Source organism: Streptococcus sanguinis, from assembly GCF_019928825.1.
Taxonomy (GTDB): Bacteria; Bacillota; Bacilli; order Lactobacillales; family Streptococcaceae; genus Streptococcus; species Streptococcus sanguinis_L.
The window spans coordinates 345,412-403,082 of the sequence record NZ_JAHZOP010000003.1; the positions used below are offsets into that span (position 1 = coordinate 345,412).

Annotated in this window: 54 protein-coding genes and 1 pseudogene (2 of these 55 only partly in view); 4 read left to right on the forward strand and 51 right to left on the reverse strand. The window is 44.4% G+C overall.

Features of this window, described 5'->3' with window-relative positions; translation table 11 throughout:
* From K1J09_RS07800 to K1J09_RS07940, 30 genes and pseudogenes are all read right to left on the reverse strand, one after another.
* Window positions 1-467: the 5' portion of a V-type ATP synthase subunit K gene (locus tag K1J09_RS07800; protein WP_002898768.1), read on the reverse strand. Its footprint begins 13 nt before the window's first position; 467 of the gene's 480 nt are visible here — the first part of the coding sequence; the start codon lies at window positions 465-467; the stop codon falls past the left edge of the window.
* Between the two features lie 132 nt (window positions 468-599).
* On the reverse strand, window positions 600-2,555 hold the full coding sequence (locus K1J09_RS07805) for a V-type ATP synthase subunit I (RefSeq protein ID WP_223323751.1): 1,956 nt from the start codon (window positions 2,553-2,555) through the stop codon (window positions 600-602).
* On the reverse strand, window positions 2,545-2,868 hold the full coding sequence (locus tag K1J09_RS07810) for a hypothetical protein (RefSeq protein ID WP_223323752.1): 324 nt from the start codon (window positions 2,866-2,868) through the stop codon (window positions 2,545-2,547). The genes K1J09_RS07805 and K1J09_RS07810 overlap by 11 nt, the downstream gene beginning before the upstream one ends.
* A gap of 151 nt (window positions 2,869-3,019) precedes the next feature.
* The gene (locus K1J09_RS07815) at window positions 3,020-3,916 is read right to left on the reverse strand and encodes an ROK family protein (protein ID WP_223323753.1); all 897 of its coding nucleotides are present in this window, start codon (window positions 3,914-3,916) and stop codon (window positions 3,020-3,022) included.
* On the reverse strand, window positions 3,913-4,755 hold the full coding sequence (locus tag K1J09_RS07820) for a MurR/RpiR family transcriptional regulator (RefSeq protein ID WP_002907701.1): 843 nt from the start codon (window positions 4,753-4,755) through the stop codon (window positions 3,913-3,915). The genes K1J09_RS07815 and K1J09_RS07820 overlap by 4 nt, the downstream gene beginning before the upstream one ends.
* Before the next feature lie 169 nt (window positions 4,756-4,924).
* The gene (locus K1J09_RS07825) at window positions 4,925-5,377 is read right to left on the reverse strand and encodes a YhcH/YjgK/YiaL family protein (RefSeq protein WP_223323754.1); all 453 of its coding nucleotides are present in this window, start codon (window positions 5,375-5,377) and stop codon (window positions 4,925-4,927) included.
* On the reverse strand, window positions 5,377-6,915 hold the full coding sequence (locus K1J09_RS07830) for a sodium:solute symporter (protein WP_009660195.1): 1,539 nt from the start codon (window positions 6,913-6,915) through the stop codon (window positions 5,377-5,379). Before K1J09_RS07830 ends, K1J09_RS07825 begins: the two co-directional genes overlap by 1 nt.
* 83 nt (window positions 6,916-6,998) lie before the next feature.
* Window positions 6,999-7,916, reverse strand: a complete 918-nt coding sequence (locus tag K1J09_RS07835; RefSeq protein ID WP_009660133.1) for a dihydrodipicolinate synthase family protein — start codon at window positions 7,914-7,916, stop codon at window positions 6,999-7,001.
* Between the two features lie 14 nt (window positions 7,917-7,930).
* Window positions 7,931-8,608: an N-acetylmannosamine-6-phosphate 2-epimerase gene (locus K1J09_RS07840; protein WP_223323755.1), complete on the reverse strand. Its 678-nt coding sequence runs from the start codon at window positions 8,606-8,608 to the stop codon at window positions 7,931-7,933.
* Window positions 8,609-8,776: 168 nt separating this feature from the next.
* Window positions 8,777-9,064, reverse strand: coding sequence for an acetylxylan esterase (locus tag K1J09_RS07845; protein WP_223323756.1), 288 nt, complete (start codon window positions 9,062-9,064; stop codon window positions 8,777-8,779).
* Between the two features lie 107 nt (window positions 9,065-9,171).
* Window positions 9,172-9,852 carry a DUF6796 family protein gene (locus K1J09_RS07850; RefSeq protein ID WP_223323757.1) on the reverse strand — a complete coding sequence of 227 codons (681 nt, stop codon included), beginning with the start codon at window positions 9,850-9,852 and terminating at the stop codon, window positions 9,172-9,174.
* A gap of 81 nt (window positions 9,853-9,933) precedes the next feature.
* A pseudogene (locus K1J09_RS11855) lies at window positions 9,934-10,038 on the reverse strand (shikimate dehydrogenase); the annotation flags it as partial.
* Window positions 10,039-10,119: 81 nt separating this feature from the next.
* Window positions 10,120-12,774: a bifunctional acetaldehyde-CoA/alcohol dehydrogenase gene (gene adhE / locus K1J09_RS07855; RefSeq protein ID WP_223323758.1), complete on the reverse strand. Its 2,655-nt coding sequence runs from the start codon at window positions 12,772-12,774 to the stop codon at window positions 10,120-10,122.
* Between the two features lie 353 nt (window positions 12,775-13,127).
* Entirely contained in the window at window positions 13,128-13,745 is a 618-nt protein-coding gene (locus K1J09_RS07860) for a hypothetical protein (RefSeq protein WP_002894422.1), read from the reverse strand.
* Window positions 13,746-13,754: 9 nt separating this feature from the next.
* Entirely contained in the window at window positions 13,755-15,386 is a 1,632-nt protein-coding gene (locus K1J09_RS07865) for an LXG domain-containing protein (protein ID WP_223323759.1), read from the reverse strand.
* A complete protein-coding gene (locus K1J09_RS07870; protein ID WP_223323760.1) occupies window positions 15,377-15,736 on the reverse strand; it encodes a cingulin in 360 nt (119 codons plus the stop codon). Before K1J09_RS07870 ends, K1J09_RS07865 begins: the two co-directional genes overlap by 10 nt.
* A 1-nt stretch (window position 15,737) precedes the next feature.
* Window positions 15,738-16,010 carry a TIGR04197 family type VII secretion effector gene (locus tag K1J09_RS07875; protein ID WP_223323761.1) on the reverse strand — a complete coding sequence of 91 codons (273 nt, stop codon included), beginning with the start codon at window positions 16,008-16,010 and terminating at the stop codon, window positions 15,738-15,740.
* A gap of 21 nt (window positions 16,011-16,031) precedes the next feature.
* Entirely contained in the window at window positions 16,032-17,837 is a 1,806-nt protein-coding gene (locus K1J09_RS07880; protein ID WP_317627845.1) for an acyltransferase family protein, read from the reverse strand.
* On the reverse strand, window positions 17,827-18,252 hold the full coding sequence (locus K1J09_RS07885; protein WP_223323763.1) for an MORN repeat-containing protein: 426 nt from the start codon (window positions 18,250-18,252) through the stop codon (window positions 17,827-17,829). Before K1J09_RS07885 ends, K1J09_RS07880 begins: the two co-directional genes overlap by 11 nt.
* Window positions 18,245-18,667, reverse strand: coding sequence for a low molecular weight protein-tyrosine-phosphatase (locus K1J09_RS07890; RefSeq protein WP_223323764.1), 423 nt, complete (start codon window positions 18,665-18,667; stop codon window positions 18,245-18,247). Before K1J09_RS07890 ends, K1J09_RS07885 begins: the two co-directional genes overlap by 8 nt.
* 271 nt (window positions 18,668-18,938) lie before the next feature.
* Complete coding sequence (locus K1J09_RS07895; protein ID WP_223323765.1) at window positions 18,939-19,514, reverse strand: nucleotidyltransferase family protein; 576 nt, start codon at window positions 19,512-19,514, stop codon at window positions 18,939-18,941.
* Window positions 19,511-20,509: a Holliday junction branch migration DNA helicase RuvB gene (ruvB, locus tag K1J09_RS07900; RefSeq protein ID WP_223323766.1), complete on the reverse strand. Its 999-nt coding sequence runs from the start codon at window positions 20,507-20,509 to the stop codon at window positions 19,511-19,513. Before ruvB ends, K1J09_RS07895 begins: the two co-directional genes overlap by 4 nt.
* Before the next feature lie 557 nt (window positions 20,510-21,066).
* Entirely contained in the window at window positions 21,067-22,113 is a 1,047-nt protein-coding gene (locus K1J09_RS07905) for an aldose epimerase family protein (protein ID WP_223323767.1), read from the reverse strand.
* Between the two features lie 24 nt (window positions 22,114-22,137).
* Entirely contained in the window at window positions 22,138-23,175 is a 1,038-nt protein-coding gene (lacD, locus tag K1J09_RS07910) for a tagatose-bisphosphate aldolase (RefSeq protein WP_223323768.1), read from the reverse strand.
* Between the two features lie 14 nt (window positions 23,176-23,189).
* Window positions 23,190-24,368 carry an SIS domain-containing protein gene (locus tag K1J09_RS07915; RefSeq protein ID WP_223323769.1) on the reverse strand — a complete coding sequence of 393 codons (1,179 nt, stop codon included), beginning with the start codon at window positions 24,366-24,368 and terminating at the stop codon, window positions 23,190-23,192.
* Window positions 24,369-24,678: 310 nt separating this feature from the next.
* On the reverse strand, window positions 24,679-25,083 hold the full coding sequence (locus tag K1J09_RS07920; RefSeq protein ID WP_002894390.1) for a PTS sugar transporter subunit IIA: 405 nt from the start codon (window positions 25,081-25,083) through the stop codon (window positions 24,679-24,681).
* 11 nt (window positions 25,084-25,094) lie between these two features.
* Window positions 25,095-25,919, reverse strand: coding sequence for a PTS system mannose/fructose/sorbose family transporter subunit IID (locus K1J09_RS07925; RefSeq protein WP_223323770.1), 825 nt, complete (start codon window positions 25,917-25,919; stop codon window positions 25,095-25,097).
* Window positions 25,906-26,811 carry a PTS mannose/fructose/sorbose/N-acetylgalactosamine transporter subunit IIC gene (locus K1J09_RS07930; RefSeq protein WP_223323771.1) on the reverse strand — a complete coding sequence of 302 codons (906 nt, stop codon included), beginning with the start codon at window positions 26,809-26,811 and terminating at the stop codon, window positions 25,906-25,908. The genes K1J09_RS07925 and K1J09_RS07930 overlap by 14 nt, the downstream gene beginning before the upstream one ends.
* Before the next feature lie 25 nt (window positions 26,812-26,836).
* Window positions 26,837-27,313 (reverse strand): PTS system mannose/fructose/N-acetylgalactosamine-transporter subunit IIB, encoded by a 477-nt coding sequence (locus tag K1J09_RS07935; RefSeq protein ID WP_002898809.1) that lies wholly within the window; start codon window positions 27,311-27,313, stop codon window positions 26,837-26,839.
* Window positions 27,310-29,097 (reverse strand): glycoside hydrolase family 35 protein, encoded by a 1,788-nt coding sequence (locus K1J09_RS07940; protein ID WP_223323772.1) that lies wholly within the window; start codon window positions 29,095-29,097, stop codon window positions 27,310-27,312. Before K1J09_RS07940 ends, K1J09_RS07935 begins: the two co-directional genes overlap by 4 nt.
* Window positions 29,098-29,236: 139 nt before the next feature.
* Here K1J09_RS07940 and K1J09_RS07945 point away from each other — a divergent pair, with 139 nt between their 5' ends.
* On the forward strand, window positions 29,237-29,953 hold the full coding sequence (locus K1J09_RS07945; protein WP_002907683.1) for a GntR family transcriptional regulator: 717 nt from the start codon (window positions 29,237-29,239) through the stop codon (window positions 29,951-29,953).
* A 323-nt stretch (window positions 29,954-30,276) separates the two neighbouring features.
* On the opposite strand, the gene dhaM is transcribed toward K1J09_RS07945, so the two are convergent.
* The 3 genes from dhaM to dhaK are packed head-to-tail and all read right to left on the reverse strand — an operon-like array spanning window position 30,277 to window position 32,229.
* On the reverse strand, window positions 30,277-30,651 hold the full coding sequence (gene dhaM / locus K1J09_RS07950) for a dihydroxyacetone kinase phosphoryl donor subunit DhaM (RefSeq protein ID WP_002898815.1): 375 nt from the start codon (window positions 30,649-30,651) through the stop codon (window positions 30,277-30,279).
* Window positions 30,651-31,229, reverse strand: coding sequence for a dihydroxyacetone kinase subunit DhaL (gene dhaL / locus K1J09_RS07955; protein WP_223323773.1), 579 nt, complete (start codon window positions 31,227-31,229; stop codon window positions 30,651-30,653). Before dhaL ends, dhaM begins: the two co-directional genes overlap by 1 nt.
* A gap of 10 nt (window positions 31,230-31,239) precedes the next feature.
* Window positions 31,240-32,229, reverse strand: coding sequence for a dihydroxyacetone kinase subunit DhaK (dhaK, locus tag K1J09_RS07960; RefSeq protein ID WP_223323774.1), 990 nt, complete (start codon window positions 32,227-32,229; stop codon window positions 31,240-31,242).
* A 217-nt stretch (window positions 32,230-32,446) separates the two neighbouring features.
* Between dhaK and K1J09_RS07965 the strand changes: the two genes are divergently transcribed.
* Complete coding sequence (locus tag K1J09_RS07965) at window positions 32,447-33,043, forward strand: TetR/AcrR family transcriptional regulator (protein WP_223323775.1); 597 nt, start codon at window positions 32,447-32,449, stop codon at window positions 33,041-33,043.
* A complete protein-coding gene (locus tag K1J09_RS07970) occupies window positions 33,040-33,606 on the forward strand; it encodes an NAD(P)H-dependent oxidoreductase (protein WP_061585371.1) in 567 nt (188 codons plus the stop codon). Before K1J09_RS07965 ends, K1J09_RS07970 begins: the two co-directional genes overlap by 4 nt.
* A 266-nt stretch (window positions 33,607-33,872) precedes the next feature.
* On the opposite strand, the gene K1J09_RS07975 is transcribed toward K1J09_RS07970, so the two are convergent.
* The 6 genes from K1J09_RS07975 to purD form a co-directional block, all read right to left on the reverse strand.
* Window positions 33,873-34,733, reverse strand: a complete 861-nt coding sequence (locus K1J09_RS07975; RefSeq protein ID WP_223323776.1) for a hypothetical protein — start codon at window positions 34,731-34,733, stop codon at window positions 33,873-33,875.
* 9 nt (window positions 34,734-34,742) lie between these two features.
* Window positions 34,743-36,035 (reverse strand): adenylosuccinate lyase, encoded by a 1,293-nt coding sequence (purB, locus tag K1J09_RS07980; RefSeq protein WP_223323777.1) that lies wholly within the window; start codon window positions 36,033-36,035, stop codon window positions 34,743-34,745.
* Window positions 36,032-38,596 carry an SIR2 family protein gene (locus tag K1J09_RS07985; RefSeq protein WP_223323778.1) on the reverse strand — a complete coding sequence of 855 codons (2,565 nt, stop codon included), beginning with the start codon at window positions 38,594-38,596 and terminating at the stop codon, window positions 36,032-36,034. The genes purB and K1J09_RS07985 overlap by 4 nt, the downstream gene beginning before the upstream one ends.
* Entirely contained in the window at window positions 38,589-39,680 is a 1,092-nt protein-coding gene (purK, locus tag K1J09_RS07990; RefSeq protein ID WP_125348028.1) for a 5-(carboxyamino)imidazole ribonucleotide synthase, read from the reverse strand. The genes K1J09_RS07985 and purK overlap by 8 nt, the downstream gene beginning before the upstream one ends.
* The gene (gene purE, locus K1J09_RS07995; protein WP_101772133.1) at window positions 39,667-40,155 is read right to left on the reverse strand and encodes a 5-(carboxyamino)imidazole ribonucleotide mutase; all 489 of its coding nucleotides are present in this window, start codon (window positions 40,153-40,155) and stop codon (window positions 39,667-39,669) included. Before purE ends, purK begins: the two co-directional genes overlap by 14 nt.
* 286 nt (window positions 40,156-40,441) lie before the next feature.
* On the reverse strand, window positions 40,442-41,704 hold the full coding sequence (gene purD / locus K1J09_RS08000; protein ID WP_223323779.1) for a phosphoribosylamine--glycine ligase: 1,263 nt from the start codon (window positions 41,702-41,704) through the stop codon (window positions 40,442-40,444).
* A gap of 320 nt (window positions 41,705-42,024) precedes the next feature.
* On the opposite strand from purD, the gene K1J09_RS08005 reads away from it, so the two are divergent.
* Window positions 42,025-43,980, forward strand: a complete 1,956-nt coding sequence (locus K1J09_RS08005; RefSeq protein WP_223323780.1) for a GBS Bsp-like repeat-containing protein — start codon at window positions 42,025-42,027, stop codon at window positions 43,978-43,980.
* Window positions 43,981-44,116: 136 nt separating this feature from the next.
* On the opposite strand, the gene purH is transcribed toward K1J09_RS08005, so the two are convergent.
* The 12 genes from purH to srtB form a co-directional block, all read right to left on the reverse strand.
* Window positions 44,117-45,664 (reverse strand): bifunctional phosphoribosylaminoimidazolecarboxamide formyltransferase/IMP cyclohydrolase, encoded by a 1,548-nt coding sequence (gene purH / locus K1J09_RS08010; RefSeq protein ID WP_223323781.1) that lies wholly within the window; start codon window positions 45,662-45,664, stop codon window positions 44,117-44,119.
* A 1-nt stretch (window position 45,665) separates the two neighbouring features.
* A complete protein-coding gene (locus tag K1J09_RS08015; RefSeq protein ID WP_060976550.1) occupies window positions 45,666-46,130 on the reverse strand; it encodes a GNAT family N-acetyltransferase in 465 nt (154 codons plus the stop codon).
* Between the two features lie 44 nt (window positions 46,131-46,174).
* Window positions 46,175-46,726, reverse strand: coding sequence for a phosphoribosylglycinamide formyltransferase (gene purN, locus K1J09_RS08020; RefSeq protein WP_223323782.1), 552 nt, complete (start codon window positions 46,724-46,726; stop codon window positions 46,175-46,177).
* Window positions 46,723-47,745 carry a phosphoribosylformylglycinamidine cyclo-ligase gene (purM, locus tag K1J09_RS08025; protein ID WP_223323783.1) on the reverse strand — a complete coding sequence of 341 codons (1,023 nt, stop codon included), beginning with the start codon at window positions 47,743-47,745 and terminating at the stop codon, window positions 46,723-46,725. The genes purN and purM overlap by 4 nt, the downstream gene beginning before the upstream one ends.
* Window positions 47,746-47,804: 59 nt before the next feature.
* A complete protein-coding gene (gene purF / locus K1J09_RS08030; RefSeq protein ID WP_032915588.1) occupies window positions 47,805-49,244 on the reverse strand; it encodes an amidophosphoribosyltransferase in 1,440 nt (479 codons plus the stop codon).
* 94 nt (window positions 49,245-49,338) lie between these two features.
* Window positions 49,339-53,073 carry a phosphoribosylformylglycinamidine synthase gene (locus K1J09_RS08035; protein ID WP_223323784.1) on the reverse strand — a complete coding sequence of 1,245 codons (3,735 nt, stop codon included), beginning with the start codon at window positions 53,071-53,073 and terminating at the stop codon, window positions 49,339-49,341.
* A 19-nt stretch (window positions 53,074-53,092) separates the two neighbouring features.
* Entirely contained in the window at window positions 53,093-53,800 is a 708-nt protein-coding gene (gene purC, locus K1J09_RS08040; RefSeq protein WP_223311988.1) for a phosphoribosylaminoimidazolesuccinocarboxamide synthase, read from the reverse strand.
* 152 nt (window positions 53,801-53,952) lie between these two features.
* Complete coding sequence (locus K1J09_RS08045; protein WP_002898839.1) at window positions 53,953-54,201, reverse strand: acyl carrier protein; 249 nt, start codon at window positions 54,199-54,201, stop codon at window positions 53,953-53,955.
* A gap of 2 nt (window positions 54,202-54,203) precedes the next feature.
* Window positions 54,204-55,202, reverse strand: a complete 999-nt coding sequence (plsX, locus tag K1J09_RS08050; RefSeq protein WP_223323785.1) for a phosphate acyltransferase PlsX — start codon at window positions 55,200-55,202, stop codon at window positions 54,204-54,206.
* A 5-nt stretch (window positions 55,203-55,207) separates the two neighbouring features.
* Window positions 55,208-55,981, reverse strand: coding sequence for a DNA repair protein RecO (gene recO, locus K1J09_RS08055; protein WP_223323786.1), 774 nt, complete (start codon window positions 55,979-55,981; stop codon window positions 55,208-55,210).
* Window positions 55,974-57,146 (reverse strand): pyridoxal phosphate-dependent aminotransferase, encoded by a 1,173-nt coding sequence (locus K1J09_RS08060; protein WP_223323787.1) that lies wholly within the window; start codon window positions 57,144-57,146, stop codon window positions 55,974-55,976. Before K1J09_RS08060 ends, recO begins: the two co-directional genes overlap by 8 nt.
* Before the next feature lie 179 nt (window positions 57,147-57,325).
* On the reverse strand, window positions 57,326-57,671 hold the final stretch of the coding sequence (gene srtB / locus K1J09_RS08065) for a class B sortase, LPKTxAVK-specific (protein WP_223323788.1). 497 nt of this gene lie beyond the right edge of the window; only the last 346 of its 843 coding nucleotides appear in the window; its start codon lies off the right edge, out of view — the gene reads right to left on this strand; it ends in the stop codon at window positions 57,326-57,328.

Consider the following 57,671-nt stretch of genomic DNA (forward strand, 5'->3'; position numbering starts at 1 on the left):
AGAACCATGATGAAGGAAACAACGAAGGCCAAGATAGCGTAGGTTTCAACCATGGCCGCTAGGATTACCCCTTTCATGACCTCTTCTGGTCGCTTGGCCAAAATCTGAATACCAGCGGTTGCTACTCGACCTTGATGCTTGGCTGAAAAGTAACCAACAATCGCAACTGGCAAAGCGGCTAGAAAATAAGCCACGCCTGATTGCAGAGCCAATTCTGGCTTGATATTAAAGAAGACGGTAATCCCGATAACAAAGCCATAGAGACCTTGGGTACCTGGCAAAAGTTGCAAAATCAAAGCTTGAGCAAATTTTTCCGGCTGCTCTTTCAAGAGGGCTGCCGCTGCCTGACCAGTGCTTCCAACACCCAGAGCTGAGCCCATTCCGCTGAGAAAGACCGCCAAAGCTACTCCCAGACCTGCAAAAAAGGCGCCGCCGTAAGTTCCAAAATATGATGCTAAATGTTCCATGATTTACTCCTATGAAAATGCTGTAATTGTCGTAAAACCAACAGCTAGTTGAATGAATGTTGCTTGTTTTGATGTTTTAGAAAGTGTTTTTATAAAGACGAGTTTCTCATCTCTTACCCTAGTTCCTAATCTTTATTTCTTGCTTTGCTGGACGTATTTCTCACTAGGCTTGAGCGGAGTGAAAGGCTTGCCGCCACCGTCGTAGAATTTTCCGAAGAATTCCACGAAAATCAAACGCGCTCCGTGCACATAACCGGACAGAAAAGATAGAAACATATTAACCAAATGAAGGGCAATAAAGAGCAGAATGCCGATGCTAAAGCGAGCGACAGGTGGAAAAAGGCTGACAATCAAGTTAAAAGCCGAGCCAATGCTGGCTCCCGAAAGCCCCAGAGCCATCAGCCGCGTAAAGCTGACAAGATCCCCTACATAACCACTGACATTGTAGAGATTAAAGAGACCTGAGCCCAATCCTGCCAAGCTCTTAGCACTGACAATAGATACTGCCAGTATGCCCAGAGCATTGATGATGGCCAGCCACTGACCAATCGTTGCTGCAAAGGCCAAGGATGGGAAGAAATTTCCCAAGGCCAAGAGTAGCAGCCCCAGCAAAATCAACACCCAAGCAAAGCCTGCATTATAAGCTTCTGCATAATCTTTGAGACGGATATTTTTCAGACCGCTGAGGAAGAGGCCCGCTAGCACTGTAACAAAGCCAAAGACAACCGAAATAACCAGAATCGTCATGGCGTCTGAGCTGGTACTAATCAGAGCAAAGGGCAGTTCAAATCCAAAGAAAGAGCCATAAACCAGTCCCCAGATGATGACTGCCACACCAAGTAGGCGGAAGAATCGCAGATTCTTAGCCAATCCCGGCTTGACATGCAAGAAGTGCAGCGCCAGACTGGTGCCCAAAAAGAGCAAGAGACCGTAGCCGATGTCAGCGACCATCATCCCAAAGAATACAAAATAAAAGAGGGAAACGACGGGGGTTGGATCCTTATCACCATACTTAGGCAGGGAATACATCTCCGTCACTAGCTCGAAGGGCTCCACCAAGGCATTGTTTTTAAGCTTGGTCGGAACCTTATCTTCCTCATCCTGTCGAATCTCTCTGGTCTGGATGAGAATGCTCTGGCCAAACTGCTCTGTCAAGCAAGCCTCAAGAGCTTGAACTTGATTGCTTTCGATCCAGCCTTCCAAGGCTGCCAGATTTTGTGTGCTGGCTAACTGGTTCTTACTTTCTTGACGGGAGGAGAGATTGCAGAGATAATCAAGCTGAACCTTGAGCTGATCCAGTTCATTCTTGGAAGCTGCCAGACTCTTGGTCATAGCATCTGACACAGCCTCCTGCTGTCGAATATTGGCCTTGAGCTGGGCTATCCGCTCAGCAGGCAGTTCCGCATGGTCATACTCAAAAGGCTTAAAGCCATACTCTTTCAAGATTTTGCGAACTTCTTCCAAAGAGCCTGTCTTGTAAAAAATAAGAACCCCATGCTCCGTATCATCGGTAAAAACTTCCTGAAACTTCAGGTCAGGATGTGCTCCCAGAGTCAGGCGCAGAGCATCATCGTCGGTATTAGGAATCGTTCCAATCAAAGCTCCCAGATGACTGAAAGTCGCAGCTGCTTGCGGTGTTAGCTCCAGCGGCTCCCACTTCTCCAGCGCAGCCACTTCCAAGCAGTCAGCTTCTATCTGAGTTTTGGCTTCTTGCAAGACCTTAAGTTGCTTACTGATTCCTTCCAGCAGCGCCTCCTCATCTCGGGCCTTCCCTGCCTGCTCCAAAGCAGCAAAGGACAGCTCCAAAGGTTCTTCTTTTAAGGCTTCCAGCAATTTCTTTTTGGGCATAAAAGGCTCCAGCTCTGCAATTAGCCTCTCGAGCTTTTCTTGACGACTGAGCAAATCCTGCTGAGATAAATGCTGATCCGGCCGGCCGACTAAAGCCTGCTCAAAGGCTGCCTGCCAGTCCTCTTCCTGCCGCAAGTCATGAATCTGTACCGACTTTAAACCCTGTAGGTAAAAGAGAAGCTGGTCCAGCAGTTCCTTGGGCAGAAGCAGAGACAGCTGCCGCATTTGACTAATGGCCATAGGCTTCTACCACCTTCTCTACAATGGCTCGCGCCAAGTCTGCTTTTTTGTCTGTCAGCGCAGCCGCAACCTTGTCCTCATTCTGCTGGGTTGTCTGCTCTAGGTCTTGCTGCAGGTGCACCAACTTTTGCTGAGAAGTCGCGGTTAATTCCTCAGCCAGCTTCTGCGTTTCATCGTCATACTTCAGACCTAGCTGTCTGAGATTTTCATCTACCTGCTGTCGCAGCTCCTGAGCCTGCGTTCTGTAGCCCATCAAAACTTCTTCTGCAGCAGTTTCAATTTCCTGCATTTTTTCAAGTGTTTCATTGGCCATCTATTCACCCCCTCGTTTTCAAAAACCTTTGAAAACGGATTTTAAAATCTGCATTCCTGAGCGACTAGCCAACCATCTGGCAAGGTCATCTTCTGGAATACAGCTTCGTACTTGCATAAATTATAACATATTCTTTCTGAAAACATCTTTTTCAAACAGAGTTTTTCTCCTGATTCAGAAAATGTCGAACAGCGCCTAATCGTCCGGCTTCATTCCCTAGGGCTGCTGCCGCCAACTCTCTAGGCAAAAAGCGCTGATCTACTACTTGCTGCTTCATCAAATTTTCAAGACGTGGCAGAATAAGCTCAGATCTAGCTAATATCCCGCCACCGACAATCAACACCTCTGGATTTAGAATATAGGACAGGGTTAAAAGACCTTTAGCTAGGCGACCCAAGAATATATCAAGTGTTTCCTGCGCCAGCTTATCTCCTTGGTCTACCGCCGCAAAAAAACTACGCCCAGTATGGCCCTGCTCGCCTGTCTTTTGGCTGTATAATGCCAACAAGGCAGTTGTTGAGGCCAGGGATTGCCAGTCCTGTCCATCTTCCATGGGCAGATAGCCTACCTCACCAGCAGTATAAGTGGATCCATTGACAATCTTTCCATCATTGATAATGCCGCCGCCAATGCCTGTACCGACAGTAATCATAACTGCAGAAGCATGACCTTTGGCAGCGCCTAGCCAAGCCTCACCTAGAGCAGCGCAATTAACATCATTTTCAATCGCAATCGGTAAACCAAATTCTTTTAAAATCCGACTACGGAAATCCGTTCCAATATAGCCTGGAATGGTATAACCGGCGTAACTGATTTTCCCAGCCTGGCTGTCAACTACACCAGCAGATGAAATCGCTACTCCATCTAGCTCAAACTTCTCCTTATAAAATGCTATTAACTGGCAAACCTGCTCTAAAATCTGATTCGTTTTCTTTTCAAAGTCGATCTCAGTGGCAACTTCTCGAAATTGATTTAGACTACGTCCATCAGACTGATAGAGATCTGCTTTAATCGTTGTCCCACCGATATCTATTCCCACAATATTCACGATTCATGCTCCTTCTCTTCTTGATTTTCTTCTAAAGCCGAAAGTGTATTTGTAAAGATTTGGCTGCGATGATCTCGGTCTAAATCCATATAATAGGCATAGAAAATGTCCATCACGACTAAAACCGGAAACTGAGGAGAAATATTATTGCCCTGTGCCAAGTGCTTCTTGACAGCTACTAGAACCAGTTCATCACACTGCTGCCTCAAGTCGTCGCTGTTATTGGAAGTTACCAGCACAGTCTTGGCTCCGACTTTTTTGGCATTCTGAATAGCCTGCGTGATAATTTTAGTCTCGCCAGATATGGAAATGCCAATAACCAGACAGTCTGGATCCAGCATAACTCTATTCACCCGAATCATATGGTCGTCCGTAATGGCCTTACAAACCATTCCCAACCGCATGAAGCGAAACTCCATTTCCCGAGCCACTAAGCCTGAACTCCCCTGCCCGTAGATATAGACTCGCCCAGCATTGTTGAGCATATCCCCCACGCGCAAGAACTGTTCTTCATCAATCAAGGAAAAAGTCTTATTGAGCAATTCGCCATAATCAGACAAGACATTTCTCGTCAAATCCCTACTGACATTTTTACTTTCTGAGCTGGATTCCTGAAATTCAAAGATAAACTGCCGATAGCCTGAAAAGCCACATTTTTTAGCGAAGCGAGTCAGAGAAGGCACAGAGACATAGAGCTTCTGAGACACAGCCTGAGCCGATAGATCAGCTGTCAGCGCCTCATCAGACAGAAAATAATCTGCAATCTTCTTTTCCAGGTGTGTCAGACTGCCGTATACAGACTCAATCACTGGCAAAATGTTTTTTTCCAAAGAAACCATCAGACATCTTCCTCCTGCAACTATTTTCTTTATTCTATCACTTTCTCAAAAGTAATTCCAACCCTTCCTTGCTAGAATTCTCCAGAAGAAGATAAAGTTCAAAACTGACTAAAAAAGCTGGGGCAGCATGTTAAGAACAATCAGTCTTTCTCATCCCGCCCGCAGCCTTTTATACAATTTTTACTTTAAAGACAACCTTACGGATGGGGCCGGCTTCTTCAGCTATCAGTCCAGTCTTATGGGCGTCATTAGGATCCAGCAAGAGCAGGCTGCCAGGAGTGAATATCAGGTCAAACAAAGCCTGACCGGACATCTGCTGCCAGTCTCCTTCCGCATCATAATCACCTTCTTCCATATTGGACAAAAAGTTATAGTGGATGCGCTCCCTTCCTTCAAAAATCAGATGCACATCATAAAATTCCCTATGACTTTCCCAGACCCGCTCCTCATCGGTCGTGGTCGTCATTTCAATGACATTGTAAAAGAAATCATCAGACACAGGGTGATTGCCCTTTTCATCTTGGCTGACATCATGTGTCCTTAAAAATTCTAAGACTTTTTTTAAGGCAGGTTGCTGAATGTCTCTCTCAACAGCTGCTCCTTTATATTGAACTAGTTCCATTAGTGCCGTACCTCCCAGGATTTATCTGCATGAATACTTGCAATATCGTAAACTGTTGTATTCTCTGGCGCAGCCTTGCCGCCAGTTAAGACGGAAACAACATAGCCTACAATCAAGGAAACAACAATTGAAATCAATGAATAAGCCCAAATACTAACTGCTTCTGCTGGCAGAGCGTACTTGATGACTAGTAGGACAATACTGGAAGCAATCATAGCTGCATAAGCTCCCTTGAGGTTGGCACGCTTGGTGAAGATTCCCAGAATAAAGATTCCTCCCAAGACACCTAGCACCAAGCCCATAAAGCCATTAAACCAAACATAAGCCGATGTAATACCTGTATGAGCCATCACGATTGAAACTACTGTGGAGAAGACTCCTACACCTAGAGAAACATATTGAGCAATTTTAGTCCGTTTCTTGTCGTCCAGATTGCTAGATACAACATCTTGAATATCCAGAGTCCAAGAAGTCGCTACAGAATTAAGACCCGTAGAAATAGTAGACTGAGCCGCTGCGTAAATTGCCGCAATCAGAACACCGGTCACTCCAACTGGAAGACCATAGGCGATAAAGTAAGTGAAGATCTGGTCTTGAGGAATAGAGCTGCCCTCGCTGCCTGGATGCTGTACTTGATAATAGACGTATAAGCCTGTACCAATCAGATAAAAGACAGAAGCGATAAAGATTGACAAAACTCCATTCGTAAACATCATTTTATTGAGTTTCTTCACATTCTGAGTTGTCGTAAAGCGCTGAACGATATCTTGCGAAGATACATAAGAGGACAGGGTGTTGATACCAGATCCCAAGATAATCAGGAAAATAGAATCTTTCAGCAAGTTAGGATTGAAAATAGTTTCATTTCCTGAGATAAATTTACCGCTGGCCAGCTCACTAGCAATATCGCCAAAGCCACCCTTGAGATTAGCAATCAGGAAGAAAAGCCCTATAACTGTACCAATCAAGAGTACTGAACCTTGGATAAAGTCTGTCCACAGAACTGACTTGACACCACCGGTATAGGAGTAAACAATGGCAATCGCACCCATCGCGATAATCAAGATATTGACATCAATCTTGGTCAGAGTAGCCAGAGCCACTGAAGGTAGATACATAATGATGGACATGCGGCCGATTTGATAGATGATGAAGAAGACAGCTGACAAAGCTCGCAAGGCCTTAGAACCAAAACGTTTTTGCAGGTAGTCATAGGCTGTATCAATATCCAGACGTGCATAAATCGGCAAGAAGAAACGGATAGCCACTGGAATGGCAAAAATCATACCCAGCTGGGCAAACCAGAGCAGCCAAGTCCCTGCATAAGAGTTCCCCGCCAGTGTCATAAAGGAAATCGGACTTAGCAATGTAGCAAAAATGGAAACAGATGTTACATACCAAGGTACCGTTCCATCACCTTTGAAGAACTCTTTACCCTGCATCTCCTTTTTCGAGAAGAGCAAACCTGCTACCAGAACAACTAGTAAATACACAATCAGAATAATCATATCGATTGTGGTAAAACCAACATTTCCCATAGAATTTCTCCATATTATTCATATCCAGAGCGTGGGGTGGGCAGTCTAAGCCTGCCCTGAACTCTGGCGTCACACTCTTGATTTTACAAGAAATCTTCTCTTACTTGCTTAATCATAGCAGCCGCTTCTTTGGCAATTGCATAGTCTCCCTCAGATAGAGGCTCTAACGGTGCTCGAACAGAACCAATATCCAAGTCCTCATTGAGACGAAGAATTTCTTTCATAACAGCATAGAGATTTGCTCGACCGCTGACCATCTTGTAAATCACACTATTAATCGCATGTTGCAGTTCTTTAGCACGACCCAGATCTTTGTCAATGATGAGTTGGTTGAGCTTCAGGAATAGGTCAGGCATCACAGCATAGGTTCCGCCAATTCCGGCCTTAGCACCAATAACTCGACCGCTGATAAACTGTTCGTCTGGACCATTAAAGACAATATGATCTTCCCCACCTTCTGCAACAAAGATTTGAATGTCTTGAGTCGGCATAGAAGAGTTTTTAACCCCAATAACTCGTGGATTTTTACGCATTTCCGCATAGAGTGCTGGTGTCAGGGTCGTTCCAGACAGCTGCGGAATATTGTAGATGACAAAGTCAGTATTCGGAGCCGCTGCACTCATATCGTTCCAGTACTTAGCGATAGAATAGTCGGGCAAACGGAAGTAAATAGGAGGAATAGCAGCGATGGCATCAACACCCAAACTTTCAGCATGCTTAGCCAGTTCCACACTGTCCTTCGTGTTGTTGCAGGCTACATGAGCGATAACTGTCAGCTTGCCCTTAGCCACTTCCATGACATTTTCCAAAATTAATTTCCGGTCTGCTACACTGAGGTAAATACACTCACCAGAAGAACCATTAACATAGACACCCTTAACTCCCTTATCAATAAAGTACTGAGTCAAAGCACGAACACGTTCTGGGCTTACTTCTCCTGCTTCATCATAACAAGCATAAAAAGCCGGAATGACACCTTCATATTTTTCTAATTTTGACATATTCTTCCTCTTTTCTATTCTTTCGTTGCGTCTGCAAACTTCCTTGTAATCAGCTGCGGCCGTGTAATGGCAGATCCTACTACCACACTAAAGGCTCCCAGCTCTAGAACTCTTTTCACCTTTTCAGGACTATCAATATTCCCCTCAGCAATCAGAGGGTGCTGAATCTCAGCTAAAGCTTTTCGGATGATTTCAAAGTCATTGGCTTCAATCTTATCTCCTTCGCTCTGACTAGTATAGCCCACCAAGGTTGTTCCGATAAAATCAAATCCCATTCGATCAGCTTCCAGCATCTCGTCAAGAGTTGAACAATCAGCCATCAAAAGCTGCTGAGGATATTTTTCTTTCACTTTCTGGAAAAATGCTTTTAAACTCTCTCCTTGAGGTCTGCTGGAATTTGTCGCATCTAAAGCGATAATCTCCGGATGGGCTTCCATCAGCTCATCTACTTCTATCATAGTTGGTGTAATAAAAGCTTGGGCATCTGGATAATCTCTCTTGATAATCCCAATAACTGGCAAATCCACCGCTTCTTTAATAGCCTTGATGTCTATAACCGAGTTAGCCCGAATTCCGCTAGCACCTCCTTCTTTGGCCGCCACTGCCATACGAGCCATGATAAAGTCGCTATGTAATGGTTCGTTTGGTAGAGCCTGACACGACACAATCAACTTATGTCTCAACTCTTCCATTTGATTCCTATCCTCCTTACTTATTTATTGTAAGCCTTTACATTTATTATCTTAACATTTATTGTAATTAGTTTCAATATGGTTTTACTTTTAGAAAGTACTTTCTTTTCGGGTATTACTTTTTTTATCTCAGTTTGAAACTTATACAGACGAATATAGCTAAAATATTTATTTTTTTCGTGGTTGTTCCAACATTTTTCTACAACTAAAAAGAACTAGGCGATTGCCTAGTCCTAGGGGGAAGCAGTTTTGTAGACTTCCAGCCTGAAAGAATAAAAACCTCTCAGACCGTATGCTAAACAAGCTTGTTTTAAAGCTCATATCTGGAGATAGGTCAGTAGCATACCAATGAGCAGCCACCACCATAGCTTTTTCCCAAAAGGTATCAAAATCGTCGGGCATTTCATCTCTTCCGTGATAATGTAACATTTCTTTAAGTAAAGTAGGGTTTTTCATGTCTTATCCTCCCAACGATTCTTGAAACCTCTTTCATCATACCATAGAAAGAGGAAGTTTTCAATAGGTTAATATATAAATTCCCTGAAATTTTACCGATTCACTGCCTAAGAAGCTATATGAAGCAGGAGCAGCAAATAGAAGAAACTGAGACCTATGTTTAGGCCAGCTCCGTTAAGGTAGGGGCGTCCGATTCTCAGCTTTTCTACCAGTAAGATAGTCAGCAGACTGAGCGGCAAAGGCGTCAGCAGCCCCAGATAAGCAGGCAATATTGTCTGACCGGCAACTATTAGCAGTGAGTAAACGAGCCATCCTAGACCAGTCAGAGCGATAGCTGTCCGCCAGGTTATATCTAGAAAGAGCACTGCTTCATTGATAAGCCCGCTGTCTTCGTCTGAGCAGACCAGTCCGCCGCTTCGTTTATAAGCCTTTTTACTAATGATCCCAACGTAGTAAAAGGCCACATGGGCCACCGGCGACAGGGCGAATCCAATCCCTAACAAGGCTATTGACAGATAGGCCCACAAGCCCTTATTTGTCAAACCAAAGAGAGCATAAAGCGAAACTAACATAAGAGGGATTGAGAAGTTAGCCACCAAAGCGCCCAGGCGCAGCCGACCGACAGAGCCAGACAGCATCAGCATAGCCAGCTTCTTATTGCCAATCCGACTCTGCTCCGTAAAAGAGTCATAACTCTCCTTATCTACCTCAAAGCCAACCAGCAGAATATCCCCCAATAACCAGCAAAGACCACTCAACAGCCCAGCCCATAAAGATAAAACAATCACATTACTCTCCTTTTTCCATTGTCCTCTTATCTTAGCACAAAAGCTCACTTAATCACAAGTAATCAGAAGGTTTACGTCTTTTTACCCCAGCAAGCGCCTTTCGTTAAGAGACCTAGAGCTCACATCGCTCCGCTCCTCAGCATCCATGTCTCTAAGCTCAGCTTCGACCAGAGGTCTTGCCTCGCTAAGACACATAAAAAAATCCCCTACCAAAGGGCAGGGGATGACCGACAAACTGTCTTATTTTTAATTGAGGAAGCTGCTCGCTTATTTGCGGCGTCCTGGGCGTTCCTTGTAGCCATAGTATGCGTCTTCGATGATTTCCTGCATGTGGTCAACCATTGGAAGGCGTGGGTTGGCTGGAGAGCATTGATCTTCATAAGCAAGGAAGGCCAATTCGCGTGAATGTTCTTTCCATTCTTTTTCGTCAATACCTTGAGCCTTGAAGTTCATTTCGATACCGACACGTTCTCCCAGTTCATAAACAGCTTTCGCAAATGATTCAACACCTTCTTCTGGAGTAGAAGCTGGCAAGCCGAGCATGCGAGCGATGTCTTGGTATTTCTCATCCGCACGATAGTAGTTGTACTTAGGCCATGTCGCTGTCTTAGCTGGACGTGTACCGTTGTAGCGGATTACGTATGGCAACAAGATCGCATTTGTACGACCGTGGATGGTGTGGAACTGAGCACCAATCTTATGGGCCATAGAGTGGGAAATTCCCAGGAAGGCATTGGCAAAGGCCATACCAGCGATAGTAGAGGCATTGTGCATCTTTTCGCGAGAGTGGAAGTCAGCATTCTTAACAGAGCTTTCCAGATTTTCAAAGACTAGTTTAATAGCTTGGAGAGCCAAACCATCTGTAAAGTCGCTGGCCATCTGAGATACATAAGCTTCTGTGGCGTGAGTCAGAACGTCCATACCAGTGTCTGCTGCGACAAATCCTGGAACAGTCAGTACCAGAGCTGGATCTACGATGGCTACAGTTGGAGTCAGAGAGTAGTCAGCAATTGGATACTTGCGGTTGTTAGCCTTGTCAGAGATAACGGCAAACGGTGTTACTTCTGAACCTGTACCAGATGTTGTAGGAATCGCGATAAACTTAGTCTTCTTACCAAGCAATGGGAATTTGAAGGCACGTTTACGGATATCCATGAATTTTTGCACAAGGTCACGGAAGTCCACTTCTGGTTGCTCATAGAAGAGCCACATTACTTTAGCTGCGTCCATTGGTGAACCACCACCAAGTGCGATAATTGTATCAGGTTTGAAGGTACGCATAATCTCTGTACCACGTTCAACAGTTGTGATATCTGGATCTGGTTCTACGTCTGCAAAGATTTGGTAAACAACCTTATTACGACGAAGATCGAGTTGTTCGATGATACGATCTAGGAAACCAAGCTCTACCATCGCATGGTCTGTAACGATCATGACACGTTCCACATCACGACATTTTTGCAGGTATTGGATAGAGTCACGCTCGAAGTAAGTTTTTGAAGGGAGTTTCATCCATTGCATATTATTTCTACGTCTTCCTACTTTTTTGATGTTCAAGAGATTCACAGCACTAACGTTATCACCAACTGAGTTGCGACCATAAGATCCACAGCCCAGGGTCAGTGATGGCAGGAAGGCATTATAAACATCCCCGATACCGCCGAAAGTAGAAGGTGAGTTGCAAATAACACGGATGGCACGAACAGCCTTACCAAATTCCTTAGTCAACTCTTCGTCCGCTGTATGGATAGCAGCTGAGTGACCAAGACCATGGAATTCTACCATTTGACGGGCCTTTTCAACACCGTCTTCACGAGATTCAGACTTGAGAACAGCGATGACAGGTGACAGTTTTTCACGTGTCAATGGCTCTTTTTCACCAACTTCTTTACACTCTGCGGCCAAGATATTCGTATCTTCTGGCACGCTGAAGCCTGCTTGCTCTGCAATCCAAGTGGCTGGCTTACCAACGATATCCGGATTGAGCTTAGCACCAGCACAGTTCTTGCTGTTTGCCTTAGCGCCGAAGCAGAATTCTTCCAACAGAGCTTTTTCTTTCTTATTTACAAAGTAAGTATGGTAAGATTTGAACTCTTCTACAAATTCATCATAAACTTCCTTGTCAATGATAACGGCTTGCTCAGAAGCACAGACCATACCATTGTCAAAGGATTTAGACATAACGATATCGTGCGCTGCTTGACGTATATTAGCTGATTTTTCCACATAAGCTGGTACATTTCCGGCACCAACCCCAAGAGCTGGCTTACCACATGAGTAAGCTGCCTTCACCATTGCATTACCACCTGTCGCAAGGATTGTTGCAATCCCTTCATGGTTCATAAGTGCAGAAGTTGCTTCCATAGATGGTTGTGTAATCCATTGCACACAGTTTTCAGGCGCACCTGCTGCAATCGCAGCATCACGCACGATTTGCGCTGCATGGGCAGATGATTCTTGTGCAGATGGGTGGAAAGCAAAGATAATCGGATTACGTGTTTTTAAGGAAATCAAAGATTTGAAAATCGCTGTTGAAGTCGGGTTGGTAGTCGGTGTGATACCGCAGACAACACCCACTGGCTCCGCAATCAGGGTCAAACCAGTTACATCATCTTCTTCAATAACGCCAACAGTCTTCGTATGGCGCATATTATTCACAACGTGTTCACAGGCGAAAAGGTTTTTCGTTGCCTTGTCTTCAAAAACTCCGCGTCCTGTTTCTTCATAAGCGTGCAGGGCCAACTCCCCGTGAGCATCCAAAGCTGCTACAGAGGCCTTGGCTACAATGTAGTCCACCTGTTCCTGATTCAGCTTTCTCATTTCCTCTAGTGCAACCAGACCTTTTTGCACCAATTCATCGACATGCTTTTGCGCTGCCAAAGCCTTGTCTTCTTGTTCTACCGTTTTCTTCTTTTCAGCCATTCTATTCCTCCAATGGTTTTGCCTTAGGTTAGACGAAGAACACTAACCTTTGTTAAATATTTCACAATTCAATTATAACCCATTTAATGATTTTTGTAAACACTTTCAATTAACATTCACAAACTTTTCTCTATTAATTTGTGAAACACATAACAAATCCGCTTATTTTACAGTCTATTCTTTTAGTTATTGTGAAAAAATTTTTTACATTTTAAAGATTTCACATACTTTTGTTTTCACATAATATATGAAAGCGTTTTCTTTATTTAAATATAAAAAGCTCGGACGAACCGAGCTGATCTTTACTTTATAAACTTATAAAAGATGAACCTTAATTCCCATTTTTAATAATCTCAATCGTCATCATAAACACGTTCACCATGTATTTTGATATATTCTTCGCGTTTTCTATCCAACTCTTCCCAGATGGGATCGTCAATAGCATCAATCGTCTGAATTTCTTCCAGGCTCATCTCATTTGCTTCATCAAAGGTTAGAGATAAGATATCTTGGTGCTTTTCCTTGAATTCCTCGACTGTTAGCCATGTTTTCTTATCATCTTCACTGATTTGTCCATCAATAGCAATTGCAATTTCAAGCGCCATAATATACATAGCACGCTTATCAACTGTTAAAACATCCAAATAATTAGAAGCGATTCTTAGATATTTTCCCTTTTCTCTACCGTCGCTTTCATAACTTCCCTCATAATCCAAATCAATATTTTCATATTTTTGGGAATTTATTGCACTGCCACCTTTAACCTTGGCATCTTTCCAACGAGAGCCACTTGCTCCCCACTTATCTAACCGCAAAGATAAATAGAAGTCATTTTGCAACATCTCATCATCCCCGACATTTGAGAAACTTATTTTTTGACCATTTCTTTCTTTAAACCACATTTTCCATGCAAGTTCTCTGTAGCCAAATGACACTTTTCTAGTATAATCACCTTTTATATATAATCTCATACACTTCACCTAATTTCCGTAATAGTCTCGGTATCCTTTCCAGATTCTTTCTACAATTTCACTTTTTACACTTTTATCTAGGTTTTTAATCTTTTTAGTTTTATTCACCCAATCCAATATATCTGTTTTGCTGGATATACTATTAACATCTATAGATTCGTTAAGTGAATACCCCGACTTTCCACTTCCAGATTGAACCTGGAAAACTCCATCACCATTCGAACCACTCGTTGGCTCCCAATCTACACGAAGCTTCACTTTTCGATTTCCTACTCGGGCTTCAATTTGTTTACCACCTCTGCCAGAAATGGTCTTACTCGTCGGTTTATTGGCCTGCCAACTGTTATAGTTACTAGCTGCACTGAGGGTAACTCCTAAATTCGCTGTATCAATTTCATAAAGAGTTCTAGCAACTGACAAAGTCCCATCTACAACTAGGCCTTCTGCAGTAATATACCCTGCTTCTACAGCTGCTGCTGCTACTAGCGCCGAGCCACCTCCAGTTAGTGGAGCCCACTCCAAAGCAAAAGCTGCTCCTAGAGAAGTACCAGCATAAATACCAAGACCAGCTAAAATTTCTACTACTCCCTTAGCCAAGTCAACAGAATTAGCTTCAAAATTTTCTTGAATAAGTTCTTGGTATTTTTCATTGACCATTCTCGTATAAGCACTATCATACTTTCCATTTTTTAGTACAGAAAAGTTATCATCTTTTTGATAATGACGATCCTTATAAGCTCTAAAATCAAAAATATCAATTATATTGCCTTCATTGTCAATCTTTAGAGTATGATTATAATCATCAACAATCTTATCCCATTCTGAACGCGGTTTCCCCTTTAACTTTTCCTTGAGTTGACTACGATAATAGGCATCCCCTTCATCCGATAGCATCATATTCCGAGAAGCTTCTTGAATCAATCGTTCTTTAGGCTCTAGATATTTTTTCTTCGAAATAGTCTGAATCTTCTGAGCCTTCATCTTAGTAGACCAACTCATATCTATACCATCAGTAGAGTAATTACCCTCACTGTCTACCAATACCTGACTAAGCTGCGTCGCTCCTTGGATAGCTAAACCCAAAACCTGCAGACTATCTGTGAAATACTGGGATACCTGATCCACAAACCATTCCAGTTTGTCTATTTTTTCTTGAATTTCTCGAATACCGATATTTAGTTGAGTTTCAACTTCCATTAAAGCAGATGTCTGAGATAAAAGGTCTCCCAACTTACCTGTCAGCAGAGCTCCTGCATTACGGAAAAAATCTTGATTATCTGCAATCTGCTTTTCTACTTTTGCCAGTTGCTCATTTTTTATTTTCAGCTGTTCCTTCAGTAGATCCAAGTCCAATTCGCCATATCCAGCCACCTCGGAATCAGCACTTTTATAGGAAGCAAGCTCTCCCTGAATATCATCAATAGCCTCTTGTAGCTTCTTGATGGCAGGGATGATTACCTCAGTAAATAAGCCTTTCCCCGCTGTATAAGCCGCTCCCTGCAGCTCACCCGACTCTAAAGAGGCAATCAGATGGTCGCAGCCACTAGATAAACGATCGGTCACTTGATTGGCTGCTTGAAGGTTGCCGGTCATCGCTTGGATAAGCTGGGCTGAATCTGCTGCACTATATTTTACTCCCATGGCAGACTATTCCTTTCTTTGGTCAGTTTGTCTCGCTCTTCTTCCATAGTCTTTCTTGTTTGACGACTGAGCTTTCCAAGTTCATCCATCTGAACATCCACATAGTTCTTAACCTGTCGGTTAAGATACTGAGTTTCTGATAAATCACGACTGAGGGTAGCAGAGCTTTGAGGGTGTTCATAAAGTAGATGTTCCATTCGGGTCGTCAAGTATTGGAAATCCGTCGCAAAATTCGCCAGGGAAATCTCGTATTGACGTTTCATCGTCATAAATTCGTCTTCTTTTTGGTCAACTTTGAGGATTTTTTCGTAAAGTGCCTGGCGTTCTTTTTCGCTTTTATCTGCTTCCATCTCAACTCTCCCAGCGCTTGGCTTCCTCTATATCGCGTTTCTCAATTTTTGCAGCAATTTCTGGAAATTTATTGGCCTGAGTCAAAACAGCAGAGCTGAAGTCACCGACAGCCTGAAGCATTTGATTGCAGGCCTGACGGCCAGCTTCCATTCCAGCAATCCCTGTTGTATAGGAAAATTCGACTTGTTGATTTTGTGTATTGCTAGTATCAACTCCAACGATCTCGCTGATAGCAGAGCCAGCTGAAATGGCGCTTGATTTAATTTGTCCCATTATTGCTTCTCCTTTTGGAATTTATGGTTTCACATTGCCAGAATTTGCTTCATCTATGGCTTGCTTAATGGTATTTGCATAGAGAGTTCCCCCTTCAATGATGGACTCTGAGTTTGAGCCAAAGTGGACATAGTCTGTCCCTTCCCAAATCTGAGGATTTTCGATAGCGGTCTGATGCCAGTCAGCCACAAAAACATAGTCGTATTTCTTGGCTAATTCCAGCTCATACTCCCGCTGCTGGGCTAAAACACCGCCCTCTGAGCGACCGTCATAAGGGGTCACGAGAATCAGTTGATGCCCCTTAGGCAGGCTGGAAACATATTCATCCAAAAGTTCATTCGAATAACCGGACGAATTGGTTCCGAGAGCCAGGACAACCTGCTTCTTCAGCACTCTATTAGCAATATCTGTCTTGTAGACCTCTAAGCCTGTACTCAGACTGCGACTAACGACAGTGTCTAGCTCGATTCCTGGCAAGATCTGCTGCAATTGATCGCTTGAGCGGAGGGCAACCGAGTCACCAATCATGGTAATCCCGTCCGCCACATTGTACTCAGTCGCCTTGGACTGATCAACCTGACTTCGAGTTGTCTGCATCTTAGTGTCTGCTTGATTCAGAGCGTTGACAATCAAACTTTCCTCAAAAGCTCCTACCTTTGGTGCTGTCACCGAGATAAAGAACATAATCAAAGTCAGCGGAATCATGCTGTAAAAGATTGGTCTGGTAAGAGACGATAGATCCATCTTGGTTCCCATGATAACCGGCTGACGACCAGCCAGAGTTGGCTCCAAAATATAGAAAGATAAGGCTGCAAAAGTAAGAGACAGTAGCGTGGTCAAGAGAACAGCCAAGCCGTTACTCATCAGCTGGGTAAAGATAATATAGAATGGCCAGTGGAAGAGATAAACACCATAGCTGGTATCTGCGATAAAGTTGATAATGCTAGGCTCCTTCACATCAGGAAGCTTGTCATGCAGCATCCTAGCAGCCAAAATCATCAGACAGGCCAAGATAGTTGAAATCAAGAATCCTACCAGGTAGGTCCAAAGATTGTCAAACTTGAGCAGGAAGCTGAGCAAAAGCAAAATAGCTGCGCTGCCCCCCATAATTCCAAGCACTTGCTTGAGAGTCAGCTTTTGCTCCAGCATCTTAAAGCGACTGCTGACATGACCGACACCAGACAAGGTAGCTAAGATGCTTCCTGCAAAGAAAGGAAAGACGTGGGTCAAGCTTGAGAAATAAATATCAGAGTAATTCTTAGCGGTCAAAGCGCCAGCAAACATTGATACAAAGCTGACCAAAAAGAGACCTGCTGAAACCAGCGCAATCATACCGCGATAGCGGGCCGTTGACTTAGCAATCTTGCCCAAGCCCCAAGCAGCCAAACCCCAAAGAACATAATAGTGCACTTCTAAAGCCAGACTCCAAGTATGAATCAAGATGTGCGGTACAAACTGACTCTCATAACTGCCGCCAGACAGCATTTCATAAAAGTTGGTCACAAAGCCCAAGGCAGCCGCAATCTGCGTCCCAATCCCAGCCACAAAATCCTTACGAATCAAGAGGGTAAAGGGCATAACGACCAAAATCATAAAGACCAGAGGCGGTACAATCCGATAAAAACGCCGTTTGAAAAAGCCTTGGATATCAATTTCTTTCTTCTTGGCAAACTCGTCAATCAGCAGAGAAGTAATCAAGAAACCAGAAAAAGTAAAGAAGATATCCACGCCAATAAAACCGCCAGGGAAAATGCCCTGGAAGTAATGATAAAGTAGAACTAGAAGCAGCCCCGTGATTCTGACGAGCGAAAACCATTTAATGCGCATTTTGATAAATTCCTTGTTTAAACGTTCCTTCATAAACGACATTGCCCTCTGTCGTTAGCTTTCCTTGTCCATCAGCCTGACCCTTGCTGAAGTCCCCTTCATATTTCCAGCCAGCTTTCGAGGTAAAGGTCCCTTTGCCGTCAAAAATGCCATTGCGAAATTGACCGCTATAACTGTCCCCATTTTGAAAAGTCATAGTCCCCTGACCGTTCATTTTCCCGCGAACCAAGGTCCCGTCATACTTGATCTTGCCCTGATCCAGCGTTAAAACGCCCTTACCTGGAATTCCCGAAGTAAAGACCAGAATAGCTGACAGTACAATGACCGTTACAGCCAAGAGTTCTAAATTCTGCCGGGTCAGATAGACCTTGTATTTATCGTAAAATTCTTTTACTTTATCCATATTCCTATCCATCCAAACGCTCTAGCCACTTCTTGCAGCCAGCCAAGACCAAATCATAGGTTTGGTCAAAATCTCCTGTGTACCAAGGATCTGGTACACTTTCTTCTTCAAACTGATAAATTTTATGCTGAAAATCTTCAGGCGCCATCCGTTTCAAATCTCGGACATTGCTTTCATCCATACCAATGATATAGTCAAAATCCGCAAAATCCGCTGTCGAAATCTGCTGAGAAGTCTTGTTCCTATCATAAGAAATGGCATATTTCTTAAAAATACCCTGTGTCCCCCGATGAATGGGATTGCCGTGCTCCCAGCTTGAGGTTGCCCGGCTCTCGATTTTCAGCTGGTCTGTTAAACTCTTCATGACAAACTCTGCCATCGGACTGCGGCAGATATTGCCCAAACATACAAATACAATTTTCTTCATACAATACCTCGCTATCTATTATAACAAAATAATGGCAAAAACTAGCCCTGAATCGTTTACAGTTTCCTGATTCTCGTTGAAAACTGACAAGCCCCGCCCCTTTCATGTCTAAAAATAGCAAAAAAACCACCCATTTGGTGGCTTTTTGTAGGGAGATTATTTTTTAAAAAGAAAAAAGTTTTAGGAGTTAAGTTAATTTCTTAACTTGCTTATAGTATAATATCCATTCCTTAAAACTTCCTTAAAACAACTTAAACATTTTACTCTTAGCCTATACCCATTTATTAGGATAGTGGTATTCCAACTGCGGCCAGCGTTTCTGCCAATTCTTCTTAGCCAAGCGCTCAGCATAGACACGCTGACGCTCCCTATTTTCAAGAAAATGAGGAGTCGGTCTGACCTGAAAGTTTAAGATATCCTCCAAACCATAGGGAGCAAAAAGTTCCAGTTTGTCATTTTCCAGTAAGTGCAGGCCGATAGCCGTGCAACGCTCAGGATACTTACTCATGGCTTCGCAAGCATTTTTATAAGGTGCCGTTCCAGGACTATGCCGGTGCATATAGGCTTGATTTCTGAGCTCCCATCGATACTGTGGCCAGTCTGCCTTGAGCTTGGCTTCCAGCTCTATCGTCTCTGCCTCGGCATAACTCGAATCAAAGAAAATGACATCTACATCCGTCTCTGAGTCAAAACCTGGTCGCTCTGACAGCATATTCCAGATAAAATTCCTCACACATCCAGCCGCTAACCAAGAATCCTTGAGCTCCAGACTGCGAATAATTTCCAAAATCGCTCGGATGTCTGGATCTTGACCTAGTTGGTCTAAAATCTCCTTTTCTGTCATCATTCCTTCATATACTCATATCCTAGATGCTCATAGGCTTTGCGGGTAGCCACGCGCCCAGTCCGAGTTCGCATGACAAATCCTTTCTGAATCAGGTAAGGCTCGTACATATCCTCCACTGTTTCACGCTCTTCGGCAATATTGACCGAGAGGGTTCCCAGCCCCACGGGACCGCCACCGTAGACCTCAATCATGGTCTTCAAAATCTTCTGGTCCACATAGTCCAGCCCTTCCTGGTCCACATCCAGCATGGAGAGAGCCCGGTCGGTTATCTTATCATCAATCAGGCCATTCCCCATAATCTGCGCGTAGTCCCGGACCCGCTTGAGCAAACGGTTGGCAATTCGCGGTGTACCTCGGCTACGCAGAGCCAGCTCCTTCGCAGCCTCGTGGGTAATATCCATCTCAAAAATCTCTGCCGTCCGCTCGACAATTTCAGTCAAGTCGCCAGCTTTATAATACTCCATGTGACCAGTAATCCCAAAGCGAGCACGCAGAGGATTGGACAGCATGCCTGCCCGAGTGGTCGCCCCAATCAGAGTGAAAGGCGGCAAATCCAGATGGACGCTGCGACTGGTCTCACCTGAGCCAATCATAATGTCGATGTAAAAGTCTTCCATAGCGCTGTACAGCACTTCCTCTACTGCCATTGGCAAGCGGTGAATTTCATCTATAAAGAGGACATCACCCGGTTCAAGGTCATTTAAGATTGCAACCAAATCACCAGATTTCTCAATCACCGGACCTGAAGTTTGCTTGAGATTAACACCTAGTTCATTGGCAATGACAAAGGCCATGGTCGTCTTCCCCAGACCTGGAGGGCCAAAAAGCAGGGTGTGATCCAGCGCCTCATCCCTTAGCTTAGCCGCTTCAATAAAAATCTTCAGCTGGTTCTTGACCTTGTCCTGACCGATATACTCCTGTAAATACTGGGGACGCAAGGTGCGCTCCACTAATTCCTCATCACCCATTAATTCATTATCTAAAATTCTACTCATAGAACTATTATAGCAGAAAATAAGGCAGAGGAAGCAAATCTAATCCACGTCTGAACACAAAAAAAGACCACCAGATTGGGTGGCCTTTATGGGAGATTATTATGAAAAAGTTTAGGATTTCTATCAAATAAAGTTAGGAGGTCTTCATTTGATACTCATAGTATACTGCCCTTAACTTAAAGAAACCTTAACTTTGTATAACGCATCCTTTAAAATTTAACATTTGAGTTACAATCCGATAAACTTCCTGTCTTATTCTAAAATTTGAGCAAAAAAAGACCACCGGATTGGGTGGCCTTTATGGGAGATTATTATGAAAAAGTTTAGGATTATCAAACAAAGTTAGGGGGCTTCATTTGATAAAAATAAGTATAGCAGCCTTAGCTTAAGAAAAACTTAAAGTAAAATTCAGTTAGCAAAAAAGATTTTGCTTTTGATTGTGGAGGCTCTTTCCTTGCTCAAGATTAGCTACTGAAAACATAGTCGCTGAAAACTGGACAAAGAAAAACGGCAGAAGGAGGTACTGCCGTTTTCTGTGCTCTTTCGCGATTGTTTCTTTATAAAGTTGCTTTTACATCAGCAAAATACACTGTCCTGCTGGTAAAAATCTGACCGGCCTTGAGAATGACATCCGACTGTTGGCTGCTGTGAATGGCATCCGGTAGTGCCTGGGCTTCCAGAGCCAAGCCATTATGCTGAATCATAGGCTGTCCATCAAATTGAACCGAATCATCCACGCAATTCGCTGAATAAATCACTAGGCAGGGCGCCTGAGTCTCAATAGTCAAGCAGCGGCCCGATGCTGGATGATAGAGCGTGCCTGCCTGGTCTCGGCTTGGGCTTAGTGCAAAAGGATGATCCAAGCCAGATACCAGCTGAATTTGCTCATCGGTCGCATCGAAAATTTCTTTAAGGGCAGCACCTTTAATCAGCTTCTTAACAAAGTCGCGCTCTGCATCAGCCTTTTTTTCAGGAAGGCCGTCAGCTGCGATAGGATAGACACCACCGGTATTGAGCTGAAGGATATGGTAATTAATGGGCTGATTGAAACGACCAGACAGGTTGAAATAGCTGTGGTTAGTAGGATTGACCAAGGTATCCTGATCTGTCTGGACCTGATAAGAAATCTCCAGCTTGCCCTTCTCTGTCAGGGTATAGGAAACCCAGATTTTCAGATTGCCTGGGAAGCCACCAGTTCCGTCACTCCGCTCTGTATAAAAGGTAAGCCCGTCATTGCTGACTTCCTCCACCTCAAAAACCGCACTATCCCAGCCGCTTGATCCACTATGGTTGCAGTTTAGGCCATTATTGGCCTCTAGCTGAAAGGTATGGCCATTCAGCTCAAAAGTTGCTCCGGCAATACGTCCAGCAACTGGACCAATACTGGCTCCGTGCTTAGGGCTGTTTCCAATATAATCCTCAAACCGATTAAACCCGACGACGATATTGTCAAAGTGATTATCCTTATCAGGAGTGACATACTGGACGACGGTCGCACCGTAGTTCATGACTGTCAGTCGATAGCCTTGATCGTTTTCAAAAGTGTAAGCCAGAATCTCTTGACCTCCCAGCTTCCCAAAAATGGATTCTCGGTAAGATTTCATACCAAACCTCTTTTATCTATCCTGTTAAAAATCACGAACTTGCCAAGTCCTGTCTTCAAAAGGCAGGTCAAGCTTGTCCACCCAAGACACCGCTGTTTGGCGCAAGACTTGATTAAGATCCTCGATATTCTGACGACCCGTCTCGTCCAGCCATGCTTGAGCTGCTGCAGCTCCCTCTTGGGCAAAGACAGAAACTGCATCCTTCCAGGTAGCCCGTCCGCACAGAACGCCGTTAAACTGTGAGCCCGCTTCATGGGCTAGCCGCAGCGTTTCTTGGAAAAGCTCGGCACTGACACCAGCGCTGAGGAAAATGAAAGGCAAGTGCGTCGCATCTGACTGTTCTTTAAAGAAAGCTCGGGCTTCCGTCACGCTGTAGACTGGCTCAACTCCTTCTTTAGTGAAGCCCTCGACAAAGTTCATATTGACTGGCACTTCAACCTTTAAGACATCTACATGATAGCGGGAATCTGAAAAGAGCTTGACTGCCTCATTGACCTTATGTGGCTTAAGCTTGGCATAGTTAGCATCCAAGACACTATCACTCTTAGCATCATAGGTCAGAATCTCCAGAAAATAAGGAATGTCTTCAGCTAAGCATTCACTACCCACGCGCTCAACCCAGGCCTGCTTGATGTCGTTGATTTCTGGCTTGTCGTCCACATCATAGTAAATCAAGACCTTGACAGCATCTGCGTCCATATCTCGGATACGACTAGCTGACCAGTTTGGCAGCAAGTCCGGCAGGCGGCCCTCGGCTGACACATCATAGCCAGTCTTCTCGTAGGCCACTATCAGCCCGCAGGACGCATCCCGCAGCTCGGCTGCCGTCAGACCGAACTCTGGATCCAGCAGGATAGAGCTGGCATAGGGCGTCAGCTGACTAGAGATTAATTCTTTAAACTGAACCAGAGCTTGGTCACCAGATAGCGCATCTTCTCCGCTGGCCAGCATTTTCTTGAGCGAACCACGCTGGTCAATAGCCAAAGCCCCGATAATCCCCTGCTCGTCTGATAGGTTTTTCAAATGGCTCACTTTTTTGTGGCTGATTTGTAATTTCTCCATAACTTTTCCTTTTCTTATTTCCCAAGAGGGTGAATGATAACTCCCTGTACTACACGATTGACTGTTCCTGTCGGAGACGGTGTGTCTGGACGGTTCTTGACCTTGAGCGAGGACAGGAGAGCAAAGAGCTGAGCGTAAACGATGTAAGGGAAGATGCGATAGCTATCTCCCAGAGGCTCTTGGGTACTTAGCACTACTTGCTCGACTCCTTCCAACTGCTCCTCCCGGTCAGTCAGCAAGACCAGTCTGCGGACAATCCCGTCACCAGCCACTTCCCGCACCAAGTCCAAATCATAAGCCTTGGTATAGGCATCTGCCGAACCAAAGACCAGAACGACTGTGTCTTGGTTAATCAGCGACTTAGGTCCATGCCGGAAACCGACTGGGCTTTCATACATAGTCGCAATTTGGCCGGCTGTCAGCTCTAAAATCTTAAGCTGGGCTTCATGCGCCAGACCAAAGAAAGGCCCTGCCCCCAGATAAATGACCCTGCTGAAATCCAAATCAACCAGCTGCTGCACATCTGCAACGCGTCCTAAAACATCTTGACTGAGCTGAAGCATAGCCGCAACCTTGGCTTCCTTCTGGGCTAGTTCAGCCCGTTCAAAAACCAAAAGGGCTGTCAGCATCATAGAGCTGAAGCTAGAAGTCATGGCAAAGCCAGCATCATTAGAAGCTTCCGGCTGCAGGAGCAAAAGATTCTTTTCATCACCTTGGGCCTGCTGGGCTAGCTTGCCTTGGGCAGCACAAGTAATGGTAATCTGATATAAGTCATCTACCAGCTGCTTGGCCAAGTCCACAGTCGCTACACTTTCTGGGGAATTACCGCTGCGGGCAAAGGAAACCAGCACTGTCGGCACTTCTCTCTTCAGATATACCAAAGGATTGGCAACGATATCTGTCGTTGCAATAGCGTTGAAATTCCATTTACGCTCATCATAAATCTGCCTGAAATAAGGCGTCAAGGTATCTCCGACGTAGGCTGATGAGCCAGCTCCGGCAAAAATGACCTTGATGTAGTCATGTTTGTCCTCGATTTTTTTCAGAAAAACAGCGATATCTGCGGCCTGAGCCTTGTAACTGTCAAAAGCTTCCTGCCAAATCTCAGGTTGCTGATAGATTTCTCTCGTTGTGATATCAGCCCCCAGACGCTGCAATTCTTCCTGTGAATAATCTAACATTCTCTTTCTCATTCCTTTCCATTACTTGAAAAAAGGGGGAGCGAGACAGAATCCAGAAAATCAAAGATTTTCGGCTCGCTGTCCCACCCCCGCAACGATGGCTAGACTTGAAATATGCTTTTAACAAGCTTTTTCAAACCAGACAGCGACTGCATTTTGCAATGCTGAACCATCCATTTCCCTAGGCCAAGAGGCATCTCCCAAATTCCTCTTAGACCAGTATGCTTGAATCAACCACTGTGGCTTGGCCTTACCTATCAGCAGTCTCCCATCTGCTGACAGCGCAAGGACTTGACCCAACTAGAAGTGATTGTTCAAGCTTTTATTCATCTTCATCATCCATTAGACCAGCCAGAACATCATTGACCTTAACAATATTCTCTGCTGCCTTGGATGGATAGCTGACTTCTGCTCCTGTCAAAGAAGCGTTAATAAACTCAATGACCATGGGCAGATTGACCCCCGCATAAAGCTCAATATCCTGTCCTTCCATAATGAAGCGGCTGACTACATTACAAGGAGTGCCCCCCAAGAGATCCGCAAAGACCAAGTAATCCTCAAAATCTTTAACCGTTTCTAAGAATTTAGCTGCGAAGTCTTCTGGACCTTCCTCCGGAAGCAAGGCTACTGCATGGATGTCTTCCTGAGGCCCCATAATCATTTCCGTAGTTGTTTTCAGTTCTTCACAAAAGCGACCATGACTAACTAAAACTAATTTCTTACTCATAAATCACTCCATTATTCTGGTACTTGTCCCAGCAGGAAGTAGCCGATAGCAGAGAAGCTTACTGCCATGATAATGATAATGAAGATAGCCTTAGTAGAGTTCATTCCTTTCTTGCCCAAGAGCCAGAAGATAAAGCCTGTAAAGACTGCTGGAATCAAACGTGGGAAAATCAGATTCATCATGTCTTGGAAATCAATAGCTTTTTCACCGATGTTCCATACCCAGGATACTTCAAAGTTGATCATAGTAGCAATCAAACCACCCACCATAAAGATACCCAGCACAGAAGCCGCTTCAACAAGAGCTGTCAAAGTACTTTGCATGTTGGTAATGAGATTGACACCTTCTTTGTAGGCGAATTCTAACTGTTTCCAACGGAAAATGTCATAAACAACTGCTACAGCAATCCAAAGGAAAATTCCCCAAGGCTGACCTGCTATAGCCATGGTAGCAGCGATAGATCCCATGATAGCTGGTACAAGTGAGCCAAAGATGGAGTCTCCAAGAGGAGCAAATGGTCCCATAAGACCTGTCTTGATACCGTTGACCGCATCTTTTGATTTAACCCCGTCTTTTTCTTCCATAGCTAGGTCAAAACCTGCAATAATGGTGTGGAAGAAAGGTGAGGTATTGAAGAATTGCGTATGCAATTTCATCATTTCTTTCAATTCTGGCGTGCCATCTCCGTACATTTTGCGCAGCTGAGGCAAGAGCATGTAGAGATAGCCAGAACCTTGCATCCGCTCGTAGTTCCAGCCTAATTGGAAAGTGAACAAGCTGCGTTTGTTAATTTGTTTAAAATCTTCTTTTGTTAATTTATAATTAGAGTTCGTCATCTTCAATTTCCTCACTTTCTGATTTTGTGCTAGCAGCTGGAGCAGCAACTACTGTTCTTTGGCTGTATTTGAAATGCTGTACTGCAAGGAAGATACCAAAGATAGCTACACCAATCATAGACAAGCCTTTGAAGTTGTTGGCAAATGTGATCGCAGCATCTTTTGGAAGAGTTCCAACAATACTAGATACAGCCCCACCCAAAGTTTGAATATTTGAGTAAAGAACAGTCAGCATAGCAGTCAAGCCAAAACCAAGAGCTAAGTAGTGAAGATTACGTTTAACTGGAAGGTAACGAAGCAAGATAGCAAACCCGAGTCCTGGAAGCATACGACCTGCCAGTGTCAAACCTGCAGCCAGCCATTTCACACCAGCAACACCATCTACTATCGCTTGTACAAATGCTCCACCAAATGCCAGAGCCAGAAAGACTGGGAGGGCACGAGACAGAGCCCAAGGAAGGGCACCTAAGAGATAGTTGCGTTCAATACCTTTATAGTCAAAGCGTTCAATTGCTGCATCCACACGGTGCGCGAAATAAGTCGTTGTCATACGGCCCAAGATATCGAAGTAAGTCAACAAAGTTGCTACCGGTACTGCGATTGTCGCGATAGCCAACTCCGGCTTAATGCCTTGTGCTACGGAGAAGGCTGTCGCCAAAACTGCACCTGATGTCGCATCAATACGAGAAGCCCCACCAAATGTCCCTACACCAAGAACGAACAATTGCAGGCTACCACCGATAAACAAACCGGTCGTCAAATCACCCATAATCAAGCCAGTAATGAATCCAGCAAATACAGGGGATCCTGCTGACGAAACGATGGTCAACTCATCACAGATTTGATAAGCTGAGTACAAAGTGAGTAGTAAAATTTGCCACCATTGTATCATAACAATGTCCTCCTAAAATTTTGTCTTATTTTAATAACTTCATGAAATCCTCAACCGGATCGTTGGGAACCATTTGCGCTGTCAGTTTGACTCCTTTTTCATGCAGCTTGTGAAAGGCTTCAACATCTGCGTCTACCACGTTGATAGAGCGGGTAATGGAGCGAGTTTCATCTGACTGAGACATATTGCCGACGTTCAGCGTTTCCAGCGGAACACCAGCTTCGACCAACCGCAGGAAGCGGTCTGGCTTGCGAGCGACAATCAAGAGTCGCTGCGAATCATACTTTCCAGCCAAGATATTTTCTGCTGCCTTAGCAATCGGCAAGACACTAAGTTTCACACCAGCTGGCGTTGCGAGCTTGAGTCCGCTCTTTTCGATAGCATTTTCAGCCACCTCATCGTCAATCACCATAATGCGTGAAATGTTGAGCTTGGTAGTCCAAAGATTGGCTACCTGTCCATGGATTAAACGTCCATCGATACGTGCACCTACTATTGTCATAGATTTTCCCCCTTTATTGTTTTAAATGTAGGTTGGTTAACTAAGTGAATGGTTTCGCTGTAGATCCCTTCTGTCTCAAAGATAATGATGCGATTGTCGCCTTCTCTGAGCAGGCTGTGCGGGATATAGAGCGATAGGGTCGGTCCGACATTCCAGAAACGGCCAATGCTGACACCATTGACAAAGACGACGCCCTTGCCAAAGTCGGACAGTTCCAGATAAGTATCTTTAAGCGCTTTCATTTTAAAGTCAAAAGCGTAGAAAGCTGGTTGTTTTTCTTGCCACCCTTTTGAAAAGTCAATCTTTTCTGGATGGTCCAGCGGCAATGGGTAATGCTGCCAGTCAAGCAGGAAGTGCAGATCCTTGCAGACACCGGTACGAATGCCCTTCTGCTGGGTATCTGCCAGTAGCTTGTGCCCATAATTGACCCGGCCCATATTTTCCATCAGAATGTCAAGCTGGTGCTCTGCCTTTTTCTGACCGTCCACCATAATATCCTGACCGATTTCTGTCTGGTACTGGGTTGCTATGTGCTGACCGTCCACATAGAGCTGCATACGGTCGCGGCCGTCAATGACACGAAGCCTTTCCTGATCAGCATCCCAACTAGCCCAAGTCCGATAGAGCAAGTAGCCGACATTTTGCCCCAGCTCTTCCATCTTCATCGGATAGAGACTTTCGATAGGCTCTGCCAAGTCAGGCAGGGTCTCAAAGAGACTGACCTTCTGACTGAGCGGAATATTCCTAAGCTCAAAAGACTCTTTCACCAAGGGCTCCATCTGTGGATACTCTGGATAATGCTCTTTCAGCATCCTCTGGACTGCATAGTACTTATCCGTCGGATTGCCACGCTCATCGAGTAGAGCATCATAGTCATAGGAAGTTACCTGTGGCAGGTCAATGACACCTCTGGCCGAACAGCCATTCATAAAGCCAAAATTAGTACCGCCATGAAACATATAGAGATTGATTGACGCCTGCTGGAGCACTTCGTGAACAGCTTGAGCCAGTTCGTCTGGATCTCGCTTGATGATAGGCTCTTTCCAGCGATTGAACCAGCCGTCCCAGAACTCCATACACATGAGCGGCCACTTTTTACCATGCTCGTCAAAAAATTCCTGCATCTGGGCAAAATTGTAATCTGCCTTAGAACCAAAATTTCCTGTCACAAAGACATCGTCATCAATCAGAGTACCAGCTCGAAGCGTAGCCCGCCAAGGCCCGTCTGAAGTAAAGAGCGGACAGGTTACACCTCGTTCTTCCATGAGCTGTCTGATTGCTCTTAAGTAGGCCTTGTCTTCCCCATAAGAACCGTACTCATTTTCCACCTGCATCATGAGGATATTTCCCCCATTGTCCAGTAGCCTTGGAGTCAGTCGCGGCAGCAGCTCGTCATAATAACTGGCTACAGCCCACAGAAAGGCCTCGTCTGATGAGCGGATGCGCATATTTTCATTGAGCAGCCAGGCCGGCAGACCACCGAACTCCCACTCCGCGCAGATAAAAGGCGAAGGGCGGATAATGGCATAAAGTCCCAAATCCTGAGCTGTCTGTAAAAATGCCTCAATATCTAAAATCCCTTGGAAGTTAAAGACACCTTTTTGAGGTTCGTGCATATTCCAGGGAAGATAGGTCTCCACTGTATTAAAGCCCAGAGCTTTGAGATTATAAAGGGAATGATACCAATCCTCAGGCTGTACCCGAAAATAGTGAATGGCTCCCGATAAAATCTTAAACTCCCGATCATCCAAACAGAAGGAATGACCAATTTTGAATCTTGCCATCTGATGTTCCCTCAGTTATAAAACCGCTTTCATCTCTTATTAATATTAATATAATAAATTTTTGCATAAATGTCAACATTTTTTTTAAAAATATGTTAAAATCTTAAGTAAGAGAAGTAAAAAAAGAGAGGTGAACAAAATGGCTATTCCAAAATACCAACAAATCAAAGATGAGCTCAAGCAGCAAATCATTTCTGGCAAATTTGAAAATGGCGATAAGTTTTACACAGAAGCTGAGCTGATTCAGATGTTTAATGTCAGCTCCATTACCGTTGTCCGCGCTTTGAATGAACTGGCCAATGATGGTTACATCATCCGCCAACAAGGCAAGGGAACCTTCGTTTCACGTGCAAGAAAGCACAAGCTAGTGGAATTTTCTGACGTTGAGACCTTCCCTATCCAAAAAGATAAGGTGACTGTTCTCTCCATCAAGCGTGGGAATGACCTGAAAATCTTGGATAAGCTAGAACTGGCACCAACGCAGTTCTACTATAAGATTGACCGGATCAGACGGACTGGCGACAAAGTCTATATCTATCACCAAACCTATATCCCTGAGCAGTACATCAATCCTAACTATCCAGATATGGACTACTACAGCTCTATCTACAATCGCTTCAAAACTGACTACCACATTCACATGAATGATGAGCATTTTGAAGAAACCAATGAAATTGTCTTCCCAACACCAAAAGATGTTGCGAAAGTACTGGAAGTTGATACCAACTTCCCGACCGTTCATCAGGTGAAGATTACCCAGCTGGAAAGCACTGGACAGATCTTAGAGTACAGCGAAACTTACAAACGCGGTGACTTCTTCAAGATTAAGTTCATTTCCTGCAATCGGGACCACTAAGATTAAAAACGATGGCTTCTAATCGGCTGTCGTTTTTTCATCTTGTGTACTTATATCTATTATAAGTCTATCTATACCAATTTGCAATCCATTCTAGTAATTTTTGTTCATTAAAAAGTGAATTGTGTCAAAAAGTAAACATAGCCTACGTATTTGTCCTATTTTTAATCAATTTAAAGAAGAAAAAATAAGAAACACTGGCTCTTCCCCTGAAAATTGGTACAAGGATAAAGCAAAAAAGCTGGGATTAAATCCCAGCTTTTTGATATAAAATGTTCTTCATTTTGCAAATAAAGTCGTTTATTAAGTCTCTAGAAAACCTGCTATTTCTTTATTTCTAATTCACGGACCTGAAGCAAAACATTAGGCAAATCTGCCCCGGCCTGAAGAAGAGCAGCAGCCGTATAGGCTCCTTCTACTAAGGGAACATTATTGATAATGATTTCCTTGTCAGAAAAGTCTGCGACCATTTCTAGATTCATGCGAGCTGATCCCAAATCGAAAAAGGCCAAAATAGTGTCTTTGTCATTGGCATCTAAAGCTGCCTGAATACCTTCAAAACTGGTACCAATGCTACCGTCGTCCAATCCGCCCACATAGCTGATGGCCACATCTGCCGCCACCTGCGAAATGAGGTCAAACAAGCCTTGGGCTAGGTTTTTGGAATGGGAAACGATAAGAATGCCGGTATCTGCCATCAGCCTGCCTCCGTTTCTAGAAGAGCCTCAAAGAGGAGACCGGATGAAGCCGAACCGGGATCAATATGGCCGATAGAACGCTCACCGACATAGGAAGCCCTCCCCTTGGTCGCTTTCAGATCTTTGGTCGCTTCCACTAGAGAACCAATCTTTTCATGCGTCAAGTCTCCAGACTGCAGAGAAACAGGAATTCCTGACCAGACATCCACCATGGTCTTCTCACCAGGCACAGCCTTGCCCCGCTTCTGAATCATGTCCAGCCCAGCTTGGATAACTTCTGACAAGCCTTTGCCGTCTTTTTCAGCTTTGGCCATGCCCATGAAGGCCGAGCCATAGAGAGGTCCGGAAGCACCGCCCACCTTGCTAATCAGCTGCATGGAAACAGCCTGAAAAACCTCAGCCGCACTGGTAAAGTCCTTAGCAGCTAGACTCTCTACTGCTGCCACCATTCCCCTGGCCATATTGGCGCCATGATCACCATCGCCGATGGGAGTATCAAGGTCAGACAGATAGTCTTTCTGACTCTGGATCTTCTCGTTGAACAACTGCATCCATTTTTTTGCTCTTGCTGCGTCCATAAGCACCTCCTTACCAAGTGGCTGTCGTGACAGAACTGTTGAGAGCTGTCAGCCAGTCTGGCTGGTCCAGCTCGATAAAGGTCAGAGAAATCCCAGCCATATCAATGGAAGTCATGTAATTACCCAGCTTTTTATAGACAACTTCGACTCCAGCTTCTGCCAGAAGATTTGCTACATCGGCCGCGAAGACATACTGCTCCATAAGCGGTGTTGCACCCATACCATTGATAAGAATACCAATTTTCTTGCCAGATTTGAGCTCAACAGACTGACTGAGCTTTTCGACCAATTCTTTAGCTAAGTCCTTAGACGGCTGCATCTTTTCCTTGCGATAGCCTGGCTCACCATGGATGCCAATACCGAACTCTATCTCATCATCAGCCAAAACAAAACCAGGCTTGCCGACTTCCGGTACGGTTGCCCCGCTCAGAGCCAAGCCAACCGTGTGAATATTTTTGACCAGCTCATCAGCCAAAGCCTTGATTTCAGTCAGAGATTTGCCTGCACGCGCCGCATCCCCTAGAATCTTATGGACAAGAATGGTGCCAGCCACTCCACGGCGACCTTGAGTATAGAGACTGTCTTCCACTGCGATATCGTCATCTACGACGACACTAGCCACCTCAATTCCTTCCATCTCAGCCATTTCCTGAGCCATTTCAAAGTTCATGATGTCACCGGAGTAATTCTTAATCACCATGAAGACCCCAGCTCCCTCATCTGCTTCCTTGATAGCCTGCAAGACCTGGTCTGGTGTTGGTGAAGTAAAGACCGCTCCGCAGATAGCGGCCGACAGCATGCCCTCACCGACAAAGCCAGCATGGGAAGGCTCATGACCACTGCCACCGCCAGAAATCAAGCCAACCTTGCCTGTCTTCTCACTCTTGCGGGCAATAATATCAAAGCCCTCCACCCGATAAACCAAATCGCTGTGAATATAGGCCAAGCCGTCCAGCATCTCGTCCACAACCGCTGTTGGATCGTTGATAATTTTCTTCATAGTTGTCCTCCGTTTCTCAGCGTTTCTTTACAATTGAACAATTTGCCCTAAAAAGAAAGCGCTATCATTTCAATGTTATTTTAACATTTTATCTTACCGAAAGCAAATTCTGCCACATCCTAGACTAGAAGAAAGCATCAAATTATTTGACAATAAAAAGTAGACAGTGTATACTAAAGATAGATAAGTAGACAGTGTATACTTTAGGAGAAAATGAATGAAACGCAATACTGCCCAGCTGAAAGAACAGCTCATTCAAACGGGGATTGAAGAAATCGGAAAACACGGAATTGAACAGCTCTCGCTCAGGACTGTTGCCAAGGCCTGCGGTGTAACTCACGGCAGCCCTTACCGCCATTTTGAGAGCAAGGAAGGCTACCTCAAGGTGGTTTTGACCCAGCTTTCGCTCTTTCTCAATCAGGAAATCAATGAAAAGATTGATGCGACAGCTTCTGCGCGTAATCAGCTAACCCAGCTTGGTCTTAATTTCATTATTTTTGCCAAGACCTACCCTCATTTTTTCGAAGCTCTCTTTATCAAATTTCCTTTTAAATATATGAAGGTGACGCAGGACACCATTCTCTTGGAGTCTGACCTGCCTGGATTTGATAAATTTAAGGAGCTCGTTTTAAAGCTTCGCAAGGAGGAAAAGTTTAACAATAGCGAAGCAGAAAGCCTTTTTCACTTTTGGAGCTTTATTACAGGTCTGGCCGTTCTGACCAACAGTCCTATCGGACAAGACCTTGATCCTCAAGCCATCCAAAGCACGATCGAGCACATGCTTGACATTTATATCAAAGGAGAACGATTATGAAAACCTTGATTATTTACACCCACCCCAGTCCAACTGGCTTCAATGCTGCTATTCTCAAAGAGGTTCAAAGCAACATTTCTAAGAAGCACGAAGTGAAAACCTTGGACTTGTATGCTGAGAATTTTGACCCGATCTTGCGCTTTGACCAAGAACACAGACGCCGTGACCTGCATAAAGACCCTGAAATGGCAAAATACCGGGATTTGATTACTTGGGCAGACCATCTGATTTTCATTTTCCCTATCTGGTGGAGCGGTATGCCGGCCATTCTCAAAGGCTTTATCGACCGCGTCTTTGCAGCTGACTTTGCCTACTCTTATAAGAAAGTCGGACTCCAAGGCCACCTACAAGGGAAGTCTGGCTGGATTATCGTCAGCCACAATACTCCAGGTTTTGCTCTGCCTTTCGTCCAAGACTACGGCAAGGTACTTAAAAATCAAATCCTGAAACTTTGTGGTATTTCTCCAGTCAAACTGACCGAGCTCAACGGAGTAGAACGCAAAACAGACCAACAACGCCAAGAAATGCTCAAGAAAATCGGGCAACTGGCTAGTCAAATTTAAGGTAAAGAAAATGGGAGTGGGAAAGAACTTCAAACAAGTTAAAAAGGTTCGTCTTCCCAGCCCCGCACAGTTGATTAAGTCATCTTTGAAGCTTAAAAAGCGAAGGAAGATGCCAATCAACCACTGCATTATTTATTTTTCTAATTTAAATTCAAAAGCCTGGACTTTTTGCCCAGGCTCGTTTTTTTGTTTAATCCAGCCCTACGCGCTTTTGTGGCATAGCAAATTTGCTTATTGATGATTTTTAAAGATTTATAATATGTATGCTATATTATTTTGAAAAAATCTTGGATCCACGAGATTAGTATACCCGAAGCCATCAAGTATGAAAACAAAGAAAATAAAATAATCATAGTAAATAGAACAATTTGCGATTCCAAAAATGCTGTATTATGTATAGCTCTTTTTATAAATTCAGGAACTTTTATTTTTCTTGCAACATGAATTAATAGGTTTCTAAATATCATAAAATATGCTACAAATTGTTGGATAACTGCGATTGATATACCTATTATTTTATACACGCTTTTAACTAGCTCACCATTTGTAAAAGTCGCTGACATGCCTTCTGATAATTTTAATAAATTAACGCCATAATAAATAGTAAGCATAGAGATAGGTATCGAATAAATAAGATAAATTAATGTAGATTTTTGAATACGACCACTAATCGCAACAATGAATAAAATTACTATTGAGGAAATTAGAGGAACTAAACCATACCATTTTAAAACTAGTGAAATTTCATTTTTATACTCTATAAACATAGAAACTATTACAACAATACCAATTAACGATAAAATAATAATTCCCCAAAAATCATCATTACTCATATTTTTATTAGTTTGATCTTGCTTAGGTTTCTTTTTTATTTTAAAATCCAATCCTGGTTTATACCTAGGCGTTGGAATTATTATTGTATTTTCTGAAATTTCTAGTGAGTTCTTATTAAAAAAGTTTGATAGTTTATTACTCCATTCAGAAAACCTTGGACCTATCACCGGTAGTTTCTTCAATACTTTGTTTAAAATAAAGAATGCACCACTTGCAATTAAGCCCTGAATTACTCCATCTGGCGTTGTTTTAATTATATTAGCAAACCAACTTAGTATATTATCTACATTCATTATCTACTCTCACAATCCAATACGGTCAAAGATTTCATCTACGCGTTTGGTGTAGTAAACTGGGTTGAAGATTTCATCAATCTCTTCCTGAGTCAGACGGGAAGTGACTTCTGGGTCCGCTTCGAGCAGAGGCTTGAAGTCCACTTGATTGTCCCAAGACTGGGCAGTCTTTGGCTGCACCAAGTCATAGGCTTGCTCACGCGTCATGCCTTTTTCAATCAAGGTCAACATAGCCCGCTGGCTGAAGATAAGACCAAAGGTTGAGTTCATGTTGCGCTTCATATTTTCTGGGAAGACAGTCAAGTTCTTGACGATATTACCAAAGCGGTTGAGCATATAGTCGATAAGAATGGTCGTGTCCGGTGCGATAATCCGCTCAGCTGATGAGTGGGAAATGTCGCGCTCATGCCAGAGAGAGACATTCTCAAAGGCTGTCACCATGTGACCGCGAATGACCCGCGCCAGACCAGTCATATTTTCAGATCCGATTGGATTGCGCTTGTGAGGCATAGCTGAAGATCCTTTTTGCCCCTTGGCAAAGAATTCTTCCACCTCACGCTGCTCAGACTTTTGCAGACCACGAATCTCGGTCGCCATGCGCTCTATAGATGTCGCAATCAAGGCCAAAGCAGAGAAGTATTCAGCATGGAGATCACGTGGCAATACTTGAGTCGAAATTTCCTGCGGACGGATACCTAATTTCTCACAGACATAACTTTCCACAAATGGTGGAATGTTGGCAAAGTTCCCAACCGCACCAGAAATTTTCCCAGCTTCCACACCCGCCGCCGCAATCTCGAAACGTTCAATATTGCGCTTCATTTCGCTGTACCAAGTCGCGAGCTTAAGGCCGAAAGTCGTAGGCTCCGCATGCACCCCGTGGGTCCGTCCCATCATGATGGTGAACTTGTGCTCCCGCGCCCGCTCCGCAATGATGTCAGTGAAGCGACGCAGATCCTCACGGATGATGTCATTGGCCTGCTTGTAGAGGTAACCATAGGCTGTATCCACCACATCGGTCGAGGTCAGGCCATAGTGCACCCACTTGCGCTCCTCGCCCAGCGTCTCAGAAACCGCCCGAGTGAAGGCCACCACATCGTGACGCGTCTCCTGCTCAATCTCCAAGATGCGGTCGATGTCAAAGCCTGCCTTCTCGCGAATCAAGGCCACATCTTCCTTGGGAATCTCACCCAACTCAGCCCAGGCCTCATCAGCCAGAATCTCAACCTCCAGCCAAGCCTTGTACTTATTTTCCTCAGTCCAAATGTTCGCCATTTCAGGGCGAGAGTAACGGTTGATCATGTCGTTTCTCCTTCATCTAAAATAATATTTTTATAAGGATTCTTTTGAAAAATGTCCTTTAAAACTTCAACATTCTCATTGCCTTCGAGTTTTCTTCTAGATATATATAAATAATCATTATTCTCTATAGCTAAACTACTTTCTTTATATCTATTATCGAACCATAAAATATTATTCTCGTATAGGTTTTTAAAAAATTCTTTGAGTTCTGTGCTATGATTTATGATAAAATCTTTGATTTTTGATGCACTTTCCAAGTTTTTAAAGTCTTCGTGTACAAAACAAAACTGGTTTAATATCATTCTAATTGCTTCTCCTCTGAAGCCAACATTATGATTCCTTATTTTTATCAAATTTTCTTCAATATAGTTTCGGGATAAAGCGACAATATTCTCATTTTCTATGGAATCAGAAATATTAGTAATACTCTCACTTATATGACTTGTAGTTATTATTCCTTTGTCATTGAAAACTTTATGTATCACTTCATCAACTCTATTAGATAATATATAGAAAATATTTGTATCGTATGTAGGCAAGTAAACTTTACCTGATTTTACATACCAATTTGCTAACATGTCACGAAACTCCATTGAACGTCCAGAATAATAATCAGGCATTGGTATCGAATTTTCACAAATCGAATCTAATTCCTCTAAATATTTAGGTAAATTCAATCTGCAATACTCATTTTCTATTTGTGTTACGACATTTTCTGGTAAGTTAATAAAACTTCTATCAAGTGGGATTTCAATATCTTGTGTCTTGTCTAAAATAATCAAAGGTAGTCTGCTAATATCTACTAGCGGCTTCTGGCTTCGGTCCCAATATGACCACTGACCATAACGATAATAGTTAGTATAATAGTCAACTTTTACAAGCATGTCCCCATATAAAGCGTAATTCGACAACTCTTTCAAATTGCCTTCTGTAGAATCATCGACACCATTTGAATACATAAAAATTTTGTATGGTTTCTCCAAAATACAAATAAAATCATCTAAATTTATTTTTTTAAAACGATCGGAAAAGTTAGTTTCATTCGTAGTGACATCAAAACTTATATCTCCTCCTCGAATAACATCAAATAAACCAAAAAATTCCAAAAATTCTGGTGCATATTTTTCTTTTTTTAGTTCATCTCCATATTCTTTTTTCAATTCCAATCTAACAAATGTATATGAATCATCTTCAAAATACGGGTTGGTATTATCCATCTGAACTTCTTTACTTTCTTTAGTTGGATCTGTATACATCCTAAATGAAATCGGACTGCCCCCACTCTTCTTAGTTTGCACAAAAATTGAATCGGAAATTAGAAACATTGCCAATGCACCTATTCCAAAATGTCCCACTAAATTATCAACATTACTTACTTTTCTTTTGCCAGATTTTCCAATTGTTAAATAATAATTTTTTATCTCATCTATTGACATACCTATACCATTGTCTAGAATCGATAAAAACATTACTCCATTTTTTTCCTCTACAGAAATTTTTATATTGTAGTCCCTTTTAGCTACTTTACATGCATCCATAGCATTTTGAAGCAACTCTCTCATGACAACTTTTGGATATTTCTGACCTTTATAAAGTGGCATAATAAAATGATTGACAACATCATTCTTTGAAACTGCAAATTCTAAATTGGCAGACTGTAATGAAATATCCCTCAATACTTCATACAATTGTTGATAATTATTTCTTAAGTAAAAAATATTCACATTAATGAGCAATCCATTTAGAAGAGCTAATTCTTCTTTTTCCAAAAAGTACTCTGGCTTATCATCGGAAGAATAAGAAATAATAAATACTCGTTCTTGAAATTGTTTTAAGTCTTTTTGACTTAACGTTGCAGTCAAAGTCGTAAGTATATCTTTGATATTTCTATCACTCAAACTATAGCCTAAGAATATTATTGGAGATTCTACAAATATCGTTAACAACTTAGAATATATATACTTACTTTTTTCAAAAAATTGGTCGTAATCAGATTTTGTAATAATCATAGATGATGGTTTGTCTATAGAACCATGAATCTTATAAAGCTTTTTATTTTTTGTCTCGGAGGAGAACAAATCATCATTGTGAATATAAATCTCTTCATTTTCAATATTGAAAACACTTTTCTCTAGCAAGGAATCATAGTTTGTTGTGATTAATTTTTGGTAATCAATACCGCCAAGTATTGAAATTTCTTTCTCATATTCAGAATTGTCAACTGTATATTCGTTTAAGATTTGAGCAATTAACTCTCTGAAAGGCCTTCTTATATCATCGCTTTCTAATAATGATTCTTTTTTTAACGTTGTAAAATAAATCGCTTCTAGTCTTTCCGCAATTTCTTCATAATTATCACTGGTCCATCTCTCCAATAAACTTTTATCTATTTCTAGTTCTTTAGAGATTTTTTCTAGTAAACCCCACCAAGTAGGAGATTTCAAATATCTCTGAGATAAACCTGAACCAACAAATAAAACTGGTTTTTGATTTAGTTTAGATAGTTTATTAAACCCATAGTCAATATTCTTCAAATCATTGAAATCAACTTTATTACTCATTCTTTCCTTCCCCAAACTCAACCACACTATCCGGCGCATCACTAAACAAAGTTACATGCCCCATCTTGCGGTTGTGCTTCGCTTCTATTTTACCATACAGGTGGAGGTGGGCGCTTGGATTTTCTGTGACATATGTTTCGGCGGCCTCGACATGCTGGCCTAGGACATTAAGCATAACAGCAGGCGCATGCAATTTGATAGCCGGCAATGGTGCTCCCAGAACGCCCAGAATATGAGTGTCAAACTGCGAGAAGTCGCAGGCTTCGATAGAGTAGTGGCCAGAGTTGTGTGGCCGTGGGGCAATCTCGTTGACAATGATGTCATCAGATGTCGCAAACATTTCCACGCAGAGGGTTCCAGACAAGTTAAGTTGGTCTGCGATTCGCACCGCCATGGCTTGGGCCTTGTCTGCTAGACTATTTGAAATGCGAGCTGGCACAATGGTCTTAGACAGGATATTGTTGCGGTGGATATTTTCCTGAACCGGGAAAACCGTCACATCCTTGCCATTTCCTGACACAATAACAGAAATTTCAAGATCAAAGTTGACAAACTCTTCCAAGACACAGTCTGCCGAGTCAGCTAACGCATAGGCTTCTTCCAAGTCTGCTTCTGAGCTAATGACCTTTTGTCCATGCCCATCGTAGCCACCAGTCGCAGTCTTGAGGACATAGTTTTTCGACAGGTCAATATTTGCCAAGTCTTGGCTAGAAGTCACGACCTTGTAGGGTGCCACAGTGACTTGGGCCTTGTTTGCGAGAAAGTCCTTTTCAAAAATCCGATTTTGAGAAATGCGGAGCAGGTCCGTCCCTTGAGGGAGCTGACCATCCTTGATAACGGCATCCAAACCGTCCGCATCGACATTTTCAAACTCATAGGTCAGGACATCGCAACGCTCAGCCAGCTGACGCAGAGCATCCACATCGTTATAAGGCGCCACGATAATTTCTGCCACGCGAGAGGCTGGACAATCCGCTGCTGGATCCAGCGCGATGACCTTATGCCCCATGTAGATAGCAGAAATGGCCATCATCTGGCCCAGCTGACCGCCACCGATGATTCCGATTGTTTTAGATGAGCTCATTGCTAGACTCCTCAGCGATTTTTCCTTGTTCCTCTGCAAAATCAGCTAGCGCTGCTGCTAGGTCTTGGTCTTCAATCGCCAAGATCCGAAGGGCTGTCAGGGCAGCGTTTGTCGCCCCTGCTTCACCAATAGCCATAGTTGCCACAGGCACACCGCCCGGCATCTGCACAATCGAATAAAGCGAGTCCAATCCGCTGAGAGCGCGTGATTTGACAGGTACACCGATGACCGGCAGAGTGGTTTTAGCCGCTACCATTCCTGGCAAATGGGCTGCGCCACCAGCACCTGCGATGATGACCTTGATGCCACGACTGCGGGCTTCTTCTGCATGCTGAAACATGAGGTCAGGCGTGCGATGAGCAGAGACGACTTTCTTTTCGTAGGCTACACCGAAGCGGTCTAAGACTTGGGCAGTTTTTTGCATAGTTGCCCAGTCGGATTTGGAGCCCATGATGATGGAAATAATTGGTTTCATTGTTAATATCCTTTTTCTTTTTGATAATGGTTTTAAGTAGTGGGTCAGAAGCAAACCTTCGGGTTCATTCCTAAAATTTGAGCCCGAAGTCTCAAATTTTCCCTAGACCAGAACATACACTGTTCTGGTCTTTTCACCACGGCGACCTTTATCGTATTTAGCGACTGCGTCGCCTAAGCTAGCGCTAGTATTGAAAATACTCGAAGAAATTCTCAGAATGACAGGGTAAAGCGATAAAGTTCGAACTGAAGCTTTAACACAGTCAATCGTAGATTTTCGAAGAGTTTTATTTAACCGCCTTGTTTCCAATATCCGTACGGTAAAAGAGACCTGTTGTGTCTTGTTTTTTTAGTTGATCGTAGATTTTTTCCTGCGCAGCTGAGACGGTATCTGCTGTGGTGACCAGCATGTACACTCGGCCGCCATTTGACAGCAGTGCTCTGCTATTTTCCGCAAACTTAGCTCCAGCATAGTAGGTGATGATGTCGCCATCTGTCTTGTCCGGCAGAGGCAGGCCTTTCTCATAGTCCAGCGGGTAGCCCTCTGATGCGACAACCACGCCTAGGGTCACTCCCTCATCCAGCCAAGTGATAGCAGGCTCTTTCTTATCCAAAATGTCCGTGATGTTCTGCGCAAAGTCAGACGTCAAGCGCGGCAGGATAATCTGGGTCTCCGGATCGCCGAAGCGCGAGTTAAACTCGATGACCTTAGGGCCATCTGCTGCCAGAATCAGCCCAGTGTAGAGCACGCCAAGATAAGATCGTCCCTCAGCTATCATGCCTTTGAGAACTGGCTTGACAATCGTCTCAATTGACTGGGCCACCACGCTTTGTGGCAGGTGAGGCACTGGCGCATAAGCTCCCATGCCGCCTGTATTGGGCCCCTTGTCCCCATCGTAGGCCCGCTTATGGTCCTGAGCCGTCGGCATAATGTAAAACTTATCACCATTGACAAAGGCAAAGAGAGAGAACTCCTCGCCATCCAGGAACTCTTCGATAACCACACGCGCACCTGAATCGCCAAATTTATTATCCAAGAGCATCTCCTGCACTGCCTCAACCGCCTGCTCAACGGTCTCCGCTACGACAACACCCTTGCCCAGAGCCAAGCCGTCCGCCTTGACCACGATAGGTGCTCCCTGCTTTTCGATGTAGGATTTGGCTTCCTCAAAGTCGGAAAATGTGCCATAGGCTGCTGTCGGAACACCGTATTTGACCATGATTTCCTTGGCAAAATCCTTGGACCACTCCAGCTCCGCTGCTAGACGAGATGGACCGAAAGCCTTGAGCCCAGCTTGGTTAAAATCATCCACAATTCCAGCTGCCAGGGCATCATCCGGGCCAATAAAGGACCAAGCAATGTCATTCTCCTTGGCAAATTCGATTAGTTTAGAATGTTCGGAAATTCCAATATCGACTAGGTCCAGCCCATCCAAGGTCATGCCATCATTTCCAGGTGCAACAAACACCTGCTCCACACCCTGAGATTCCAATAACTTTTTGGCAATCGCATGCTCACGACCGCCTGAACCAACAACCAAAAGCTTCATAGCTAAGATACCTCAATATCCAATATCACAGGCGCTTACGCACCAAACTAACACATCATGTAAAAATATAGCATTTTTACGAATTATTTATCTAAATTATATCACAATCGTTCGTTTTATTCCATTCTAATGAGAAAAAGAATATCTCTTCCATATGATTGCCGTAATTATTGTTGGCTTCAGCCTTCTCCTTTTTGAGTGGTTTGTACCCATTTTAGACAAAAAATATTCAGGGCTTGTCAAATTTACTATCATTTTCAAACAAGTTTTCCGAATAATACAGGTGGGCCCATCCAAAACCATTCTCACAAAGGAGTTTTATGAAGAAATATCAAAAACTGTTTTTATTATCCGGAGCTGTCCTAGGTCTCTTTGCAAGCCACTCAACAGTTCATGCGACCGAAACGCCTGAATCTGAAGTCAAAATTCTAGGCCCTACTGATCGTGCCAGCAATGTCAATGTGACTGTGAACGATCGTACAGCCTCTATTAGTTATACCCGTTCCCAAGCTCAAGAACCTCATCGTATTCTCCACGCTGTTTGGTCTGATGAGAACGGGCAGGATGATATCAAATGGTATGAAGCGCCATCAACAATTACTACTAACACTGACATTGACTTAAGCAACCATCCAGGATATGGTACGTTTCATGTTCATACCTATATTGATCTCTATGGAAAATTAATTGGACTGAATGGAACGACCTTTACTCTCAACAAACCAGCCGTTAATGTCACTTCTAATATCCTAGGGAAAACCGCTCAAATTCACTTTAATCGCAATAAAGACCAAATAAATTCTAATATTTTACATGCTGTTTGGTCTGATGAAAATGGACAAGATGATATCAAATGGTACAATGCAGGACAAGATATTACTGAATTTGAACTTTCAAATCACAAAGGCTATGGAACTTATCACATTCATACTTATGAAAATAAAGATGGTAAGATGATTGGCTTAAACGGAACCACTTTCAATTTAGAAAAACCTAATCCTACTGTTGAAACCAGCTTCCCTCAGACAGGTATCATGGAAATTACTGTCAAAAACTTACCTGACACCATGCATCGAATTGTTCTTCCAACTTGGTCTGAGAAAAATGGGCAAGATGATCTACAATGGTATGAAGCAAGCAAAAATCCAGATGGTAGCTACAGCGCTCGGGTGGAACTCAGAAAGCATAACTACGACACAGGGACTTACAATATCCACCTTTACGGCCAAAGCTATGTTAAGTCTGACTTAACAGGTCTCTCAGGGACTACTGTACAAATTGATAGTGGAAAATTGCCTTCTGAAGAGGAGCAAAAGCCGCTTTTTACTATAGAAAATATCAACCCCAAACAAGGAACCTATACCGTAAAAATCACTGAAACAGCTTTATCTAAACCCATAAAGTCTGTCCAAGTTCCCATTTGGAGCACTAGCAATCAGAGTAATCTTAAATGGTATAAGGCAACGCCTAACGGAGACGGAACCTTCAGTGCGACCTTTGATATCCGCAATCATCAGGCTTTGTCTGGGACCTATAATAATCATGTCTATGTCACTTACAATGATGGTAGCGAACACAACTATGCCGCAGATTCCGTCTCAATGTCTACCGACCAAATTCAAGCCAAGGTTGCAGTCAGGAAAACTGAGGCCAATCGCTATGAGGTGACCGTGACAGACGCGTACGGAGATGGCGATATTGTTCTGCCAACTTGGTCAGAAGTCAATGGGCAAGATGATATCAAATGGTATACTGCAAATAAGGTCGGCAATGGAACATACAAGTTTACCGTAGATACTCAAAATCACAAGGGGAGCGGCCTATTTAACACCCATGTCTATCGTAGAAAAGCGGGACAACTGACTGGTCTGACTGGAACTAGCTATCAGGTTGAGAAATCAAGCGTTCAATCAGCTAATATTCAGCCTAACTATGCCGCTGCTAATGCGACAACTTATCCTGTCGGTCAATGTACTTGGGGAGCCAAGGCTCTAGCTCCTTGGGCAGGAAATTACTGGGGCAACGGAGGTCAATGGGCGGCTAGTGCCAGAAGAGCTGGATTCCGTACCGGCAGTAGGCCTGAGGTTGGCGCCATCGCCTGCTGGGATGACGGCGGCTACGGCCACGTCGGTGTTGTGACTCATGTCGAATCCAATACCCGCATCCAGATCCAAGAGTCTAACTACCTCGGCAAGCAGTACATCAGCAACTTCCGTGGCTGGTTTGACCCAACTGCTTCCTACTGGGGCCGCCTGACCTATATCTATCCTAAATAAGTCGCTTTCGCACTCCTCAAAACCACTTCAAACCAGTACTTTGAGCAGACTGCTACTGCTTAGTTTGTTCATGATTTTCATTGAGTATAAGACTACTCAAAAATCCTCGGGTCAAGCCGAGGATTTTTTCTATTTCTTAATGCCTAAAATGCCGTACGCCAGTGAAAATCATGGTTAAGCCATGCTTGTCAGCCGCGATAATAGATTCCTCATCACGGACGGATCCACCCGGCTGGATGATAGCTTTGATACCAGCTGCCGCGATTTCTTCGATATTGTCTGCAAAGGGGAAGAAGGCGTCAGAAGCTAGAGCAGCACCGTCAAGGCGATCTTTGGCTTGCTCAATAGCAATCTTGACAGAAGCCACACGGTTGGTCTGACCGGGACCGACTCCCAGCACCTGACGGTCATTGGTGATGATGATACCATTAGATTTGACATATTTGACGGACTTCCAAGCAAATTCCAAAGCCACACGCTCCTGCTCACTCGGCTGCCGCTTGGTCACGACCTGCCAATCAGCTGGATTTTCCTCGATAACATCTTGGTTTTGCACGAGGAGACCACCCAGGACACCGGTCACTTCCTTCTCTGCTCCAGAGGCTGCCTGCGCATCAAAAGCCAACTCCAAAATCCGCAGATTTTTCTTTTTATTGGTCAAAATAGCTAGCGCTTCTGCCGTGTAGCTCGGTGCGATGATGATTTCCAGAAAAATACCGTGCATCTTCTCAGCTGTCGCAGCATCCACCTCACGGTTGAGGACGACAATCCCACCAAAAATAGAAACTGGATCAGACTCATAGGCATAGTCCCAAGCTGTCTCGATATCATCTGCCTGACCGATACCACATGGATTCATATGTTTTAGCGCCACAACAGTTGGGCTATCTTTGAAATCACGAATGATCCGAATGGCCGCATCGGCATCGCGAATGTTGTTGAAAGACAACTCTTTTCCATTCAGCTGCTTGGCGGAAGCGATGGAATAGTCCAGTGGCAAGGCCGTCTGATAGAAATCCGCATCCTGCTGGGGGTTTTCCCCGTAGCGCATGGGCTGCTTGAGTTCATAGGTCAAGGTCAGCTTTTCAGGCTTGCTTTCGCCCACCTGATCCGTGAAATAATCTGCAATCAAAGCATCATAAGCTGCTGTATGACGGAAAACCTTGGCTGCCAAACGTTGCCGCGTTTCATAGGTCGTTTGGCCATTTGCTGCCAACTCTTCCAGAACAAGAGCATAATCAGCCGGATCTACAACAACTGTCACGCTGGCATGATTTTTAGCCGCAGAGCGAAGCATAGAGGGCCCACCGATGTCAATATTTTCCACCGCGTCCGCATACTCCACACCTGGCTTGAGAATGGTTTCTTTAAAAGGATAGAGGTTCACCACTACCAAGTCAATGAGCTCAATCTGATTCTCCTTGGCCGCTTGCAGGTGGCTATCCAAGTCCCGACGAGCCAAGAGACCTCCATGAATGTTTGGGTGGAGGGTCTTGACACGGCCATCCATCATCTCTGGAAAACCAGTCACATCATCTATAGCAATGGTGCCCACTCCTTCATTGTCTAAGGCCACCTTGGTACCACCAGTTGAGATGATATCCCAACCCAGAGCTTTCAGCTCTTTCGCAAATTCTACAATACCTGTCTTGTCTGAGACACTGATTAAGGCTTTTTTCGTCATTCTATTCCTCTTTCTTTAGGTCCAAACGCATAGCGACTTCGTTATTTTCTTCTATAAATCCTGTTTCCTGAAAACCCAGACTAGTTAGCAGGTGCTTCATTTTTTCATTTCCAACTACATAATCTGCAATAATATGACTGCAAGCTCTATCCATCTGAGCCTTTTTGATCAGAACTTCCAAGGCTTTTCGACCATAGCCTCTTCCTTGGTACTGCTGACCAATCATTATCCGCCAGATAAAGTATTCCGCTTCATCCTTGTCTATTTCCAGCAGGAGAAAGCCAACCACTTGCTCATCCCAATAGATTGCCATCGGAAACACATCTTCATTTTTCCGGTAGAGCCATGCGTCAGCTAAAGAGCGTACATTTGAAGCTACGAAACGTGCTTGTTCATCAGCTTCTGATATTTTTAAATCCAGCACTGCCTGAAAACTGCTCTCATCTACTAATTTCAGCTCAATCATTTTTTCTCCTAGCAATATTGCACAATCAAAACTTGATTTACTTCTTACTTTCTCCCCACCCCTAAACTCTCCAGCACTTGTGAATAGAGCTGATACTCGGCGGCATGGATGCGTTCTTCAAAACTTTCAATCGTATCATCAGCTAGTCGAGGCACGCGCACTTGCTGGATAATTTTTCCAGTGTCCACACCCGAGTCCACCCAGTGAACGGTCACACCGCTCTCAGAGACGCCAGCCTGCCAAGCATCCTCAATGCCATGAGCTCCTGGAAATTCAGGCAGATAAGCAGGATGAATGTTGATAATCCGGTCTTCATAAGCTGCCAATAAGGTTGGTCCAACGATTTTCATGTAGCCTGCTAGGCAAACTAAGTCAATCTGGTGCTCTTCTAGCAGGTCTACAATAGCTTGCTCGTAAGCCGCCTTACTGTCAAACTCTCTAAGCTCAAAGGCATAGCTTTTGACACCTAGCTTATCCGCCCGCTCGAGCACATAGGCATCTCGATGGTCTGAAAAGACAAATTCAACAGGAAACTGCTCAGCAATCACTTGGAAATTTGAACCATTTCCCGAAGCAAAAACGGCAATTTTTTTCATTTGATAAGGACACTTTCACTTTCTTTTTTGACAATCCGGCCGACTTCATAAACAGGCTCGTCAAGAAGTTCTTTGACACGATCCACATTTTCAGGAGCTACGGCCAAAATCACCCCTAACCCCATATTGAAGATTTCAAACATTTCTTGGTGCTTGATATGACCATATTTTTCTAAAGCCTTAAAAATCGGCAAGACTGGAATCTTGTCTTCTTCAATCTCAGCAGCCAAGTCATCGGCAAACATGCGGGGCACATTTTCGATAAAACCGCCACCAGTAATATGGGCAATCCCATGAACCAGCTTTTCCTTAATCAGCGGCAGCAAAGCCTTGACATAGATACGAGTCGGCTCAAGCAGCACTTCCTTGAGTTTCTTACCTTCCAATTCTGGTAAGACTTCCTCACCCGTATAGTCTGCAAAGACACGACGGACAAGGGAATAACCATTTGAATGGATACCGCTGGAAGCCAGCCCCAGAAGCACATCGCCCTCAGCGACTTTAGAGCCGTCAATAATCTCCGACTTCTCAGCAACCCCAACTGCAAAGCCAGCCAAATCATAATCATCTTCACCGTACATGCCAGGCATTTCAGCGGTTTCCCCGCCAATCAAGGCAGCTCCAGACTGAACACAGCCTTCAGCCACACCGGCAACAACTTGCTCTAGCTTTGCTGGCTCATTTTTCCCAGTGGCAATATAGTCCAGGAAATAAAGGGGCTCCGCACCTGCAGCGATGATGTCATTGACACACATAGCCACACAGTCCTGCCCAATGGTATCGTGTTTGTCATACTGAATGGCCAGCATGAGCTTGGTTCCGACCCCATCCGTACCAGAAATCAACACTGGCTCCTTGACCCCAGTCTGAGACAGGTCGAACATGCCGCCAAAGCCTCCCAGCGCCCCCATGACACCAGCCCGCTCTGTACGTGCCACATGCTTTTTGATTCGCTCAACTACTTCATAACCTGCTTCAACATCCACACCGGATTGAGCGTATGCATTTTTATTTGTCATAATTTTCTTCCTTACTCTTATTTTTGAAAAAGATTGCGACAACTACCGCTGACCTCGTTTTAATAAAAACTCGTCTTTTCCTTCAGGCTTTCCAGATAGCGCTCTTCATAGTCATAGAGCGGAGTTGGATACTGACCGTCAAAGTAAGCCACACAAAGTCCGCCATTCGGAGCATCCGTCTCAATACCAACTGATTCAATCAATCCTTCCAGCGACAGGTAAGTCAAGCTGTCAGCTCCTATAATCTCACAGACCTCATCAACCGTATGGTTGGCCGAGATGAGCTCGCGCCGATTCTGAATATCAATGCCGTAGAAACATGGATATTTAAGCTCCGGGCTGCCGATAGCTACATGGACTTCAGCTGCACCTGCATCTCGTAAGAGCTGGACGATGCGTCGGCTGGTTGTTCCCCGCACGATAGAGTCATCCACCATGACCACGCGCTTACCCTTGACAATGCTGGAAACAGCAGATAATTTCATCCGAACTCCTTGCTCTCGCAACTCCTGCGTTGGCTGGATAAAAGTCCGTTGGATGTATTGATTTTTAATCAGGCCCATTTCATTTGGCAGACCAGACTCTTCGGAAAAGCCAGAGGCCGCTGACAGGGAAGAATTAGGCACACCGACAACGATATCTGCCTCATGTTGGAATTCCTGAGCCAGTCTGCGGCCCATCCGTTTGCGGGCTGCATGGACATTGACCCCGTGAATGACGCTGTCCGGCCGAGCAAAATAGACATATTCCATTGAGCAAATAGCCAGCTGGGTATCTGTCGTATAGCTGTCGTAGGTCACACCTTCATCATCGATAATCACGATTTCCCCTGGCTCAAGGTCGCGCACCCATTCGGCACCCACCACTTCAAAAGCACAGGTTTCACTAGAAACGACCCAAGCCCCATTTTTCATACGGCCGATGGACAAAGGACGAAAGCCATTAGGATCCAGCGCAGCGTAAAGCTTGTCCTCTCTCATGATGAGATAGGCAAAGCCGCCCTGAACTCGTCTCAAGGACTCTTTGAGCTTGTCTAAGAAGTTTTCCTGCTTACTATGGCGAATCAAGTGCATGAGAATTTCCGTATCAGACGAGCTGGCAAAGATAGAACCCTTCTTTTCCAACTCCCGTCTCAGTGAATGGGCATTGGTCAGATTGCCATTATGCGCCAAGCCCATCTGCATATCATAGAAACTGAAGAAGAAGGGTTGAACATTATTGATGGAGGCCCCACCAGACGTTGCATAGCGGACGTGGCCAATGGCTGCTTCTCCTGTCAGATTATCCAAGTCTGCTGGGTTTTTAAAGACCTCTGCAACCAATCCCAAATCGCGGTGGCGTTTGAGCTTTCCGTGGTCGTTTGACAGGATACCAGCTCCTTCCTGACCGCGGTGCTGCAGACTGTGGAGTCCGAAATAGGTGACCTGAGCCGCCTGTGGATGTCCCCAGATTCCAAAAATACCGCACTCTTCATTCAGTGACTTTACTTCGTATGTCATTGTTTTACCTAAATTCTTTTGTCTTGTAAAAGGGAGAAAACCTGGCCTTTCAGGCCAAGCAGACTCCTTTTTTGCTTGCTCTTGCAAGCCAGCTTTATTCGTGACTCGCTTGGAAATAACGAACGGCGCTTTCAAACAATTTCTGGTCTTTCTGACCTGGAATATTTTGGAAAAGACCGTCTTCATAACGTTCTGAGTGGCCCATCTTCCCGATGATTTGGCCGTTCTTACTCATAATTCCTTCGATAGCGTAGAGAGAGCCGTTTGGATTATACTTGCTGTCCATGCTTGGTTGACCGTCAAAGTCTACATACTGGCTCCAAATCTGACCATTATCGCGCAGCTCAGCAAATTCTTCTGCCGTCACGACAAATTTCCCTTCACCATGTGAAACCGGAATGGTATGGATATCTCCCACTTGCACACCAGCCAGCCAAGGCGAGTTGGTATTGGCAATGCGGGTTTCAACCATCTTAGCCACGTGCTGGTTGGCATCATTATAAAAGAGAGTTGGGCTGCTAGCCTCTGCTTCTTCGAAGTCCCCGTAAGGAAGAAGGCCGGATTTAACCAGAGCCTGGAAGCCATTACAGATACCAATGATGAGACCGCCGCGAGCAATGAAAGCATCGATGGCTTTCTTGACCTTCTCGTTTAGCAAGATGTTGACGATAAACTTAGCGGATCCATCTGGCTCATCTGCAGCAGAGAAGCCGCCTGCAAAGAAGATGATATTCGCTTTGTCAATGTTGTCAACCATGCTGTCAACGGACTTGACAATGGCTGCTTCATCCAAAGTAACGAATGGAACTAGATTGACCTTGGCTCCAGCTGCTTCAAAAGCTTTGGCTGAATCGTATTCTGAATTGGTTCCAGGGAAGACTGGAATGTAAACCAGCGGCTCCACCACTGTCTCTTTAGCTTTGATAACTGTATCAGCGACAAGAGCCGGCACTTCTTCAATAACTGTTTCCTGTTTAAATTCTGTCGGGTAGATAGGCTCTAGTCGGCCTTCAAAGCTTGCCAAAAGCTCTGCTCCCTCAAGCTGGACACCATTGACAATCAGTGTAAAGTCTGGCTTGGTTTGACCGATCTTCACCACACCTGGAATATCCTGCTCCGGACTTGTAAAGACAAATCCGCCCAGCTGCGCCTGTAAAACGGAAGACAGATCAGCAACATCCACTTGAGCACCAATACGATTACCAAAGCTCATCAAGGCCAGACTCTCTGCCAGACCACCGTATTTAACAGCGGCGGCTGCTGTAATCTGATACTTGGCCTGAATGGCCGCAAAATTTTCAAAATTATTCTTGATTAAGTCAAAGTCAATATCCTGAGACAGGACCTGCCCTGGCAGATAGTAGATAGACTCTCCTGTCGCCTTAAACTCTGGAGACAGGATGCGCCCAGCAGTTGAAGTAGTCACGCCAAAAGCTACTAAGGTCGGCGGTACAGTCAATTCTTCAAAAGTTCCGCTCATGGAATCCTTGCCACCAATAGACGGCAAACCGAGCTGAATCTGAGCTTCAATCGAACCAAGCAGAGCAGAGACCGGCTGTCCAAAACGATCAGCCTGCTTGTCCATCCGCTCGAAGTATTCCTGGTAAGAGAAGCGAGCCTTGGACCAGTCCGAACCAGCAGCAACCAAGCGAGCTGTCGCTTCAATCACTGCATAAGCTGCTCCATGATAAGGCGACCAAGCTGCCACATAAGGATTGTAGCCCTGCGCCATCACAGAGACCGTCTCAGTCTTGCCATGCTCAACTGGCAGTTTCTGCACAGAAGCCTCAGTCGGCGTGATTTGGTAGCGCCCGCCAATTGGATGATTGACAGTAGAGCGGCCAACAGAGCTGTCAAAAATCGTCTGCAGCCCCTTTTGACTGGTATGATTGAGGTCACTGAGCAAGCTCTTGAGATCCTGCTCCAAAGTCGCTTCAGAAGTCACAGCCTGCCCTGGTAATGCTGCTTGGGCATCCACAACCTTAGCATCCACAACCACGCGCACACCATTGGTGTCCAGAAAACTCCGCTCAATATCGACGATGGTTTCCCCATTCCAGTGCATGACCAGATTTGGCTTTTCTGTCACTTTAGCCACAACGACCGCTAGCAGATTTTCCTTAGCTGCTGCAGTGATAAATTGTTGCACATCTTCTGGGCGGACCACTACTGCCATCCGCTCCTGCGACTCAGAAATCGCGATTTCTGTACCGTTAAGTCCTTGGTATTTGAGCGGTACCTTATCAAGGTCAATTTCCAGCCCGTCTGCCAATTCACCAATAGCTACGCAGACACCGCCAGCTCCAAAATCATTGGATTTCTTGATGAGACGAGTCACATTGCCATCGCGGAAGAGGCGCTGAATCTTGCGCTCCTCAATAGCATTTCCTTTTTGGACTTCCGCGCCAGCCGTCTCCACAGACGCAGCTGTCTGCACCTTGGACGATCCAGTGGCACCGCCGACACCATCACGGCCCGTCTTGCCTCCCAGCAAGATGACCACATCACCTGCTACTGGCTTTTCACGGACAACATTTTCCTTAGGAGCCGCACCAACAACTGCACCTAGCTCCATCCGCTTGGCTACAAAGCCTAGATGGAAATACTCACGAACATAGGTCGTTGCTAGACCAATTTGATTCCCGTAAGAAGAATAGCCGTGCGCTGCAGTTTTTGAAATGACCTGCTGAGGTAGCTTGCCAGCCCGCGTTTCAGAAATCGGCTGAGTAATATCGCCCGCACCTGAAATCCGCATAGCCTGATAAACATAGGAGCGGCCAGAAAGCGGGTCACGAATGGCTCCGCCGATACAGGTCGCAGCCCCACCAAAAGGCTCAATTTCTGTTGGGTGGTTGTGGGTTTCATTTTTAAACATCAGCAGCCAAGGCTCTTTAACTCCATCCACATCCACTTCAATCTCTACGGAGCAGGCATTGATCTCATCAGACACTTCCATGTCATCCAGACGGCCATTAGCTCGCTCATAGCGCCCAAAAATAGTCGCCATATCCATGAGAGTCTGCGGTTTGTCCCCACGTCCCAGCTCATCGCGCATAGCCAAGTATTTATCATAAGTGGCCTGCAGTTGCTTTTCAAACTTAGAAGCAGAAAAATCAATCTTCTTCAACTCCGTCTCAAAGGTCGTATGTCGACAGTGGTCAGACCAGTAAGTATCCAGAACCTTGAGCTCGGTCTCCGTAGGGAAACGGCCAATTGACTTGAAATAATCCTGAATAAAGAGCAAATCTGCCACTTCCATAGCCAAACCATGCTCCTGCTTGTAGGCTTTAAAGTCCGCTTCCGTATAGTCCTTAAAGAAGTCCAAAATTGGAATGGTCTTGTCAGACTCGGAGAATTGCTCCAGCTGGATTGGCTGCTCAATATCTTTAAAGCGTGAATCAACTGGATTCAGTAAGTATTTCTTAATTGCTGCCAACTCGCTGTCTGAGATGTCTTTATTGACCAAATAAAGCTGAGCGGTCCTCACCAGAACATCGGTCCCAGCACCGAGCAAAAAGAGAGCCTCCTGAGAGCTGGCTGCCCGCTGGTCAAACTGACCCGGCAGCGCTTCGATGGCAAAAAACGCAGTCTCTGCAAGTGCAGCCTCTACTTCCTCCTCCGTCAGCAATCTATCAGTCACCTGCTCAGAGAAAATATGCTTTTCAGCCCGAGCGACCAAATCTTCTGCCAGATGAAAGACATCATAAACTTGAATTATCCGAAGATCTGACAATGTTTTCAACTGAAGATTATGCGTCAGCTCTCTCACCAAGCTCTGTGACTTCACACCGAAGTTGCTCTTCTTCTCTACAAAAATACGCTTGTCCATGATTTTTCACACCCTGCCCTTACTTAATCACCTGCAATTTTTCCCAAACAACCTGATAGACATCTGTCAGTTCCCCAAGGCCACGCCGGAAAACATCCTTATCCATGTGATGGCCTTCCGCATCCCAGAGACGGCAATTATCTGGTGAAAATTCATCTGCCAGAATAATCTTGCCATCTTTGTCAAAGCCGAACTCTAACTTGAAATCAATCAATTTCAGTCCGATTTGGCGGAACCAGTCTGACAAGAGCTCATTGATCCGACGAGTCTCCTCTTTCAAAAAGGCAATTTCTTGATCGCTAGCAATCTTCAAGAATTTCACGTGTTCGTCATTGATGAAAGGATCGTCCAAATCATCATTTTTGTAGTAAAATTCCACAATCGGAGTTTCAAGCGCTATGCCCTCTTCTACTCCAAAACGTTTGGAAAAAGAACCTGCTGTGTAGTTGCGCAGCACTACTTCCAAAGGAATAATCTCTACTTTTTTATTTAGCTGGTCCGTATCCGAAACCTTCTCAATAAAATGCGTCGCCACACCAGCTGCATTGAGTTTCTCAAAAATAAAAGATGAAATCTGGTTGTTGAGCACTCCTTTACCAGCAATCTGCTCCTTTTTGACTCCATTAAAGGCCGTTGCCTGGTCCTTGTAGCGTGCCAGAATGACTTGCTCATCATCTGTAGAGAAAATATTCTTAGCTTTTCCCGAATATAACAACTTATTAGACATTTTAATATTCGCCTTTCGTGGTTTTATACCCTCATTTTATCATCTTTGAATATATTTTACAAGAAATTCCCGTATAAACTTTCTGTGTCTAGCCGAAAATAGTTCCCTTTTCAAGATACGAAAAAAGACCGGAAGATACCGATCTTTGATTTTTAATGTTGCTTCTTCAGTTTCTCATGGATATAAGCCACCACATCGGAAATTGTTTTGAAGTTATCCATATCCTCATCAGGAATCTCAATATCAAAAGCTTCTTCCAAATTGATGATAAATTCCATCAAATCAACAGAGTCCACTCCCAGTTCTTCTTTCAAATTCAATTCCGGAGTGACATGCAGCTTGCTGCTGTCATGTTCTTGAATGATTTCGACAATTTTTGCATAAATTTCTTTTTCGCTCATGGTTACTCCTTTGCATCTGAAAATTCAATGACCGATTTACCAACAACATCCGTTTCCAGCATGGTCCGAATCTGACGAATCGTGCTATAAACAGCCTTAGCATCGCTAGAGCCATGCGTTTTGACAACAGGCGCTTTCAAACCGAATAGAACTGCACCGCCTGCACTAGAATAGTCCAGACTATTCTTGAGCCCTCGCAGGCTGTCTTTGAGTAGCCAAGCTCCCAATTTAGCCTTGAAACCACCGCCTAAAATAGACTTCTTCAGCTGACCCATGATACTGATAGCAGTTCCTTCGATTGATTTCAGAACAGCATTACCAGTAAAGCCATCTGCAACGACAACATCCGCCACATCATCCATCAAATCACGTGCTTCTACATTGCCGATAAAGTTAAGTGTCGAATCCCCAGCTAAAAGCTCATAGGCTTCCTTGCGCAGAGGGTCGCCCTTACTGCTTTCTGTTCCGTTATTCAAGAGACCCACCCTCGGCTTCTTGATTCCTCGGACATTTTCAGCATAGAAAGAACCCAAAGTCGCATACTGGTGTAAATGATGGGCTGTGTTTTCAGCATTGGCTCCCAGATCCAGCATATCAAATCCCTGACCGCCAACCGTTGGCATAGTAGATAAGAGACCCGGTCGGTCAATGTTCTTGATACGCCCTACGATAAAGAAGCCGGCTGCCAAAAGCGCTCCAGTATTTCCAGCAGACAGCATAGCATCTGCTTCCCCTGCCTTCACAGCCTTGGCTGCTAGCACCATACTAGCCTCTTTCTTCTGACGAATGGCCTTGGTCGGCTCGTCATCTGAGTCAATCTTTTCCTCCGTGTGGATGATGTGGACCCGCTCACCAGCAGTCAGATAAGGCTTGATTTTCGCTTCATCGCCATAAAGGAGAATTTCAATATCCGCAAACTCCTGTACCGCTCGATTGGCTCCTTCCACCAGAGCCTGAGGGGCATTGTCCCCTCCCATAGCATCAACAGCTATTTTTTTCATTAGATTTATTCCTCGTTCTTATCTTTTAAAATGTTTCCCCAGTCCCCCAGAGAATCTATAAATTTTTTGGATTTGAGATGGATGCCGACATATTCATCATAGAGCAGGTCAATAAAATCCCGCAGCTGCTTTTTAATATCTGGCTTCAAAGAAATGGTCTCCAATTCGCTAAAGCGGACCGCCTGAAATTGGTCCAGCAGAAAAGGAAGATTGGGATTGAGATGACAGCGCCGTTCATCTTGATGGTAATGGTCAGGGCAAAGAACTCCGCTATATTTGAAAGAGAAGTCAAAAGGCAGACCCGTCCGATGACAAAAAGCACAGTCATGGAAGTTCAGTGAAACTCCAAAACGTGACAAAATCTGAATCTCAAAGATATTAGTCAGCACCTCATAGTCCAGACCATTATTCATCAGCTCCAGGGTTTTCTGCAGAAAGGCAAAGAGAGCCGGATCCGGCTGATTGTCCTGAAGACTGGCATCTGCCAAGGCTGCCACATAACTGGCATAAGACATGATGAACAAGTCCTCATTAATCCGATGGTAGGTGACTACATCCTGATAATCCTCAATATAGCTAAGACCATCATCATTGACTTTCATCAGCAAGTTCGCCGCAGTCAAAGGCTGAATGACGGGTGCTAACTTAGATTGACCAGCATGCTTGACAAAAAACATACGCTTGCCAGCCTGTTCCGTAAAGATCTTGACCAGCTTATCATCCTCACGGAAATTGCGGTTATAGAGAACCAGACCTTGACTTGTTAGAGATTTAAGCATAGTCCTCCATGTAGTCCTTGAGGCGTTTCAAGGCTTCTCTAATCGTCTCCATACTAGCCGCATAGGAAAGACGGATATAACCTTCCCCGTATTGACCAAAAGCCGCCCCCGGGATAAAGGCCACGGCCTTCTTTTCTGCAAAATCCTGCAGAAAGGCGAAAGAATCTTGATTATAACCATCTGGTATCTTAGCAAAAATATAAAAAGCTCCATCTGGTTTGATAATCTTAAAGCCTAGCTCTGCCATTTTCTCTATGATATAATCGCGACGCTGGATATACTCAGCCTTCATTGGCTCCGCATCATCTTTCCCAACTGTCAGGGCTTCAATGCCGGCAAACTGAGCCATAGTATTGGCCGCTGTTACGAGATATTGATGGCTCTTAATCAGCTGGGCAGTGAAAACTGCTGGAGCAAAGATAAAGCCCAACCGCCAGCCAGTCATGGCATGAGACTTAGACAGGCCGTTGATGACAATGGTTTGGTCTGGCAGATACTCCGCAATGGAAACATGCCCCTCTTCTGTATAGGTCAGCTCAGAATAAACCTCATCGCAGACCACAAAGACTTGGTATTTTCCTAGAACATCCGCCAGAGCTTTTATCTGCTCCCGCGAATAAGTCACGCCGGTCGGATTGGCTGGATAATTAAGAATGACCGCTTTTAGCTGCTCACCCTGCTCTAAAATAGCCGCTTCCAGCATCTCTGGAGTGAGGACAAAGTTATTGGCCGTTGTATCAATCTCGACAATCTCCGCCCCTACTAGATTGACAATGGGCTCATAGCCTGGGTAAGCAGGAGCTGGCAGCAAGACCTTGTCTCCTTCTTCTAGAATAGCTGTCAGCGTAGCCGACAAGGCCTCTGTTGCGCCAATAGTGACCAAGACCTCATCTTCTGGGAGATAGTTCAGATTGTACTTTTCTTTCACAAAGCTGCTGGCCGCCTGACGCAGTTCCAAGAGACCGCTCATGCCAGTGTAGTGGCTTTGATTAGCATCAATCGCTGCCTTGGCCGCTTCTTTGATATGATCCGGTGTCGTAAAATCCGGCTCTCCTAAGGTCAGCCGAAGAACCCCAGGAATTGCAGAAATTGATTGGTCGAACTGACGAATCAGCGAAATTTCTATTTTTCCTAAGTTTTTATTAAATTTCTTACTTAAATCCATACATACCTCCAGCCGCTCAATAGAACTATTATACTATAAATGCAGAAGCATAGCAAAAGCTATTACATGATTTCTTATGCAGAAAAAGGACTATGCTTGCACTCAGTCCCTTTTCCCCTTGCCTTAAAATTCTTTACTGCTAGATAATGGATACAGCCACATCTCACGTGACTGACCAGTCAACGAGTCGGAGTATAGGTCAATTCCTTGCCATGCTTGGCCAGAAAATCTAGCAGTTCTGAATCAGGAATCTGCCGCAAATAAAGGTTAGAACGAATCGTGTCATCTTCCTCACGACAGGTTGAGAGAACTAAATAGCGGTCACTCGCCTTAATCTTCATCTCTGGATCCTTAGTACGAGCAGCCTCGTAGATATTTCTAAGCTGAGTTGTAAAGTCCTCATCATCCTTAAACTCCGTCCGATAAAAAGCTGTCTCTTCCGGCACAATAACCAGTCCCATGGCCTGATAATAATACTTACGCTCAGGAGTCTCAATCACGACATATCTATGTTTGTCAAAATAA

Excerpts from the sequence above, each read along its gene's own strand:
- K1J09_RS08035 (WP_223323784.1), bottom strand. The coding sequence starts at position 53,073 with ATGGACAAGCGTATTTTTGTAGAGAAGAAGAGCAACTTCGGTGTGAAG.
- purC (WP_223311988.1), bottom strand. The coding sequence starts at position 53,800 with ATGTCTAATAAGTTGTTATATTCGGGAAAAGCTAAGAATATTTTCTCT.
- dhaM (WP_002898815.1), bottom strand. The coding sequence starts at position 30,651 with ATGGCAGATACCGGCATTCTTATCGTTTCCCATTCCAAAAACCTAGCC.
- K1J09_RS07940 (WP_223323772.1), bottom strand. The coding sequence starts at position 29,097 with ATGGCAAGATTCAAAATTGGTCATTCCTTCTGTTTGGATGATCGGGAG.
- purD (WP_223323779.1), bottom strand. The coding sequence starts at position 41,704 with ATGAAGCTTTTGGTTGTTGGTTCAGGCGGTCGTGAGCATGCGATTGCC.
- K1J09_RS07985 (WP_223323778.1), bottom strand. The coding sequence starts at position 38,596 with ATGAGTAATAAAGTTGATTTCAATGATTTGAAGAATATTGACTATGGG.
- purK (WP_125348028.1), bottom strand. The coding sequence starts at position 39,680 with ATGAGCTCATCTAAAACAATCGGAATCATCGGTGGCGGTCAGCTGGGC.
- K1J09_RS07845 (WP_223323756.1), bottom strand. The coding sequence starts at position 9,064 with ATGAAAAACCCTACTTTACTTAAAGAAATGTTACATTATCACGGAAGA.
- adhE (WP_223323758.1), bottom strand. The coding sequence starts at position 12,774 with ATGGCTGAAAAGAAGAAAACGGTAGAACAAGAAGACAAGGCTTTGGCA.
- ruvB (WP_223323766.1), bottom strand. The coding sequence starts at position 20,509 with ATGAGTAGAATTTTAGATAATGAATTAATGGGTGATGAGGAATTAGTG.
- K1J09_RS07905 (WP_223323767.1), bottom strand. The coding sequence starts at position 22,113 with ATGAAATCTTACCGAGAATCCATTTTTGGGAAGCTGGGAGGTCAAGAG.
- K1J09_RS08060 (WP_223323787.1), bottom strand. The coding sequence starts at position 57,146 with ATGGATTTAAGTAAGAAATTTAATAAAAACTTAGGAAAAATAGAAATT.
- K1J09_RS07890 (WP_223323764.1), bottom strand. The coding sequence starts at position 18,667 with ATGAAGAAAATTGTATTTGTATGTTTGGGCAATATCTGCCGCAGTCCG.
- K1J09_RS07970 (WP_061585371.1), top strand. The coding sequence starts at position 33,040 with ATGAAAACCTTGATTATTTACACCCACCCCAGTCCAACTGGCTTCAAT.
- K1J09_RS07975 (WP_223323776.1), bottom strand. The coding sequence starts at position 34,733 with ATGAATGTAGATAATATACTAAGTTGGTTTGCTAATATAATTAAAACA.
- K1J09_RS07935 (WP_002898809.1), bottom strand. The coding sequence starts at position 27,313 with ATGACAATAGTAGGTGCACGTATCGATGGACGTTTAATCCATGGACAG.
- purN (WP_223323782.1), bottom strand. The coding sequence starts at position 46,726 with ATGAAAAAAATTGCCGTTTTTGCTTCGGGAAATGGTTCAAATTTCCAA.
- K1J09_RS07945 (WP_002907683.1), top strand. The coding sequence starts at position 29,237 with ATGGCTATTCCAAAATACCAACAAATCAAAGATGAGCTCAAGCAGCAA.
- K1J09_RS07810 (WP_223323752.1), bottom strand. The coding sequence starts at position 2,868 with ATGGCCAATGAAACACTTGAAAAAATGCAGGAAATTGAAACTGCTGCA.
- dhaK (WP_223323774.1), bottom strand. The coding sequence starts at position 32,229 with ATGAAGAAAATTATCAACGATCCAACAGCGGTTGTGGACGAGATGCTG.
- K1J09_RS07885 (WP_223323763.1), bottom strand. The coding sequence starts at position 18,252 with ATGGATAGGAATATGGATAAAGTAAAAGAATTTTACGATAAATACAAG.
- K1J09_RS07805 (WP_223323751.1), bottom strand. The coding sequence starts at position 2,555 with ATGGCCATTAGTCAAATGCGGCAGCTGTCTCTGCTTCTGCCCAAGGAA.
- K1J09_RS07860 (WP_002894422.1), bottom strand. The coding sequence starts at position 13,745 with ATGAGATTATATATAAAAGGTGATTATACTAGAAAAGTGTCATTTGGC.
- purH (WP_223323781.1), bottom strand. The coding sequence starts at position 45,664 with ATGACGAAAAAAGCCTTAATCAGTGTCTCAGACAAGACAGGTATTGTA.
- K1J09_RS07820 (WP_002907701.1), bottom strand. The coding sequence starts at position 4,755 with ATGGTTTCTTTGGAAAAAAACATTTTGCCAGTGATTGAGTCTGTATAC.
- K1J09_RS08045 (WP_002898839.1), bottom strand. The coding sequence starts at position 54,201 with ATGAGCGAAAAAGAAATTTATGCAAAAATTGTCGAAATCATTCAAGAA.
- plsX (WP_223323785.1), bottom strand. The coding sequence starts at position 55,202 with ATGAAAAAAATAGCTGTTGATGCTATGGGAGGGGACAATGCCCCTCAG.
- dhaL (WP_223323773.1), bottom strand. The coding sequence starts at position 31,229 with ATGGACGCAGCAAGAGCAAAAAAATGGATGCAGTTGTTCAACGAGAAG.
- K1J09_RS07925 (WP_223323770.1), bottom strand. The coding sequence starts at position 25,919 with ATGACGAACTCTAATTATAAATTAACAAAAGAAGATTTTAAACAAATT.
- K1J09_RS07865 (WP_223323759.1), bottom strand. The coding sequence starts at position 15,386 with ATGGGAGTAAAATATAGTGCAGCAGATTCAGCCCAGCTTATCCAAGCG.
- purB (WP_223323777.1), bottom strand. The coding sequence starts at position 36,035 with ATGATCAACCGTTACTCTCGCCCTGAAATGGCGAACATTTGGACTGAG.
- purF (WP_032915588.1), bottom strand. The coding sequence starts at position 49,244 with ATGACATACGAAGTAAAGTCACTGAATGAAGAGTGCGGTATTTTTGGA.
- K1J09_RS07915 (WP_223323769.1), bottom strand. The coding sequence starts at position 24,368 with ATGAGAAAGAGAATGTTAGATTATTCACAGGAAGAATTGCAGCGTCTG.
- purE (WP_101772133.1), bottom strand. The coding sequence starts at position 40,155 with ATGAAACCAATTATTTCCATCATCATGGGCTCCAAATCCGACTGGGCA.
- K1J09_RS07930 (WP_223323771.1), bottom strand. The coding sequence starts at position 26,811 with ATGATACAATGGTGGCAAATTTTACTACTCACTTTGTACTCAGCTTAT.
- K1J09_RS07920 (WP_002894390.1), bottom strand. The coding sequence starts at position 25,083 with ATGAGTAAGAAATTAGTTTTAGTTAGTCATGGTCGCTTTTGTGAAGAA.
- K1J09_RS08015 (WP_060976550.1), bottom strand. The coding sequence starts at position 46,130 with ATGATTGAGCTGAAATTAGTAGATGAGAGCAGTTTTCAGGCAGTGCTG.
- K1J09_RS07830 (WP_009660195.1), bottom strand. The coding sequence starts at position 6,915 with ATGGGAAATGTTGGTTTTACCACAATCGATATGATTATTCTGATTGTG.
- K1J09_RS07825 (WP_223323754.1), bottom strand. The coding sequence starts at position 5,377 with ATGGAACTAGTTCAATATAAAGGAGCAGCTGTTGAGAGAGACATTCAG.
- K1J09_RS07965 (WP_223323775.1), top strand. The coding sequence starts at position 32,447 with ATGAAACGCAATACTGCCCAGCTGAAAGAACAGCTCATTCAAACGGGG.
- K1J09_RS07870 (WP_223323760.1), bottom strand. The coding sequence starts at position 15,736 with ATGGAAGCAGATAAAAGCGAAAAAGAACGCCAGGCACTTTACGAAAAA.
- K1J09_RS07895 (WP_223323765.1), bottom strand. The coding sequence starts at position 19,514 with ATGATGACAGAAAAGGAGATTTTAGACCAACTAGGTCAAGATCCAGAC.
- K1J09_RS07840 (WP_223323755.1), bottom strand. The coding sequence starts at position 8,608 with ATGGAAGAGTTGAGACATAAGTTGATTGTGTCGTGTCAGGCTCTACCA.
- K1J09_RS08005 (WP_223323780.1), top strand. The coding sequence starts at position 42,025 with ATGAAGAAATATCAAAAACTGTTTTTATTATCCGGAGCTGTCCTAGGT.
- K1J09_RS07880 (WP_317627845.1), bottom strand. The coding sequence starts at position 17,837 with ATGCGCATTAAATGGTTTTCGCTCGTCAGAATCACGGGGCTGCTTCTA.
- lacD (WP_223323768.1), bottom strand. The coding sequence starts at position 23,175 with ATGGAGAAATTACAAATCAGCCACAAAAAAGTGAGCCATTTGAAAAAC.
- K1J09_RS07835 (WP_009660133.1), bottom strand. The coding sequence starts at position 7,916 with ATGTCAAAATTAGAAAAATATGAAGGTGTCATTCCGGCTTTTTATGCT.
- recO (WP_223323786.1), bottom strand. The coding sequence starts at position 55,981 with ATGCTTAAATCTCTAACAAGTCAAGGTCTGGTTCTCTATAACCGCAAT.
- K1J09_RS07875 (WP_223323761.1), bottom strand. The coding sequence starts at position 16,010 with ATGGGACAAATTAAATCAAGCGCCATTTCAGCTGGCTCTGCTATCAGC.
- purM (WP_223323783.1), bottom strand. The coding sequence starts at position 47,745 with ATGACAAATAAAAATGCATACGCTCAATCCGGTGTGGATGTTGAAGCA.